This is a genomic window from Luteolibacter arcticus, from assembly GCF_025950235.1.
In the GTDB taxonomy this organism is placed as follows: domain Bacteria; phylum Verrucomicrobiota; class Verrucomicrobiia; order Verrucomicrobiales; family Akkermansiaceae; genus Haloferula; species Haloferula arctica.
On the sequence record NZ_JAPDDT010000007.1, the window covers coordinates 57,276 to 112,784 of the forward strand.

Below are 55,509 nucleotides of genomic sequence, written 5' to 3' on the forward strand. Positions count from 1 at the left end.
GCCGAGGAAACCGAGCACTTCGCCTTTCCGGACGGAAAACGAAAGGTGATCGACGGCGGTCTTTTTGCCGAACTGTTTGGACAGATTCTCGACTTCGATCATGGGAGTCAGGGTAGGGTCTCTGGTGGACGCTTCGCGGAGCGACGCAGGTCGCGACGTGCGTCTGAAAAAATGGCTGGGGCATGTCATGGCAAGGGAAAAGGAGTGTCAGCGGGGGATGAGAGCCGTTCCGGCGGACCTGCGCGCCCGAATTCCGGAGTTGCCCGGCGATTTGCCTGAAGCCTGCGCCTCTATGAACCGGAGCATTGCCCGATTGCGGGAAACGCGATAGCCTGAGGACATGATCAGCCAAGAGTCACCGTCCCTTCTAGGCCGGATCGTGATCGACCCAGAAGTCTGCCACGGCAAGCCGGTGGTGCGCGGACTGCGTTACCCGGTGGAGTCGCTGCTGGAATATCTGGCCGGCGGCGATAGCATGGAAGAGGTGCTGGATGAGTTTCCCGATCTGGAACGGGAAGACCTGCTCGCTTGCCTGCAATTCGCGACGGAATCCCTGAAATTGCGGACCCGGCACCTGGCGGTGGCATGAGGTTTTTGATCGATGCTCATTTGCCCCCGGGCCTGCGGACGGTTTTTCGCGAGGCGGGCCACGACGCGATCCTCACGCTGGACCTGCCGGAGCAGAACGCGGCGAGGGACGGGATTCTAAACCAGGTATCCGCGGAGGAGCGGCGGGTGGTAGTGTCGAAGGATACGGACTTCTTTCATTCGCATCTGCTGCACGGCCGCCCGTGGAAGCTGGTGCTGGTGCGAACGGGAAACCTCGGTGTGCGGGCGACGAAGGAAATGTTTGCGACGCACTTGCCGTCGATCGTCGCAGCGCTGGAAGAGTGCTCGCTGGTGGAGTTGGATCAGCAGCGGATTTCCATCGTGGTGTAGTCTCGTCGCGGATTTTTCACCTGACCCGGCTTGGCGGAAATGGTTATTCAGAGTTGATGAGCGCCCCGGAGTCGGAGACCAAGCTGGAGCGCAAGTCCGCGGCCCGTCGGCCCCCGCGTTTGAAGAGGATGCTGCGGGTTTCGTTGCTCGTGGCCATGATCGCGGGCATCTCCATTTTCTTCGACTTCCCGGCCATCCGCGATGCTCCGCTATATCAGGTCGATGGCATCCAGGGGGCCGAAAACGCGGATCACTACAATCGGTCCCTCGGTGGATTTTTAGACCTCGATCAAGAATTCCTCGTCAGGATGGATCTCAATGGCAGCGATCCTGCCCGGGTCGTCAGGGATCTGAGACTCCATGCGATGGAGGATATTCCGCATCAGTTCTGGAGACTCGGCCCTTGGTATTGGCCCAAGTCCCGGCAGCCCGACATGGAGGCGTACGCGTCCCAGCACTTCTCGCCCGAGAGAGGACCGGACGGCCTGAACTACTTCGCCGTCCACGACCGCAGGGCGGACCGCGTTTTCCTATGGGTTAAAGACAATTTCTAGGTTGAATGCCTCGCTGACCGGCTCCGGCACGCGGTCACTCCGGCGGCCTGCAAGTTGTCGCGGATTTTCCACCTGACCCCGGCGGATCGAGGTGGTTAGTTAGATTCAATGAGTGACCCGGAGACGGAGATCAAGCTGGAGTATGAGACCGCGGCATTCCTGAACTCGTTGTTTGCGAACGACGCCAAGGAACTGCATTACCTCGAGGAGAAGCTGGGCGTGCGGTCGGTGACGCGGGACGGCTGGATCGTTTTCACGGGGCCGGAGGAGGGGGTGAAACAGGCGGCGGCGGCGTTCTCAGACCTGGAGCAGGCGCGGCGGCATGGCTCTGAAATCGCGGGCCGAGATTTCCGGCTGGCGGTCGATTTGACGGCGCAGGGGGGGGGATCAGTGTCGGAACTTTCCGGGGTCCGTCTGCTCGGCCTGCGCGGGCGCAAGCCGGTGGTGCCGAAAACCCCGCGCCAGTTCGACTACCTGAAGGCCATCGACAAGAATGACGTGGTTTTCGGCCTCGGGCCCGCCGGCACCGGCAAGACCTACCTGGCTATGGCCATGGGGCTGTCGATGCTCAAGGCGAAGCGCGTCCAGCGGGTGGTGCTGACCCGCCCGGCGGTCGAGGCGGGGGAGGCTCTCGGGTTCCTGCCCGGTGACCTGCGCGAAAAAGTGGCCCCCTACCTGCGGCCGCTCTACGACGCGATCCACGACATGATCGGCCACGAAGAAGGCGAGCGCTATCTGGCGGACGGGACGATCGAGATCGCACCGCTGGCCTTCATGCGCGGCCGGACGCTAGCCCGCTCGTTTGTCATCCTGGACGAGGCCCAGAATACCACCCGCGAGCAGATGTTCATGGCGCTGACCCGACTCGGCGAGGAGTCGCGGATGGTGGTAACGGGGGACGGTTCGCAGGTCGACCTGAAGCCCCATGTGCCGTCCGGCCTGTTCGAGGCGGAGCGGGCGTTGGCCGGGATCGAGGGCATTGATTTCGTGCGCTTTACGGGGGCGGACGTGGTCCGACACCCGGTCGTCGGCCGGATCATCGAGGCCTACGATGCCCACCGCTCGTCGATGCCGTAAGTCATTCACATTTAAACGAAAGACCGATCGTGTCGGCGGCTTTGCGGGCGCTTGGTGCTTCTGCCCGGCCACTCCCGCCCTACGGTATTTGCGCATTGCAAAGGGGGTCCGAATCCTCTAACCGTCTGCCCCGCCCGCGGCGGTAAACCTCCGCTGGCCGCGATCCAAGCAACCCCTGTTGCCTTCACCGTGGGATTCATTGATGCTTTCAAACGCTGGCGCCTGGCGCGTCGCGGCATGTCGTCCGGTCGCAAACGCCGGATCCACGCGGAGAATTTGGTCGCGCTCACCCTGGACCGCAGTGTCTGGGTGCGGATGGCGCTGTACCTGATCTTCATCGTCGGGGTGGCGGTCACCGTGCTGCGGGCGGCCTCGGACTCGAATTTCGCCGATGACCCGCTGAGGGGTGCCCTGTTCGCCGGGGTCATCGCGCTGACCGCGGTGGTGGTGCTGCACACGAACCACGAGACGGCCTCCAGCCGCAACGGGCGGGTGATCCTCATCCTTGGCGGGCTCGCGGGCCACCTGCTGCTGGTCCGTGGCGTTTCCCTGATGGTGGATGCCAATGAGATGAGCGGGCAGATGAAATTCCTGCTCATCCCCTTCGCGCTCACGCCGATGATCCACGCGGTGCTGCTGGGCCGGGGAATCGGCACCTTTTCCACCGTCTATGCCGCCCTGCTCGGTTCGCTGGTGATGCCGAAGAATGACGTGCTGATCTACCTCGCAGTCAGCCTGGTCTGCGGGCTGGTCGCAGTGCAGGCCTCTTGTCGCGTCCGCAAGCGCGTCCAGCTCCTGCGGGCGGGCGTGTATGCCGGTGTCGCCTCGCTGCTGCTGTGCATCCTGTTCGAGCGCATCGATCTGATGCCGGGGATGAGTGACCAAATGGAAGGCCTCAAGCAAGCTGGCTGGAGTTCGCTCGCCGCGCTCGGCATGGGCATCCTGATCGCGCTGCTGGTCAGCGGCCTGCTGCCGGTGCTGGAGGGGGCCTTCCAGCTCACCACGGACATTTCCTGGCTGGAGCTGAGCGACCTGAACCACAAGCTGCTGCGCCGCCTGCAACTCGAAGCTCCGGGCACCTTCCACCACAGCCTGGTGGTCGCCTCCTTGGCCGAGGCTGCCGCCGAATCGGTGGGGGCGAATGCTGCGATGTGCCGCGTCTGCGCCTACTACCACGACATCGGGAAGCTCAGTAAACCGGAGTACTTCATCGAGAACCAGGCCGAGGGCGTGGAGAATCCCCACAATGCGCTGACGCCGACGATGAGCGCGCTGATCATTACCGCCCACGTGAAGGATGGCGTCGACCTCGCGGTGAAGCACAAGCTCAACCCGCGGGTCATCGACATCATCCAGGAGCATCACGGCGACTCGCTGGTCAGCTACTTCCACCGCCGCGCCCAAGAGCAGAAGAAGGCCGAGCTGGAGAAGGTGGAGAAGGGCCTCGAGAATCCGGAGGACCTGCCGAAGATCGACGAGAAGAACTTCCGCTACCCCGGCCCGCGGCCACGCACGCGGGAGAGCGGGATCGTTTCGCTGGCAGATATCATTGAGAGCGCGTCCCGCTCGCTGAAGAAGCCGACCCCGGCGAAGATCCGCACGATGGTCGAGGATCTCGTCAACGGCCGCGTCTGCGATGGCCAGCTCGACGAATGCGCGCTCTCCATGCGCGACCTGGCCAAGGCGAAGGACAGCTTCTGCGCGACGCTACGGAGCATGCTCCACACCCGCATCGACTACCCGAAGGACGACGAACGTAGTACTTTGGGCCGCAAGTCCGATCTCGAAAGGCGGCAGGGCAACGGGTCGAAGACCCAGCCGATCAAGCCGGTGCCTGCGCCGCCGGCCACCGACTCGCCGCAACAACGCGCCGCTTCCTGATAGCCATGTGCCCGGAACTCATTGTCGGTAACAACCAAGTGCGCACCGAGATCCCGGAGGCGTGGCTGACCGCGCTGGAAAAGGGCGGGTCGCTTGCGGCGAAGGAGATCCTGGCCAGCCATCTCGTCACCCAAAACGCGCCGCTGCCGGAGCACGAGTGCGTGGAAGTCGCGCTGGTGGACGACGAAACCAGTGCGCGGGTGCATGAGCAATTCATGGGGATCGAAGGCGAGACCGATGTGATCACCTTCCACCACGGCGAGATCGTCATCGGCGTGGAAGTTGCCTTCCGCCAAGCCGCGGAGAACGGCGAGCCACCGCTGCGCGAGCTATTCCGCTACATCGTCCACGGCCTGCTGCATCTGGCTGGTCATGAGGACGAGGAGCCCGCAGACCGTCAGCGCATGGAAGCCGCGCAAGAGCCGCTGGTGACGCGGCTGTGGCCGATGGTGGAGGGGTGACTGGGGGAAATCACCAATCATCAATCCTCCAATCACCAATCGAAGTGTCGCTTCGCGAGGTGATTTGATGGGACCGCGGAATTCATTCCGCTGCACAGGCCCGATCGTCCGACCATTCGGGCGGAATGAATTCCGCGTTCCCAGTTTGAGGATCGCGACTCGAATTCGCTCTCAAGGGTGGCTTGCCCTTATGCGCCTAGGTGGTTAGGTTGTTCGCATGACGGTCAAGGAGGCAGTGAAGGTTGCCATCGGCTACGTGTTGGAGCTTTTCGATCAGGAAAAGATCACCAATGTCGGGCTGGAGGAGGTGGACTTCGAAGAAAGCTCGGGATGCTGGCATGTCACGGTCGGGTTCTCACGGGCATGGGACTACGAGAAAAATGCTTTCGCTGCACTCGGCGGGACGACGCTCGGTGGGCCGAGACGAACCTACAAGACCGTCACAATCCAGGATCGCGATGGCTCCGTGCTTTCTGTGAAGAACCGGGACGTCGGAGTGCCGGCATGAGCAAGGTGCTGGTCGATACCAATCTTTTGGAAGCGGCCCGGACGGGCTTGCCGGTCACGAATTTCAATCACCTCCGGCAGGAGCACTTGCTGTCGTAGCGAAGTGGTGGGGCGACGGCTTCAATTTGAGGGGGGCCGCCCACAGCCAGAACGGCGCAGCCGTTCTGCTACGAAAGAACATCAGGGAGCTAACGACGAAAGAAACCGCAACGTCGTCCGTCCGGTTTTCTTCAGCGCGTCGGCATCGATGACGTCCATCGTGTCGCCCGGCTTGTGCCAGTAGGGCATGTTCATGAAGTCGCCGATGAGATGGAGGCAGGGCAGGCCGGCTTCCTGGAGCGGGATGTGGTCGTCGATGATCGCACCCTGCGAGCGGCGGAGCTTGTTCAATCCGGATTCCCGGGCGGCATTTTCCACGGCGGTCGCAAAGGACCGCGGGGTTTCGGGATTGTAGTAGAAGTCGTGGTCGTCGTCGCCGACGAGGTCGAGCACGATGCCTAGCGATGGGCGGGTCTCGCGGGTCATCAGGCCACGGGCGAAGTGCTTGCTGCCATAGAGCCCGTCGGTGGGAGTGATGCTCTCGCCGAGGGCTTCCTCGCCATCGAACAGGACGAACTCCACCTTGGCGGCGGATTCGGGATCGGTGGCCAGTACCTGCGCCAGTTCGAGGATGACACCGGTGGACGATCCGCCGTCGTTGGCACCGACGAATGAAAAGTTGGCCATCCGCTTGCTGTCGAGGTGTCCTCCGATCAGGACCGGAGTGGAACTCGCCCATGGGGTCACCGGATCGCGGAATCGAGCGAGCAAATTGGTGAAGGCGATTTCACCCGTGGGAGTGCGGGCGGTGAATTTTTGCCGGGCGGTGATCCAGCCCGCGGCCTTGAACTCCTTTTCCAAGTAAGCGAGAGCCGATTGATATCCGGCGCTCGCAGGTGGGCGGGGCCCCAGCTTGCTGAGGGCTGCAACGTGCTCGAACGCCTTGGCTCCCGTGAACCGGCCGGCGAGATCCTTGTGGATCGGCAGGAACTTGACGCGGTTCCCGACGATTTCGAATTTGGCCTGAACCGCAGGCTTGGCGGGTTCTTCGCCGGTGGTTTTCTGGGCTTTGCTCTTCAACACGATCGCCGCGGCAATCAGGAGGAGAACCAACAGGTAGATGGGCAGAATGGTGCGCCGTTTCACGAGAGGCAAAAAGCGAACTTCGAACTTCGAACGTCGAGGGCGAACGATCAGAGATCGTCGATGCCCAGCAGGTCGAGCAGGCGCTGAAGATCGTCGTCGCCGTAGTACTCGAGCTCGATCTTGCCCTTCTTCGCGCCCTGATGAATGGCCACATGGGTGGCGAAGCGGTCGCGCAACTTGTTCTGCAGCGCGCGGAAGTGGGCATCAGGCGCGGCCGGGGTGGAGGCGGCTCCCTTCGGCTTGCCTTCGTCAATGCCACCGGCGGGATCGAAGCCCTGGGCGAGCTTCTCCGCGGCGCGGACGTTGAGGCCCTTCTTGAGAATCTGGTCGGAGGCGAGGAGCTGGGCGTCCTTGTCCTTGATCGAGAGGATGGCCTTGCCATGGCCCACGCTGATGCGGCCTTGGGCGACGAGGAGCTGGACGTCCGGATGGAGGTCGAGCAGGCGCATTGCATTCGCGACGCTGGCGCGGGACTTGCCGACACGGGCGGCGATCTCGTCCTGCTTCATCGCGAATTCCTTGGCGAGGCGCACGTAGCCGGAGGCTTCTTCGATGGCGTTGAGATCCTCGCGCTGGAGGTTCTCGATGAGCGCCATTTCCAGCACGTCGCGGTCAGACGCTTCACGCTCGATGATGGGGACCGTGGCGAGGCCGAGCTTCTTCGAGGCACGCCAGCGGCGTTCACCGGCGATGAGCTCGTAGTTGCCGTTAACGAGACGAACGATGAGCGGCTGGATGATGCCGTGCTGGCGGATCGATTCGACGAGTTCGTCGAGCGGCGTCTCGATGAAAGTGGTGCGCGGCTGGAGCGGGCTCGGAACGACCTTGTCGATCGGAACTTCGCGGGCGCGGCCTTGGCCATCATTACCGGCTGATGCTTCCTGGGCAGGAGCGCCGGTTTGTTTGCGAATCAGGGCACCGAGGCCTTTTCCGAGAGCCGGTTTCGACATGGGGCGCGGAGGTTGGCAAAGGGGAGGGTCGAAGCAAAGCGGATTCCGGGATTGGGAATAAGGTTTTTAAAATTCCATGGAAAACCAATGGAGGGCGGCAATCTGGCGCACTTGACGCCGCGGGAATCGCGGGGCATCCATGCGGCGCGATGCGCGCCTTTTTCTTTTCAGCCCTGATATGCCTGTTGCCGGTGATGCGCGGCCACGCGCAGGCGGCGGCTCCCGTGGACGTGACGGACGCTGCCGTGGCGTCGGTCAAGGTGCTGGGCGAGCAAGTCGTGCTGGGCAAGCAGCAGATCGCGATCGACCGCATGTATCCCGAGTGGAAGGAACGTGCCGCGAAGGAAGCGGGCGGCATGGACAAGCTGGAAGCCCAGCTCGCCGCAGTGCCCCGGATGATGGCCCAGCAAGGCGTCCAGTTGATTTCCTTCAAGCCAAAGGGAGTGCCGTCATCCTATGAGGTGCAGATGGGCAAGGAAGTGGTCGAGGAGAACGGCAAGAAGGTCGAAAAGCTGATCCACAAGAAGTGGCTGGTGCTTATCCCGACCGTCACCGAGTTCCGCATTGCCAAGCCGGCGGAGAAGGGTGGCGTGCCGAAGTTCGTGGTGATCCAGAGCACAGGTTTCCAAGCCGCGGTCTCGGACAAGGGCAAAAACGACTGGACCTTCATCGATGGTGCCAGCCTGACCGTTGCGGACTTGCGACGGCTCTTCGGCACGCTGCCGGAGAACATGCAATTGCCACCGATCTCGAGGAAGCAAGTCGACGGGAAGTGACGACCACCAGACACATGGGCAAGAAATCGAAGAAGCTCCAGGAGGAAGCCGCATTGTACAAGAAGCTCAAAGCCCTCTGGGCGCGCGGGCTAAGCCAATCGTGCGAGGTGCGGGATTCCGCGATCCACGGTCGTGGCGTCTATGCGACCCGCGCCATACCCTCGGGTGAAAAGATCATCGAGTATGTCGGCGAGCTGATCGACAAGGATGAGAGCGAGCGCCGCGCGTGGGCTCAGCATGCCAAGGCGCAGGCCACCGGCGATGCCGCAGTGTATATCTTCACGCTGACCGATCACCTGGACATCGACGGCAACGTGCCGTGGAATACGGCGCGCCTCATCAATCACTCCTGTGAGCCGAATTGCGAGGCGTGGATCGATGGCAAGCGCATCTTCATCCACGCGCTGCGCAATGTGAAGGAAGGCGAGGAGCTGACCTTCGACTACGCCTTCGATGTTTCCTGCTACGAGGATCATCCTTGTCTCTGCGGCCGGAAAGGCTGCGTCGGCTACATCGTCAGCCGGGAGCAGTGGCCGCAGTTGAAGGAGATCCTCGCCGCGAAGAAGGGCTGATAGCTTACCAGCTTTTCAGGTCCAGGCCGACGAAGCCGTAGAGGCCGCTCTCGAGATCATCGAGCTGGTTCTGGAAGGGCTTGGAGCCTTCCATGGTGGTCACGTTGATTTCGCCGCCGAAGGTCATGCCTGCGCCGTAGCTGAGCCACAGGTCGCCGGCGATATTGTGCGAGCTGGTGAGGCCGGCGCGGTAGTTCGAGTAGTCGATGTTGGCATCACCGATGGCGGTATCGATGTTCCAGATGCCGCCGTTGGGGCGGACTTCGAAGCCCACGCGCCACTTCGGCGAGACGTCGTAGGATGCCTTGAAGTTCGGGCCGTAAAGTGCGATCAGGGTCTGGTCGTTCGGCTGCCAGGCAAAGCCGGGGCCACCGACGATGTTGATGTCGCCGGTGAGATTGAGTCCCGCGACGCCCGCGCCGAGGAGCAGGTGGTCATTGACTTGGTAGCCGACCGCGCCGGCGGCATCGACGAAGATGTCGTGTCCATTGACGCCCTGAAAGTCGGTGGCGAGCGAAGGATTGAGCCACGCGGTGTAGACCCACGGCGAGGTGTCCTTCATGCGGACGAAGTAGAACGAGAACTCGAGCTCGTGCAGGTCCTCATCGCGCAGAATCAGTGAAGGGATCGGCCCGTTCGTGCTCATCAGCATCGCCTCATAGGAGAACTGCGGGATGAACTGCCAGTCGCCGGCGAATTGGATCGGCTTGGAAAGGAAGGCCGAGGCTTGGAAGGCGTGGGTATCGAGGTTGCCGACCGAGTTGTCGAAATCCATGTCAAAGCTGCCGACGTAATTCACCTCGGCGGCATTGATGAACTTCGTGAGGTCGAAGCCGCTAGCCGACGGGGTGATGATTGCAGCAGGGGTGGCAGGATCGCCGGCGAAGGCTGCGGTAGACAGCAGGGGGAGGACGGCGAGGCGGCGACGGATGTTATTGAACATTGCCGATGTCTAGCCGCAGACAGCTTGGTTGGCTAGTGAGGAAAACGTACTTCCGGCGAGAGCTGTCTAATTGACCTGTGGCCAACTATTCGCGAAGGATGGGATCTATGGCGAAGGAGGCTTTACCGACAGGGGATTACCGGAAACCAGGGCCTCCATCGGCTGCGAAGCTTCGGACAAGTGCAGCCGCGTGGCGCGCCATGGCCACGATATGTTCGTTGATCGCGGGTGCGTCAGCAGCTTTCATTTATGTCCAGTGGCGGGAGATCAACGAATTCACGTTCATGATCACCTTCTTGCCACTCCTGACGGTAATCGCGCTCGCCCCGCTGTCTGTGGTGCTCTGGATCGTTACTTGGGTCAAATACCGGAATCTCCGGTAGACCGGGGTCAGTGGTGCCTTTACGCGACGAACAACTTCACCACCCATGCCGCGAGGGCGGCGGTGGCGGCGAGCAGCAGGAACAAGAGCAGCAGGCTGCGGCCCTGGGTGCGGCGCTCGTTGCGGATCTGGCGGCGGGAGACTGTCTCCTCGAAGACGCGCTGGCGGCGACGGTCGGCGAGATCGTCCGGCGGGGGGATGGTGGCCGCCTGCTCCTCCGCCTCGCGGAGGATCTTCTCCGGTTCGGCGCGGATGCTTTGAATCTGTGCTTCCAGGGCGCGCTGCTGGTCCTCAAGGGATTTGAGATCGGGCAGATCGGCGGGGGTCCGGGACATGGCGAGGCTCATTTCAGCAGATATACGATGAGGGCGAGGCTGCCCAGCACGATCACGGGAAGGTTGAAGGCGAGGCCGTTGCGGAATTGCCGGGCGAAGTCGCCGGAAACCACGCGACGGGCCTTGGATCCATTGAAAAGATTGCTGCTGCGCGAGCGCGAGTAGTGCTCGGCGGCCTGCGAGAATTCGTCATCGGCGTGATCGACGATGGCCATTGCACGCTCGAGGCTGGCGGCGAGGTTCTCGCGGGTCCAGCCATCGGGATTGATCTTCTCCAGCTTGGACAGATGGGCAGCGAAGCAGGCGCGGGCTTGCTCCAAGTCCGAGGTGTGGTCCTTGAGCTCGTAGAGTTCGCGCTCGATACGTTGCAGCGTGGACGAAAGGCGCTCGGTCAGTTCGGTCTGGGCCGAGATCAACTCGCGCTTGCGGGAGTTGAGCGTTTCAACTTCCTGGCGCTGTCGCTCAAGATCCTCACGTTGCTGCTGAAGCTGCTCGAGCTGCACTTGGGCGGCCCGGAGTTTTCCTTCAACATCTTCACCCTGCCGGGCTCCGGCGGGAGCGCCGGGGTTCATTTCAAGCTGGGTGCTGCGGATTTTGAGATGGTGGGTGTGCTCGGTGGCGGGTGGCATTGCCTGTGGGCGGGATGCGGGACAGCGAGGATTTTCTACTATCAGCGGATTTCGCCGGCCAGAAAAATAATCAGGAACTATTGAGTAACCGGCTCCTCCGCGGCAGCAGGCTCGCCGCGCCGGAACGGGCGCATGTACCACGATCCGAAGGCTTTCCATCTGCCCATGAGCTCCTCCATGACCAAAAAGGCGGAGGGTACCAGGAACAGCGTGATGGTGGCGGCGAAAAGCAGGCCGAAGCCGAGCGAGACGGCCATCGGCACCAGCATCTGGGACTGCTGGGAGGTATCGAAGATCAGTGGCAGCAAGCCGGCGAAGCTGGTCAGCGAGGTGAGCATGATGGCGCGGAAGCGCCGCGTGCCGGCATCGATCACGGCGTCGAACAGCTTGCCCCCTTGGGCACGACGCTGGTTGATGAAATCCACCATGACGATCGAGTCATTGATCACCACGCCGGCGAGGGCGAGCATGCCGAAGACCGAAAGGTAGGACGGCGTGATGTCGCGGATCATGTGGCCGGCCAGCGCGCCGATGACGCCGAAGGGCACCGCCAGCATCACGAGGAAGGGCTGGGTCAGCGAGCGGAATGGCACCGCGAGCAATGCGTAGATCGCGATGAACAAGCCGATGCCGACTTCCCAGAGACGTTGGTTCGTTTCCTCGTGCTCGGCGACATAGCCGTCGTAGTTCCAGGAAAGCTCGGGGTGGGGCTTGACCAGGGCATCGAGGCGTGGCGCGAGGTCGCGGGAGATCGCCACGACATCGATGGTGTCATCGACCGGCTTGGCATTGATGGAAACGACCTGCGCGCGATTGATGCGGCGGATGTCGGAGCGGGCGGGTACGAAGCGGGCATCGACCACGCTGTGGAAGGGTGCGTTGCCGCCATCCGGAGTGCGGATGCGCATCTGCTCGAGCGTGTGGAGCGATTGGCGTTGGTCGAGTGGCAGGCGCACCATCACGCGCACGTCATCGCGACCGCGTTGCACGCGCTGGGCTTGCTCGCCGTAAAAGGCGGAGCGGACCTGGCGGGCGATCTCCGCCTGGGTCAGGCCGAGCGCCATGCCTTCGGGGCGGATGGTGAGGTGGAGTTCGTTCTGGCTGCGACCTGCATCGGCCGCCGCATCCTGGATGCCGGCGTACGATTCGAGGATCCCTTCGATTTCCTCGGCGAGATTGTCTCGCAGTTCGGAAGCCGGGCCGCGCAGTTCGACTTCGAGCGATTCCAGATCGTCATCGCCGCCGCGGAAGCCGTCGCCGCGGTCGCCGGCGATCCAGATCGACTGGGCGTCGGGAATCTCGCCGACCAGCGCGGTCCAGCGCTTGGCGATCTCGCTGTTCTTCGGTCCCGGTACGCTGCGTTGGCTGGGATCGAGGATCGACAGGGTGACGAAGCCCTGGCGCGCATCGAAACCGGGCCAACCGGCCCAGCCGCCGCTGCTGGTAAGGACGTCGGTGATCAGCGATTGGCCGTTGCCGGGATCGACAAACTCCTTCTTCAACTGCTCCGCCTTCTCCGCCATGTAGTGCACGCGCTCGTCGGTGATCGCCAGCGGCGTGTCGCGCGGCATTGTGATCTGGCCGATGACGCGGTTCTTATCCAGCGCCGGCATGTTCTGGAAGCCGAGCCGTCCGCTGCGCATCACGCCGATCGAGCACAGCGCGATCGCGAGGAAGACGGCCAGCGTGGCGTGGCGGTGGCGGGTGACGAAGATCAGCGCGGGACGGAAGTAGCGCTCGATCATGTTCTCCAATCCATCCGCGATGTTCTTCTGGGCGCGGGAGAAGACGTTGAACTTGGTGCGGCCGGTCTTGATGTTCTTCAGGTGGCTCGGCAGGACGATCTTGGATTCGATCAGCGAGAACAGCAGCACTGACGCGACGATCGGCGGGATCATGCGGGAGAAGTTCCCGTAGAAGCCATCGATGAACATCAGCGGCATGAAGGCGGCGATAGTGGTCAGCGCGCCGAAGGTGACCGGCAGGGCGATCTCCTGGGTGCCGGTGACCGTGGCTTCCAGCGGATCCATGCCGGCCTTCAGCTTCGAATAGACGTTCTCCGAGGTGATGATGGCGTCATCGACATTGATGCCCATCGCGATGATGAAGCCGAAGAGCGTCATCGTGTTCAGGCTCAGGCCGAGCCACGGCATCAGGATTAGGCCACCCGCGAAGGAGATCGGGATGCCGGCCGCGACCCAGAAGGCGATCGAGGGCCGCAGGAACAGGCCGAGCACCAAGATCACCAGGAAGCCGCCTTGGACCAGATTGTTGAAGAGGTTGCCGAGGCTGCCTTCGAGTTCGACCGAGCTGTCATCCCACAGGAAGAGCTCGATGCCCTCGGGGAAGCGCTGCCGTTGGTTCGCGACGTAGTCCTTCACCTTGGCCGCGATATCGAGGGCGTTCTCCTGGTTCAGCCGCAGGGCTTCCACGAGCAGGGCAGGGTGGCCATTGAAGCGGAGGAGCTTGCGGTTCTCCTCGTAGCCGTCGCTGACCCGGGCGACGTCGCGTAGCATCACCTCGGCTCCCTGGGCATTTCGCAGGACGATGTCCTCGAACTGCTGCTTCTCATACGCCTGACCCTTCGAGCGGATGGTCAGGTTGCCTTCGTCGGTCTGGATCTGGCCGGCGGGCAGGTCCACCGAAGAACGGCGGACGGCCTCGGTGAGATCGGAAAAGCCGAGGTCGAAGTCGCGCAGTCGGCCGAGATCGGCCTCGATCGAGATTTCCGGCCGGGTTTCGCCTTGGATGGCGACTTGGGAAATGCCGGGCATTTCGATGAGGTCGTCCCGCACCCGGCGGGTCGCCCGGACCAAGTCCTCGTGATCCATCTCGCCAGTGATCGCGATCTTGATGACGTCGAACCATTTGCCGGTGTCCGGGACCTGGATCCGTGGAGGCTCGATTTCCTGCGGAAAGCTGGTGATCGCCGCGACCCGGGTCTCCACCTCGTCGCGGACCTTGTCGGGGTCGATGCCCTTTTCCAGCCGCAGGCGGACTTCGCCGCTGCCGGAGGAGGCGCGCGATTGCAGTTCCTTGATGCCTGAGAGGCCTTCCAGCGAGCTCTCGATCGGGATGATGACGCTCCTTTCCACGTCCTCCGGGCTGCCGCCGCGGTATTCCACGTTCACCCGCACCTCGTCGAAGCGCAGCGTGGGCTGGACTTCCAGCGGGACTTTTTTCAATCCGACCCACGTGCCGATCACCAGAATGGCGATCATCACCAGATTGGCGGCGAGGTCGTTGCGGGCGAACCAGCGAATCATGAAAGAGTCGATACGCGGGCGACCCGGTCCCGTCTAGCATGGCTGACGGACAAGTCGCCGCAATCCAGCGTGGAGCTTGCTTTACACCGGCGGGCCGGTGTGTAGCCTCGCGCCGTTCACCCCTCTCTCCCCCCCACCACCCGAAGATGCCGGATGACTCCCTCCAGCCGGATCCGGACGAAGATCTCGTGGCGCGCGCCCGCAATGGCGACACGCGCGCGTTCGACGCCCTGATCCTAAAGTATGGCGAAAAGCTGTACGGGCTAGTTTATAACATGACCTCCCACAAGGAGGACACCCACGACCTGTTGCAGGATATCTTCGCGAAGGCCTATCACTCGCTGCCGCGCTTCCGTGGCCAATCCAGCTTTTACACCTGGATCTATCAGATCTCGGTGAACATGACGCTGAACTTCCTGAAGAAGCGCAAACGTCGTGGTGGCATGAGCCTGAATGACCTGGATGCGTCCTTCCAGGACGATCCCGCGCTGGTCGATTCCAGCCACCTCGCGAACCCCGAGAAGCAGAGCAAGCTCCACGAGCTCCAGAAAAGATTGAACGAAGCGATGCTGAGCCTGTCAGAAGCGCATAGAACAGTGGTCACCATGTTCGACATCCAGGGCATCCCGCATGCCGAGATCGCACGCATCCTGAAGGTTTCCGAAGGAACGGTGCGATCCCGTCTGCATTATGCCCATCTTCACTTGCAGTCGAAGCTGCAAGATTACTGGGAGTGAGGAATTTGAAAATTTTCCTTGCGGGCGAGCTAGAAATTTTAGATTCATTAACCATTAAACGCCGTGAAGCCTTCTATTGAAGAAATCGGAACCCTGCTTGCCCTCAAGCGCCATGAGCGCCCTGAGGAAGGGTATTTCGATGGTTTCCTGCGTGAGTTCCACCAGCGCCGGAGGGCGGAAGAAGCCCAACAGCGCGGGTTGGCGGGTTGGTGGCGCAAGGCGTCCGCATGGTTTTCCGATCTCGGGGCATCCAAGTGGGCCTATGCCGGCGGCTTGGGGTATGCGACCATCGTCGCTGTGGCGATGACGGTTCCGCGGGGCCAGGACACGGCTCCGGCAGCAACCACACCGGTCAGTCACGAGGTCAAATCCATCGAGCCGACCGCTGCGGTCGAGCAGCTGGACGCCTTGGACCTGCGTCCTTCGACGCAAGGCAGCACTGGTGAGCAAGAGTTCTGACGGAATTTTCCTTCCGGATGCCTCCCTTACCCTTGCGGTGCCTTCCGGCACTCGGAGTTGCATGGTTTTTCTGCGTGGTGCAGATCCGCGCCGAGGTAGCATGGTCGGCGGTTTTTCCGGCAGGCGAGGGTGAAGTGCCATCCACGGCCCTGGTGGTGGGAGATGGCCGGCATGTGATCGCGGTGGCGCTTTCGGGAGCGAAGGCGGAGGGGGGGCGTTTGTTCTCCGACGAGCGCTTGTTGCCCGCCGAAGTGATTTTGGATCCGGTTTCGCGGTTGGTGGTGTTCCGTCTCAGCGGACCCCCGGGACGGGCGTTGCCGTTGATGGCGGATGCGACCTTGTCAGCCGGTGCCGTCGTCAAGACGGCCGGTGGGATCCAAGGGAAATCCGCTGGCTGGGTGAAGCACATCGAAGGCAAGATTCTGCCGCTAGCCCTTTTGAAGATCGAATATTCGGGCAAGGTGCCCCGGCCCGGCACGCCCTTGATGGATCTCTCCGGCAACGTGGTCGCGGTCGCTCACCAGCCGACCGGCCCCCAGAGCGGCTACGCGATTCCCGCGGAAGTGGTGAAACGCGTCTTGGACGATGTGCAGCGGGGGGGGCATGTCAGTCGTGGCTGGATCGGGCTCTATCTGCGTCCGGATGCCAAGGTGCCTCAGGTCACCCGGGTGCAGGCGGGCTCACCTTCGGCCTTGGCGGGGGTGAAAACGGGCGATGTCTTGCTTCAGGTCGGCTCGAGGCCGCTCGTCGAGTATGCCGATGCGGTGAATGCCTTCTTTTTCCTCCGGCCCGGGGTGGCGACGCCTGTGAAGCTGAAGCGCGGAGACCAGGAACTGCTGCTGTCGCTCACGCCGGTCGAACGCCGGTCCGATTGACGCTTGGCCGACGGGCCGGCTTTTGCCAAATCCGCTCCATGGAATTCGTGGTCCGACGTCTCACCGGCGAGCACGTGCTGCCCTATCTGCCGGATGCCGCAAGGCTGCGAATCTCCGTCTTCCGGGAGTTTCCCTATCTCTACGAGGGCGATGAGGAAAGCGAGCGGGGCTATCTCCAGAGCTATGCGGCTTGTCCGCGCAGTGTCTTCGTGCTGGCGGAGGCGGGCGGGCGGATTGTCGGCGTTTCCACCGGATTGCCGCTGGACGATGCGGATGCGTCGTTCCGCGAGCCCTTTGAAAAGGCGGGCATCGATCCCGCCGGGTGGTTTTATTTTGGCGAGTCGGTTTTGGATCGTGCGTGGCGGGGGAAGGGGATCGGGCACGCGTTCTTTGATCACCGCGAGCAGCACGCGATGGAGCTGGGCTTTTCTAAGTTCTGCTTTTGCGCCGTCGTCCGCCCGGAGGATCACCCGCTGAAACCGGCGGACTACCGGTCGAACGACGCATTCTGGGCCAAGCGCGGCTACAGCCTACGGCCAGAGCTAAGCTGCCATTTCGCGTGGCATCAGGTCGATTCGGCGGGGCAGGATGTCGAAAACCAACTGATTTTCCGGACCCGCGAGCTGGCGCCGCCTCAGATGTAGAACATCGGCGCTTCGGAGCGCTCGGCGAGCTGGACGAGGGTGATCCGCTCAAGGTGACTTTTCAGCTCCCGGGCGACGTGATCCCACGCATTCCGCACCGCAATGCCGCTCTCGCCCTCGGTGTGAGTCGAGAAAGACAACAGCGAAGGCTCCACTGCTTCGACGATTTCGCGGAGCAGGATGGAGTCGGGTTTGCGGGCGAGCAGGTAACCGCCGCTCTTCCCACGGCGGCTTTCTACCAGTCCTGCGCGACGCAAGTCGTTGAGGATCTGAACAAGGAAGTTGGCGGACACGGCTTCGCGTTGCGCCAGCTCGTCGAGCCGTGTAATCGTTCGTCCGTCGTGACGCTTGGCCAGTTGGGCCATCGCGCGGCACGCATAGTCGAGCTTTTGGGAAATGCGCATGGAGGCAAAGCAGCATAGGCAGGATGGTGGCGGAAGCGCGAAGGCTGTTCGACTCTGTCAGTCGGGGAACGCGGACGCCTCCGGAGTGTGGAGTTGGATCCGCGAGGAAGCCGAGCGGGTGGCCGTGGCAGAGCCGCATCTGCGGCCCTTGCTGCAGGATGTGGTGCTTGCCCAGCCGTGCCTCGGCGCGTCGCTGGGCGTGCGTCTGGCGCGCAAGCTGGCCCGTGAGGACATGACCCGCGAGGAGCTGGCACCCTTGCTCGCCGGCATCTTGCGCGGCGAGGATGACCTGGTGGACAGCGCGGCGCGCGACCTGCGGGCGATCGTGGAGCGTGACCCCGCGTGCCGTTCGCCGCTGGAGCCCTTGCTGTTCTTCAAGGGCTTCATGGCGATTTCGACCTACCGGGTTTCCCATCACCTGTGGACCCACGGGCGGCGGGAGCTGGCCCTGTATTTCCAAAGCCTCGCGAGTGAAGTCTTCGCCGTGGATATCCATCCCGCGGCCCGGATCGGCTGCGGCATCCTGCTGGATCACGCCACCAGCTTCGTGGTCGGTGAAACCGCGATCATCGAGGACAACGTCTCGATCCTCCACGAGGTCACCCTGGGTGGCACGGGGAAGGAATCCGGCGATCGTCACCCGGTCGTGCGCTCCGGGGTCTTGCTCGGCGCGGGAGCGAAGATCCTCGGGCGCGTGGAGATCGGCGAAGGAGCGAAGGTCGGGGCGGGCAGCGTGGTTCTCAATGACGTCTCGCCGCATACCACCGTCGCCGGCGTGCCCGCGGTGGTGGTGGGAGTCAGCAGGGAGGATGCCCCCGCCCTAGAAATGGATCAGCGCCTGGAGTGCAGAGGTCGATAGCTTTTTGTGCGTCGCAAGGTAAGGGTAGTCATGTGTCATGATCCGTGATACCTGACATTCATGAATTGTTTAGTGTTCGCCTTGCCGCTTCTCGCGATGGGGTTGGTGTCGTGTGACAAGGCCAAGAAAGTGGTCGATGCCGCACGGGACAAAATCGAGGGAGTGAAAGACCCGGGGCTTCCCAAGCCGCCGGGCGGAGAGGTGTCGTCCGGTCTCGTCGCCCAAGTGGACACCGCGGCCGAAGGCGTACGCTTCCGCCGTGACCTTCCGTTTCCCACGGACATCGAGGCCCGGGTGACGCAACGGGTTACTTTTCACAAGATCCGCCGGATCGCCACCTCTGCGCTTGGCACGGAGAACATGACCTTGGACGGGCCATTCGAGATCGTCTCCCGCTTCCAGCGCAGTGGTTCACAGCTCGGGATGACGATCGAAAGGGAAGGCAGGGTGGTCGATCCCAAGGAAGCGGTTGAAAAGGCGAAGGGAAAGGCCACGGCCGAAAGCAATGCCCCTGAATCGCCGCCGTTGGCGGGTGCCCGGGTGGAGTTCCAACTGGGCCCCAATGGCTGGCAATTGCCGGCTCGCAAGGGACCGGCGGACTTCAATCTGAAGGTGCTGGAGCAAAACCTGTTGCCCAAGCTGCCCGGCCTTTTGGTGGAACACGGATTGGCTCCACGAAAGCAGTGGTTCTCTTCATCGCGCCGTTGGATCGAGGGCGACAAGCTTGTGCTGGAAGGGGATTCGCTGGCCCTGCTTTTTGACGACGCGGGCAGCGGCAAGCTGACCTTGACCTACGAGGTTTCCGAGGCGCTCGAAGGGCATCCCTGCGGCCGCTTCGCCGTGCAAGGGGACGTCACGCTGGACGGGAGCGCCGATCTCGATGGCAGCATCACCAGCGGCGAATTGACGATCCAATCGGGCAAAATCTGGTGCTCGCTCCTTCACCCATTGGTGCTGCGGGAGGAATACCAAACCGTCAGCACCCTTACCACCGGCCAAGGCAACGGGCCGAAGCGAAAGCTCCAGGGCGCGATCGACAATCTGTGCGCCCGCCAGTGGACGGCCAAGGGAAGCTGATTCGGCAGAGACGGAAAATTTCTCGAAAAAAGACGAAACAAAAATCCCGCTGGCGACGTTTATGTTCATGTGAGGCGACTGCGAAAGCATGACTCCTCCAAAACAAAAGGTCTTGTCAGGGAGGTGACTCCCGGCAGGTGGTCCGACCGCTTGAGCTTTAGGTTTTTGGGTTTTTCCTGAGGCACAGCGGTCGGGCTTCTTTTTGTACGCCAGAGCACTTTTTGTTGAGCTTTTGCTGATCTCCCTCCGCCGTCCGGAGATGTGTTTCAAAGGGCGGCTCATCTGCTGGAATCTTTGATTTCCAACGGCTCGTTCGCTGCGGCGTGAGAGATTCCCGGCGAAAGCCGCGTTTTTGCCATAATCCGGGACCGCGTCCTCGCTTTCCGGCAGAATCCTCGCTTTCATCCGTCCCTTCATGAACCGGTCCAATCCTTTCAAACGCCTCTTTTTCTGGCTGTCTGGCGCCGGCACCGAGACCTTGGAGCAGTGCCCGAACTGGGAGCAGCGGAAATACGTCGCCTTTGGCGCGACCGTGCTGGTGCCCTGCGCCTTCGCCTTCATCGCCTGCGCCTACGCGCTCTCGACCCTCACCGACAACCCGCGGGTGATCTACGGGGTGGCCACGGTGTGGGCCTTCATCATCCTGACCATCGACCGCGCCCTGCTCGCCGGCTACCGGCCGTTTCTTTCCTGGTGGCGGAAGCTGTCGCAATTCTCGCTGCGTCTGGTGGTGGCCATCCTGATGGGTCTGACGATCGCCCACCCACTGGTGCTGCTGCTGTTCCGCGACACGATCCAGACGGTGGTGGAGGAAGAGCGCTCGGTGGAAGTCAGCCAGGAGCGCTCCAAGTTCACGGTCGCCAAGGACAAGATCCGGGAGACGATCAATGGCATCGAGCAGAAGATGGCCGCCCTTCAGCAGGAGCGAAAGGAAAGCTACAACGCGAAGTTCATCATCCAGGACCGCGAGGACGCCAGCTCGGCGATCCCCGGCCTGACCGCCGAGCAGCAGACCGAGCTGAAAGCCGCTACGGATGAAGCGACCAAGCCATTCCGTGACCGGCTGGACGTGGTTAACCAGCAGTCGGACGAACTTTCCCCGCAGTACGCCAAGCTCCAGACCGAACTCGGCTTCTGGCAGGCGGAATTCGAGCGCGAACTGAACGGCCAGCGCTCCGGCATGCGCGGCGAAGGCCCGCGCGCCCGTTCGATCCGTGCCGACCAGCTTGAGCCGCGCCGCACCGAGGCGCAGCGGATCGGAGCCCTGTTAGAACACCTCTCCACCGAGAAGGCAACCTTGCAGACCCAGGCGCGGGAAGCCGAGAAGGGTGCCATCGCCACCTTTGAAACCCGCCTTGCCGAGATCGCCGCCACGAACAAGGCGGAGGAGACGCGGGTCGCCGCGCTCAAGCAGCGAGTGGAAGAGGATCAGGCGTCCGCCTTCACCGAGCAGCAGAATGCGGTACGCTCGGCCATCGACCAACAGATCGAGACCCGCAATCTGGAGCAGAAGGCCGCTCAGTCCGAGCTCGCCGCGATTTCCACCGAGGAGCAGAACCGGATCGGCCAGATGCTCGCCGAGCCGCGGAAGGACATCCTGACCCAGACCTTGGCCCTGCATGGCCTCTTCAAGGAGGGCAGCGAGGGTGGGCAGTTCGCGCTCGCCACCTACATCGTGCTCACCCTGCTGTTCATGCTGGTGGACACGATCCCGCTGATCGTGAAGTTCTTCACCAAGCCGGGTCCTTACGACACGTTGCTCGATCGCGACGAGATCGCTTATGACTCCGAGCACCGCGCCTTCCGTGAAAGCCACCACCGCTACATGGAAAAGCTCGCTGCCGGCAACCTGATCGCGGTCACCCGCAACAAGCGGCTGGAGAACGCACTCATCGATGGCGTGGAACACAGTCGCGCCGCGCGCGAGTTCCTCGACTCATTGATCGAGATGGAGAAATCCTTCGCCGCGAAGATCCGGATGGAGCAGGACGAGGCCTTCCATGCCGGGCCCGAGAAAATTGCCGCGCTGGAAGCGATCAAGAAGCGCTTCTACGAAGACATGCAGCACCGCATGGAAGTCTTCTTCACCGGCCAGCACGCTTGAGACGGATCACTCCAGCGGCGGAAGGACTCCGAGTCCGCCGCTGCCATCGTCGAAGGGCGTTGCTTCTTCCTCCACCTTGAGGGGGCGGAATTCACCGTCGTACATGTCCACGCGGAACTGAAGCTCCATCAGGTCGCGGTTGGTCTCCGCCTGGCTATCGCGGAGCCGGCGGTTCTCCTCCACGGTGCCTTCCAGAAGCTGGAGCAGCTTCTCGATGCGCACGTCGGTATTGGCAAAGGAAGCGACCGGGGAAGAGTTGCTGGAAGCGGAACGAGGACGTTCGCTGGGGCTGGCTTGGGGGGCACTCCTCCCTGCACCGTCGCGCGCGCGGGCCAGGAACTCCTTGGCTTCGCGGGAGGGACCCTCATCCGGCAAGCGGGAGGGAGAGGGAAGTTGCGGCCTGGAGGAAGCTGGCGGGTGAGGCGGCATCACGCCTGCCAGCTTCACCATGTCGCGGACGGAGCACCAATGGGCGGCGGAAGCGCCAGCCATCAAGGCGAGCACGGTGCCACAGGCGATCGGGACGAGGCTTGGTTTCATCGCGCTTTCTTCTTTTCGGTTGAAATGACTTCCTTCGCGGCTGGCGGGGGAGGCTCAGGCGTGGGCAGCGAGCTCAGGAGCTGGCCGAGGCGGTCGAGGGCGTCGCCCACCTTGCGGGAGTCTTCTTCCATGCGCTCCACGGAGGTCGCAAGTACGGCACTCATCGTACCTGCTTGCGCGTAGCCGAGCGCCGGGTCGTAGCCGGGCTCCTGGACGCCGATCACGTTTTCGCCATCGGCGTCCGGCACAAGCAGGTGCGGGCGGATGGAAAGGGGAATGCGGGTGCCGTTGTCGAGCGTCACCTCCTGGGTGATGGCGGGGACATCTTCGGGATGCTCCAGCCGCCAACCGGCCGGCGGTTGGGAAAGCGGTTTGGCGGGGAAGGGGGCGAGCAGCTTGACGGCGGCGGCGTCCACCTTTCCAAGGCCGCCCTTGCCGGGCTCGACCCGCACGGTCACGCCTTGCGGCTCGGGGATTGTGGGTTCGGCCTCCTCGATCTCGGCTCCTTCCGGCGGGGTGCCGGTGACCAGCACGGGTGCGCCGTCGTCTTCCGGCACCAATGAGAAAGGAGTGGCGGTGATTCCATTGGTGGCCGGGTCTTCACCGAAGCCATCCGTGAGTGCGGAAATAACCGGATCGCGTTCCGAGTCTTTCGGAGCGATGTCCTGGGCCAATGTCACCGGCATGGCGACGGCGGCGAGAAGAAGGAGAGAGCGGGTCATCGGTTTTTGATTTCGATGGCTTGAGTGCTGTCGAGTTGTTCGCCGGTGGGCGGCTGCAGCGCGCCCGAGAGCGACGGGCTGTCGGCCCGAAGGACCGGAGTGGGGATGGACTCGCCGACCAGGGCATTCCATTCGCCGAGGAGCTTCTGGCCTTCGTTGCGGACGATTTGGGCCGCCTCCTGATAGTGGCCGATGCGGGTCATCAGGGTGCGGGCGCGGGCGACCTCATCCGGCGTCCAGCGCAGGGCACGGCTGCGGTAGAGGACCGGGACGTCGAGCATGATCTTGCCGAGGTCCTCGCCGGCGGGGCCTTGGGCCTTGAGGGCATGCTGGATCCGCAGGTTAGTCTCTTCGAAGGCATTCTCCGGGCCGCTTCCGGACGACACGAGGCGCCGTGGATCGGCGGCCTGTGGCTTGACGGTATCGCCGGGAAGATGGCCGCCGCGAGGCATCAGCGAGTCAGCGGGCTTCGGTGCGGCCGCGATCAGGGCGGGCACCGGTGGGACGGGCGCAGTTGCCGTGACACCCGGACCCGGGCCGGGGCTGGCCACGATCACCGGCTTGTTGAGATAAAGTCCGCAGAAGACTGCGGCAAGGGCCGTGCTCGCAATCAGCAGCCACGGATAGGCGCGCTGGATCGGGCAGTTGGCAGCCCGGCGGTTCTGGCCCGGGACTGTGGCATGATGGAGCGGTCCCAGTTCCAAGGTCTGGGAGACGGCGGTGGAAACCGCGGGTTTGGTGGCGAGGGGGGCGGCCTGAGTGGTGGTGGGCAGCGGACGCATGAGATCAAGGTGCGGGCGATCCTTTCCGGGGATCGGCGGCAGGCTCATCAGCGGGGGGAGGGGCGAGGACGGCATGGGTGACGACAGTCTGGTCGGAGACGCCAGGGAAAACAGTTAGAACGAGGGTATCGCGGGTCAGCCGAAGGTGCTTGTGAACGCCACGATGGTCGCTGGTGGCTTGCACGCCGGGCACCACTTCCAACGGGCCGCCGGGAGTATTCTGGCGACCAATGCCGTCCGACCGGTAAATCGTGAACGTGGACCAGGCATCGGACTTCCCGGCGGATGAGACGCGGATGCTCACGCCATCCGAGAAGACCGCGAGCTTGAGCGGCTTGATCGGCACCTGGACCACCTTGCCGCTGCCGGTGATTTTCATCTGGCTGCGAATCTCGTACTCGCCAAACGACTCGAAGCCATCGGTGTCCGCAGCAGCGAGCGGAAGGACCGTGGCAATGAGGGCGGCGACCAGCGATAATTTCATTCGCCTACATCCCAGAGGGAGTCAGTGGTGGAGCCGGAGGGGTCGTAGCGGGCCGGCGGGACGGCGCCGGAAGTGGTGGCGGTGGCCGTGAGGAACGGCGGGGACACTCCCACGAAGACATTGAGATTTGTATTCGTGAGCGACTTGGCCGTCGGGAAAACGGCTGGGCCGTTTTGGATGTAAGGCAGCAACAACGCGTGGGTCAGCGAGGTGACCGGCGTGGTGGGATTGTCGGCGAGATAGGTGCGCTGCGCGACATAGACGTTGCGCAAGGTATCGCCAGCCTCGCGGGCGAGTCGCCAGGTCTTGAAGGCGCTGGTTGACTTCAGGCCGACGGTGATCAGCAGCAGGAGGACCGAAATGACCAACGTCATTTCCAGCAGCGTGAAGCCGCGGCGTGACAACTGGACATGGACACGGGATTTCATGGGACGAGTGGGAGACTAGGTTGCTTAAGGGGGCTTGAAAAGCCGGAAATATTAACGATTTGGTCCGTCCGGTCCCGTTCGGATAGACCCCGGTGAGGCGTCAGTTTTTGAGGATCTCGAGTGATTCCGTGACGTTCTTGCGCAGCTCGGGATTGGCCCATGCCAATTGGCCGAGATGAACGACGCCGAAGACCACGCCCGCCGTCACGCCGACCCAGACGAACCACCAGATGACCGATTTCCCCTGGGGTGCGATCAGCGGGACATACCATGCCTCGCGATCCACCACGCGGGTGGTGAACATCTGGTTGCCTTCGCGCAGTTGCTCGATGAGAGCCTGCACCGCGGCATCGCTGCGCAGGATGAAGCGGTGCTTGAAGCGCCGGCCTGGTGATTCGGGAAGCTCTTCCGCGATCACACCCGGCGGCACCGCTGCGGGTAGCCGCAGCGTGTAGACGTGCGTCTCATAGACGAATCGCTCCCTCAGCCAGCGGTCGAGTCGGGTTAGTTGCATGCGGACGGGCGGTTGGAGTTACATCTTGCTGTTCATCATCTTCGGACCCATCAGGAAGATCGGCAGGAAGGTTCCGATGAAGACCGCGGCGATCAGGGCCACCGCGATGATCAGCACCAGGAAATTCACGGCGGCAGTGAAGCTCGCCATGTAGTTTTCGGCATCCTCCTCATACATGGTCGAGAGCATGTCGAGCTGGGCATCCAGCGAGGCGGACTTCTCACCGATCGACATCATGTGGACCACCTGGGAGTCGACGGAGGTGTACTTGGAGAAGGCGGTGGAGAGCGGCACGCCGGAGTTCTCGTACTTGTCGGCCGCGTCGCGGAGCTCCTGATAGAACGGTGTGCCCTTCACGCTGTTGGCGGAAACCCGGATCGATTTCGCGAGGTTGATGCCGTTGGCGTGGAGCATCTTCATCGTGGAGAGGAAGGTCATCTGGCGCAGGCTCATGATCATGAGCCGGAGCAACCGCCATTTCGACATCGCGATGCCGAGGATCATGTTCCGGACCTTGTCCGAGCGCCAGATGGTGATGGCGCTCCCGACCACCGTGGCGATGACAAAGGGATAGACCGCCTTGGTGATGGCACTGACCTTGAAGGCGATCGCGGTCATGCCGTCGGGCTTCTGGGCGACCGATTTGAGCATGTCCTGGACCTGCGGGACGATGCTGACCTGCGAGAAGATGAACGCACAGGCCAAGACCGAGATCACGATGCAGGGCATCACCGTGGCCTTGCGCAGGGCCTTGGTGAAGCGCATCTCGCTGGTGAAGCGGGCGGCCAGCGAGCCGAAGGCCTGGTGGAGCTGGCCGGCATCGCTACCGGCTTGGATCAGGCCGATGACCATGTCCGAAAAGCGTCCGGTGCGGCGGAATGCCTCGTGCACGTTGACGCCGGAGTTGATCTCATCGCGGATCTTCAGGAGGGCGTCGGCCATCGCCTTGTCCTGGAGTCCCTGGCCGTAATACTTCAGCGCGTCCGCGGTATTGATCTGGGCGCGCAGCATCGAGGCCAGGCCACGGAACATCGTGACCAACTGCTTCTTGGTGAAGGGCGTGACCTTCGTCTGCTTGAGGAAGCTGAAGGAGCCCTGGGCAGCCGGCTTGGCGGCTGTTGCGGGACTGCCCGGCTTGGCGGAGGCGGAGGCGCTACTCATCGGTGTAAGTCATGTCGATGACCTTCGCCACGGCTTCGATGTCGGTTTTGCCTTCGCGCAGCAGGCGTAGGCCGCTGCGACGCAGGTTGGGGAGTTTCCCTTCTTCCTGGATTTTGACTTCCAGTTCGTAAGGGGAGATCTCGCCCTTCGACAGCATGTCGGAGGTCTTCGGGGTGATGGGAATGATTTCGAGAATGGCAGTACGGCCGCTGTAGCCGGAGTTCCGGCACTCGGCACAGCCACCGGACTTGGCGGCAAAAACGGGTATGGTGGACCAGGACTCGTCGAGGTTGAAGGTTCTCCGATCGAGGTCCGAGATACCCTCCTTCGGCTCCTTGCAATAGGGGCAGAGCAGCTTCACGAGGCGCTGGGCGCACGCGGCTTTCAGGGTCTGGGCGATTTTCCAGCGCTCGATGCCGAGCTGCTCGAAACGCTCGATGATCTGAGAGGCGCGCGGCGTGTGAATCGTCGTCAGGACCTTGTGTCCCGTCACCGCGGCTTCGATCGCCAGTTCCGCGGATTCGATGTCGCGAACCTCACCCATGAGGATGATGTCCGGGTCGGATCGCATGAAGGACGCGATCATCGGCTTGAATTCCTTCGGACTCTTCAAGTCGCAGTGGGTGATGCCGGGAACCTCGTCTTCCACCGGATTCTCCAGCGTCAGGATGTTCACATCGGGCCGGTTCAGCTCGCGGAGGATCGCGTTCAGCGTGGTCGATTTGCCGGAACCCGTGGGGCCGGACATGACGATGATGCCGGCGGGCACGCGCATCACCTTGGCGAGTTCGAAGAGTGTCTCCTCGTCGAAGGCCAGGGTGCCCTTGCCGAGGGTCACGTTGATGTGGCTCTTGTCGAGCAAGCGCATCGTGACGTGATAACCGCGGTAAGTACGGTGTCTCTCGTAGCGGACGTCGATGGGGCGGTGGAAATACGAGATGGTGAAGCGGCCCGAGATGCCCGGCGCGGTGGCGCGGATTTCGGTGGGAAGCTTCATCAGGTTGAGCAGGAAGGCATCGAGACGATCCTTCAGCTTCATCGGGATCTCGACCTTGGTGCCGATGTCACCGTCCACGCGGTAGGCGTAGTAGAAGGACTCCTTTTCGACCTTGAAGTGGATGTCGGAGGCGCGGGTCTTGACCGCGTCCGCCATCACCGTGGCCACGAGCTGGGCCATCGGCTCGGTATAGTCGGTGGTGACGTCGAAGTCGCGGATGGCCTCGTCGTTGTCCTCCACGTCGATCGCCTCGAGTTCGGAGCGACTGGGCCCTGAATTGGTGGCGACGGATTCGATCGCGCGGGAGATTTCGGAAGCGAGCGTGACGACCTTGACGATCTCCAGATCCGGGAAACGCGGGGCGAGGTATTCGTCCGGGAGCGGGCTCCAGGGATTCGCGACCGCTACGATGAGCTTGTCCCCGGTCACGCACAGCGGGCTGAAGAGGCCGCGGGTGAGCACCGTGGGATCACAGTAGGTGTGCAGCGAGCCATCACAGAATTCCGCGACCTTCGGGAAGAAGGGCAGGCCGTTGATCTTGGCGAGCGCGCCCATGAAGCAGTAGCGCGTCACGCGGTTGGCGACCTGGTCGTGCTCGAGTTCCGCGTACTGGGGATCGTGGTTGGCCAGCGCGCGCATGATTTGCCCGCTGATCAACTCGTTGAATGACATGCTGTCGTAGTCGATCACAATCCGAAGTGTTTGCGGGTAAGGAAAGACCAGCTCTCGTAGTCCATGCGGACCGCGGTGACGAAGGGCTTGATGCCGAAGCGGCGGTTCACCCCGGCCAGGATCTCATCGGCCATGATACGTGCGGCGATCGGATTCAGCGCACCGGTGCCGACCGCGTCCGTATCCTCGGCGTAGAGGATGGGGGACAGCAGGGCGCGGGCGGTGTGATGAAGCTGGTCGAAGGATTCGTAGAAAGCGGAGGGCGCGATCAGTTTGCCGGCAAAGGGGACGAGCGGCGGCGAAGGATGAAGGACCATCGACACCGCATGGGTGATGCGCGCGACCTCAATGCCCACGTGTTCCTCTTCCGCTCCCTGCACCCGTGCGAGGATCTCGAGGAGATCGAGTGGCTCCCCCTGATTCACCGAGCGCTCGAAGTGGGCTTGCATGCGGGCAAGCTCCGTCTCGGTGGCGATGCCGGTGGCCTGGAGCGCCTGCACGGTCTGTTCCAGGCAGGTGTGGAGCAGTTGCAAGGAGTCACCGGGTTTCCGCGCGGCGGAAGTGGCGGGAGTGAAGGGGGATGACATGGGTATGGGTCGGTTCGGTGAAAACGGGACGGCGGGGTGGGGGCCCCGCCTGCCGAATCACTTCCTCGCGTTGCTGAAGCGCGAGCGGCGAGGTGCGGCTACCGGGGCGGGGGCAGGAGCTGCCTTGCCACGGTTCAATTCCTCTTCGGTCGGATAGTAGGGCGCTTCCTGGGGACGCAATGCCCGGACACCCCGCTGCAGATTCGGCTCGTGAGCCGGGCCGGGATTGCACTCTGGATCGACCCAGTCGTGGTCTTGCTGCAGCATCGTGTTGCGATGGATGCGGCTCGATTGGGCCGAGGTCGCGGAGCGGCTCGCCGGATCGTAGGAGGTGGGCGTCACGATGAAGACCAGGCTGGCGTTCTCTTTGACGGTGTCCTTGCTCTTGAAGAAGAAGTTCAAGACCGGCAGGTCGCCGAGGAACGGGATCTTGGTGCGGTCCTTGTTCGACACCTCACCGTAGAATCCGCCGACCACCAGCGAGTGGCCGTCGGGAACGCGGGAGAGCGATTCGATCATGGACTCGGTGACGCGTGGATAAACGTTGCCGGTCTGGCCAACGACTTGCTGCACGATTTGAGCGGAGCGCGGGCGAAGTTTCATGCGCACGGTGCCGTCCGGAAGCAGTGTCGGCGTGACCGACAGCGAGATACCGATTTCGCGGTGCTTCTCGGGCGCGTCAGTGATGGCTTGGTCGCTGGCGTCGATCTTGTAGCGAACTTCCTCGGTGACGATCGCGGTGTTGCCGGTGCCGCTCTGGGTCTGGGTGATGATGGGAATACGATCGATGATCGAGATGGATCCTTGTTCGTTGTCCTCGGTGATCAACGTGGGATTGGACACCTGGGTGGCGAAGTTTCCTTCCGCCAAGGCGCGCAACACGCCGTTGAGCTGGAGCGGCGACAAGACCAGGTCCGAAGTGCTGCCGGCCACCGCGGAGGTTGCCTCCGTCGAACTGAGCGAGGAACCGGCCGTACCTCCCTTGGTGATGAAACCGGTGGTGTTGATGCCGAACAGCGAGTTGAGGCTGCCTGCGACTTCCAGCGCGGTGCCACCTTCGCCGAGAGAGGTGGACCAGTTCACGCCGGTGCGCTCGGCTGCGGTGCTGTTGACCCGGAGGATCTTCGTTTCGACGACGATCTGGCCCTTGGCGCGGTCGATGTCGTGCAGGAACTTGCGGGCCTGCTCGATGCGGTGGGCAGTGTCGATGATGACGACCGTGCCGGTCTTCGGCTCGAAGTTCACGATGCCGGTGCCCGGAGTGAGCATCGGGGTGAGCAACGCCTTGATCTGCTCGATATCGGTCGGGCGGAGATAGCGGAGCTGGTAGTTGAACTCGGCGCTCGGCAACTGCCCGAGCTGGGCCTGGCTCAGCGCATAGATGGTGTTGCCCTTGGTGTAGAGCGTGAGGCCATACATGAAGGCCAGCTCTTCCATCTGATTGAGCGGGTTGCCGTCATTGAGGTGACCCGTCACCCGGTAGTCGGGAGTGGCGATCTTCGCGTTGTGGAAGTACTGTCGGCCGGCCTGCTTGGCGAGGAACTGGAAGATGTCGTTGAGCGGCGCGTCCTTGATGAGGTAGCCCTCCTCGGACTCCTGGATCTCCTGATTGACCGGTGCTGCATTGGGATCCGTGACGGGCTTGCCGTTTGGATTCAGATCGGTCGGTGGCGTCACTGGTTCCACCGGCGGTGCGGCGGGCAGATCCGGAGCACCCGGGGCAGCGGGTACGACTGGCGGCGCGGGCAGGTCTCCCGGAGCAGGCGGCGGCTCGGGGGCCGGCGCGGGAGGGGGCAGATCCGGCACCGCGGGTTCGACCGCGGCGGCAGGAGAATCAACGATGGGGCCCTCATCCTGAGCGATCAGATAGGGCGTGGGTAGGGCCAGCAACGTGGCGACGGCGATGGCAGGCTTCATGGTGTGCGGGTGTTGTGGGACAGCAGGGGGAAGAGAGAATGGATCAGGGATTGGTGGACAGCGGGACGGTCGGCTGGATGTCGACCGGCGCCTGTGAGTCATCAGACTCGACGCCCGGCGCGGTGATCTGGCCGATGCCCTTCTTCACGCCTTCCGGGAGCATGTTGAGGATATGATCCGCGGTCTCATTGGTAGAGACGTTGAGAAAGCGGATGCGCGCGGAGTTCACGGCCAGCACTTTGACGCCGATCTGCTTGCCATTCGGCAGGCGGAGGCTGAACACGTCACTGACGCGGAACATCCGGTTGCCGATGAGGAACTGCTGCTTGCCGGGCATCACGCCGTTGACGGAAATGCCCGCCACGACTTCGGAGAACGGCATCGGCGGCTCCGGCTTGAACCGCTGAGTCGGAGACTTCGAGGTGATCTTGGGCTCGGGAGCCACGTGATTCGGATCCTGGAAGCGGCCGAAGGGGTCGGTCTGGCGCTTGCGGATGGAAAAGCGGGCCGAAAGCTGCCGGACATATGCGGGAAGCTCATCGCCGGCGTAGCGGGAGGCCTCGATTTCCTTGGCCTCGGTGGCGGGCGCTGCGGCCGGCTTCGCTGGAGCGGCAGGGGCCGCCGCTGCCGGAGCGGATGGAGTCAGGTCGGCGCTGTCGAGCCCTTCCGCCATCTGTGCGAATACCGGCCCTGCGGCGAGCAGAAGGCCGGTGATGACGGTAAGTCTAGGAAGCAAGGGGGTCGGTTTCATTTTTCCCACGCGGTGTAAGTGACCTGAAAATTCAGGGAAGATGAGGAGGCTCCACTAGGGTCGATCCTGAGTTCCTGGAGCTGGAGTTGGGGCATCCGGGATTCCAGTTCGGCGAGCGCTTGTTGCACCGAGCGGAAGGTTCCGCGGAAGGCGAGTCGCACCTGGGTGGAATCCTGGGCCGACACCGAGGCAAAGCCGACCCGGCCGGCGGGATACTCGACCGCCGTCTGCTGGAATTCCTTCGCGGGCAGGGCATCACCGATCTGCTTGAGATGGGAGGTGATCGAGTTCGCGGTCTCTTTCTCCACTTGGGAAAGCCAGCGTTCCATGTGCGGGCGCTTCTTGCTGATCTGTGCCTCGACTCCCAAGGCTCCGATCCGATCGTTCTCGGCGCTCTTGTAGAGCCCCTGCTTTTCCAGGAAGGAAGCGGAGGCCTTCGACTTGAGGAACATCCCTCCGCCGACGATCGCCGCGCAGACCGCAAGCGGCACTACGAAACCGAACAGGATGATGGATTGGCGGTAAAACATGGGGAGTGAAAGAGAGGTCAGGGGGCTTTGGCGAGGGTCACGGCCAGTTGATCCGACGACTCGAAGCGCTGGGTGACCGTCAGATCGAAGGAGAAAGGATAGGTGGTATCATCGAGAGCCGAGGCCTCCTCGGATGGGCTCGGCCGGTAGCTGCCGTTTTCCAGCGTGCGGACGTTGACCACCACGCTGCGACTTGGCAGGTCGGTGCGGAACGAAGCGCTGCCGGTCTCATCCGCGACTTGCTTGAAGACTGCCGAAATGCCGTCGCGGGTATTCAACAGGGCGAGCTGCTCGAGCGCTTCCTCACGGGCCAGGCCGCTCATCTTCCACTCGCGGATGAAGCCGGCTTTGGCCTGGCCGGGAGTGGATTCCGGACGGACGTAGTGAGTGAAGGCTTTCACCATGAAGCCGCTCTTTTCCGGGAACATGGTGCTCAGCAATTCCATGGTGGCCCATGCCTTGGAGCGATCTTCCAACAGATTGTCCCAGTGATCGACACGACCGCGCTCGGAAGAGAGGAAGGTGAGGCGTTGCTTCTGGGCGTTGGCTCCGTCGGAGTTGAAACCCCACTCTGGCTTGCGGACCAGATCCACCATCTGCAAGCCGGAGAAGACCAAAGCCAGCACGGCGAGCGCTGCAAATCCCAGACGCGCGTAGCGCCCGGCGCGGAGCAGCTTCATCTCGCTGCGGGTTGGATAAATTTCCGCCACCTCCCGGCTCACTGGCAGGAAGTCCTGTACGGCCCATCCGTCACTCCGGAGCACGCCGAAGGTGTGGGAGGATGCCAACGGGGTTTCCGGAGCGGTCGCGAGGCCGATGGAAATCTGAGGCTCCGGCCCGATGCCGGCGGACGCCGTCACATAGGGCGTGTTCGTCCAGTCGATTTCGCGAATGGAAGCAGCCGGGAAGACCAGTTGCAGGTCCGCGACCATCTGAGGGTCGGTGATCTCACCGGTGGAAATAAGGAAAACCTCTGGATCCGCGAGTTCCAGTGCGGCAGCCGTGGTGGAAGCCGCATGACGGAGATTCGTGGGGCGACGCTGCCCGCGGTGCTGAAGGGTGCGGAGGAGGCGCAGGTCGCCGTGCTCGTTGAAAAAGGCCAGCAGCGTGAAGCGCGAGTAGGGCAGTACCGCGATCAATGGCCGGGTGACCTCGTCGCGCTTCAATTCGGGCAGCGCGAGCAGGCACACGAGCGGGGCACTGACCGCACGGGTGATGACCGGGAAATTCTTTTCTTCTCCAGCCTTGCGCAGTTCTTCCAGGAACGCGCCCCAGCTTCGCGACAAGCACACGGTGGTGGCGATCGCTTCGCTGCCGGCGGCAGGGTAAGGAATGAGCCGCCAGCTCGACTCGGTGGCGGACACCGAGGAGTCGTCGAGGATGCTCTTGGGATCGGACTCGATGCCTATCCGCAATTCGGCCAAGGCACCGGGATTGTCGAGTTCCGGCTTGAGCTCGGACGTTGCGAACTCGTCAGCCAAGTGAAGGATGACACCGATCGAGTCCGCTTTGGCATTTTGCGCGACCCGGATGATCTCAGCCGCGAAGGCGGGAATCAGTGTGAGGTCGGTGGCGTGAGCCTCGGAAAGCTGGGGACCGGGAGTCCATTGGCCGGACCGGCGGTCAAAGAGACGGGAATCGACGCGATTGCCGTCCGCGCGAAGATGGAGCTGGAAATCCAGCTCGAGCGCGTTGCGATACCAGGCGGCGTTATCCGCGCGGCTGGTGCCGCGGAGAACCGAGCCAGCCTGACGGAAGCGTTGGAGCGGATTGAGCCCCGCGGGATGTTGGTAGGCGACCAAGGGACGAAGGGTGGGTGGGTGCTTTCATCAACGGGGGGAAAAATTGGGGGGAAAAGGGAGGTCTCCCGCCCGCCATGCAGGCGGGAGACCAGAGGTTGTCTGCGGGGAAACTGCTAGGCAGTAGTCACCCGCATGCGACCGGTGGATTACCAGTCTTGGTAGTCCTTCGGGGAGTACTCAGCAGCAGTACCACCGTTGGTCGGGGTGCCGGTGCTGGTGGCAACCAGCGTGCCGATGCCCGGGATGGTGGTGGCGTACGAGTAGGACAGGCCGCCGACCGGGTGGGTCGGTGGGACTTCGATGAAGTCACCCGTACCGAAGATCGGGCCGGCGACGGAGGTGTCGAGGGCGGTGGCTTCGGTGACGTTGTTCATGTTCTGATACGAGCGAACGGCCTGCTGGACGTTGCGAACGATCATCACGTTGGCGGCACGGTCGGAACCCTTCTTCCAAGCGCGGGCGCCCACGAAGAGGATCGAGATGAGCGAAAGGAGAACGAGGATGACGACCGTCAGTTCGAGGAGCGTCATACCTTTCGCGCGCTTGGTGATACGAGTCAGTTTCATGTTTGGTGTGTTGTCTTTTGGGTGTGTCTAGTTTCTTGTCGGAGGGAGAACCAGCGAAGGGCCCGGGAGGATCAGGTGATCAGGGTCATTCGCGAATTCTCAAAGTGTTCAGAGGATCTCGGATTCGTCGCGGTTCATGCGGGCGTTCTCGAAGGTCTGCTCGGTGATCAGGCCCTGGCGCATCAGGCGGCGAAGGTTGGCGTCCCACTCGATGTTGCCGGCGCGGCGGATCACGTCTTCCAGGGAACGGGCGCCACCATCGTAGTTGGCGATCGCCGAGGAGACCGAGTCGTCGTTGTTCTGCAGGAACTCGTAGGTGAGTACCCGGCGCTGGACGCCGTTGAGGAGGCCCTGCGAGTGGATGAAAATGAGGATTTCCGCGAGGCGGGAAAGGACGGACGTGTGGCTTTCCTTGGGATAGAGCTCGAGGATACGGCCGATCGTCTTGACCGCGCCGGTGGTGTGGAGCGTGGAGAGTACCAAGTGACCGGTCTGCGCGGCTTCCATGCAGGTTTCCATCGCTTCCCGATCCCGGATTTCCCCGAGCAGGATGACGTGTGGCGCCTTACGAAGGACATCCTTCAGGCCCTGGCGGTAGGAGTGGACGTCGCGACCGACTTCCTGCTGCGTCACGACGCTGGGGCAGGGGATACGGCGGCCGGGGTATTCCGGATCGTCCATGTCATCCGGGTACTGATACTCGATCGGGTCTTCGACCGTGACGATGTGCTTGCCGTGGTTGCGGCGCAGCCAGTCGATCAGAGCCGCGAGGCTGGTTGATTTACCCGAGCCGGTGGGACCGGTGACGAGGCACAGGCCGGCGCGCTTCTGCACGGCCATGCGAAGGATGGTCGTCGTATCAGGATCGATGCCGAGGCTTTCCAGCTCCGGAATGAAATCGTTGAGGATACGGCAGGTCACGCCGAGGCCCGAAGAACTCAAGTGAGCCTGGATACGCAGGCGGCCGGAGCGCTCGCCGTTGTTGCCCATCAGGATGCCGTTACAAGAGAAGTCCGCCACCTTGCGTTCGGCGAAGTCCCGGATCGCGTTGGCGATCTTTTCCTCCACCCGTTGGCCGAGGTTGCCTTCCTCCCCGAAGCCGTGGCTGGCGCTTTCGCGGTTGGTGATGAGCTCCTTGAGGATCTCATCCATTTGCTGGGCGTTCAGGACGCCAAGGAAGTCGAGCTTCTCGACGCCCTTGTTAGTGTGGATGTAGACCGGGCGGTCCGACCGCATCTGTATGTCCGAAACGCGGACTTCCTTGCAGACCCGGAAGATGATTCCCAGCAGCGTCGCGCCATCCATGCCCGGTGCAAAGCGCGGGGCGGCGACCGGTCCATTGTGGACTGGCAGCGGTGGTGGTTCATGAACAGCAGTGAACATGGGGAGGTGGAGAGGGCGGGAAAATCAGTGGGAAGTGGAAGCCTGGTCCGGAGTCGGAGATGACAGCCGGTCAATGGTCTTGACGGCGGCGTCCCGCACTTTGACGACAAACTTCAAGCGATCGAGGATCTCCATCTGACGGGCAGGGGAGAGGCGCTCGAATTCGCCGGAGGAAAGCCACGCTTCCGTGAGCGAGTGATGCTTGGCCAAGGCCTGGTCCATGATGAGGAGTTGTTCCTTCATCTGCTCCAGCGAGTAACTCTCACGATGCAGGAACATCAGTTCCAGGATGTTGCCGGCAGCAGAGGCGGCAGTCAGGGCTGGGCGCGGGTCGGACGTCTCCTTGAGGCAGTAGGCGATGGTGTCCTTCGAAAGGTCGATCACCTTGTCGGTCAGGAGGCGGCGGGTGCCGACGGACGGTTCGGTGAGGAACAAGTGATACGAGTTGTAATTCGCGTAGTTCGACGGATCGAGTTCGTAGGCGAGGCGGAGCCGGTCTTCGGTCTGGCGGCGGAGATAGAGCTTGTGCCCCTGGGTGACCGGACTCGGATTGGTGCGTTCGGTTGCCGCCAATTCGATGCGTCCGATCAAGCTGGTTGGTTGCTTGGCCTGGCGATCGTCATGGCAGGCGTCGCCTTCCGGGCCATGATTGTGTCCACAAGCACTGCAGGCGGAGGACCGCTCGGCACCCGCGTCCATGGTTCCGTGCCAGTCGGACTCGATTCCTCCTTGCAGGGCCAAGGCGATCACCTGGCCGTAGGGGCTGGTCTTGAGTCCGAGCGGATTCGGGCGGAAGTCGAGGTCCCCCCCCGCCGAGAGGCGGTTGGCTCCGTACGACCACAGCGCCACGCCGGAAACGGCAAGGACAGAGGTGATCGCGATGTCGCGGAGATTCATGGAGAGGGAGGGTGAAGCAATAGGAGAGATCTCAGGCCGTGGCGCGCACCCGGAAGACCAGGCGGGAGATCGCGGCATGAACGAGCAAGATACCGCCGAAGTAAGCTAACAGCAGCGGGAACTTGTCCCAGTCGATCGCTCCCAGCTTGTAGCGGAGACGCTCGGTGGGGTCGGCGAAATGATAGTGGGGAGATCCGGCCCAGACCCACTTGAGGAGGGCATTGCTTTCCAAGTTGGCGAGCAGTTTCAGATAACCCACGCCGTAGAGGCCATAGACGGCCACGGCTGCGGAAGTGATGAAGCCGGTGATGCTGCCGAAGCGCGAGGCGACCGACATCGCGAGCGCTGAAAGAGGCGCCATGGCGAGGAGGAACAGCAGGCCGTATTGAAGATTCGTGGTGACCCACATGCTCTTCTCGGCGGGCAGCGCCGGGCTGGCGGCCAGGATGCACACGGCGGTGGCGAGCAGCGGAAGCGGAGCGAGGAAGGTGAGCAGCGAGAGCCACATTTCCATCAGTTGCCGGGTGGCGGAGACGCCGGTGGTCAGGAAGTATTCGCCGACGCCCGAGCGTGCGTTGTTCTCCCCGAGCTTGGCGGCAGTGAAGAAGCCCCAGAAGATGGCGGAGAGAAGCGCCATGGCCCAGGTGGTCTGGGCGATCGCTGGCTTGAGCAGCGTGGCGTTTTCCGTCGCGCTCGAAATCTGCGGCAGCAGGAAGGGGAGGACGCCAACCGCAAACAGGGAAATCACCCAGGATTTCCATTGGAAGAGCGTCGCAGTGGTGAGCCGGTAGAGTCGCATGACGATTCAGTTCAGCTGGCTCTTGAGTTCAGTCCACGTCTGGCCGTTGCCGACCGTATGGCGGATCTCCTCCCCTTGGATCACGACCGCACTGGGCATCCCCATCGAATCGTAGTCCGGATGGCAGCTCACCAAGCGCAGCACCGTGCCGGCACTGGCGCGCCACATGTCCTCGAAAATTTCCCGGGCATATGCGTCGAGGCCGCTAAACGGCTCGTCGAGCAGGAGGATGTTGCCGCGGGTGGTGTCCACCGACAGCTCGGCCATGATGAGGTGGGCCTTGCGTCGGTTGCCGGTAGAAAGTTTACCGTAGGGCTTGCGAGAATCCAGCTCCAGTGACTCGGCCAGCTTCAGGGCTTCGCCGAGACGGGCGGAGGGGATCATCGCGCGGAAGATCGCCGAGACCGTGGTGATGGGGTCGAAGCGGAGATCTTCGGGAAGGTATTGCACCCGGCCATTGGCCTCAAAGGTGCCCTGCATCTGGCGGAGGGTCTTGGCCAGGGTCCGCAGCAGGGTCGTTTTGCCACGACCGTTGCGGGCGATCAGGAAATGCGTGCCCTGATCCAAAAGAATCGCCTCACGAACCGTCGCAAGCGGCTGGCGGTAGCCAATCGCAAGGCCGGTATGGAGGTTCAACTGTGGGGACGGCAGATTCATTCTCTTTACGGCTAGGATGCTGTCGGTTGTAGGGCTAGGGGCCAAATATTCAAGCTTTATTAAATATCGGGCCGCCCGTTGCTTCCTTGGCTTTAGTGGTTTTTTTGAAAATTGACAATAAATTTTTGAACGTTTTTAAAACATGTTGGTCCTCAAGCTTTGGCGGCACTCTGGAAAACTTGAAAATCGGCTCTGCAACTTTTCTTTGGACGGGAGGAAAAGCCGGTTGAAGAGAGTTCGGTTTTGCATTCGGGGCGGAGGAAGGGGTGTCGAAGAAGGGCGTCGGGCGAATTGCCCGGTTCTCACGGGGCAGGGACTTCCTTCAGCACCATGAAATCCTCGTGGCTGAACGCGGGCTTGTAGCGCCGTTCGATGAGTTCGCGGAGTTCGGGGAAGTCTTTGATCGCCCCGGAGGAGTCGACGTAGTTGCCGGTGACGCTGGGCAGGGCGTCGCGCCGTTCGATGACGATGAATTCGGGGGGATTGGCAGTGAGGTCGGCCATCAGGCGTTCCCGCATGGTTTGCTGGAGCCAGGCCGCGCGTTGCGGGACATTGTAAATGTAGCGGGTCGAGGCCGGGCGATTTGCCCATTCGTAGATCACCGGTTCGAAGCCCCAGATGAAGACGGGCCGCGTGCCGCCGGCGTCCCGGAGGAACTGCGCGACTTGGCGGTTGGCACTGGCGTTCACGTCATCCACCGTGGCCAGGACGTCGCGGACCTCCGTGGGCAGGCCGCCGGACAGCAGCGCCTGGGTGCGGAACATGGTTCGCTGGTAAAAGGAAAGCGGGACTCCCCGGATGGCTGAGCGCGCGCAGCAGATCAAAGGGATACCCACCACGAAGGCGGCGATCCACAAGCGGGAGGCCTTGACCGCCTGGTCCCAGAGCAAGGCGAACCCGAGCCCGACCAGCAGGCCGGTCAGAGGCCAGGTGGCGCCATAGTGGTAGGAGAAGAATTTCGCCTGGGCCACCACGCCGGCCAGGTGCAGCGAGATCAGCAGCGAGATAGCCAGCGCCGCGCCACGCTCCCGTGAGGAGAGACGGTGGGCGAACAGGAGTAGCAGCGAGACGCCGAGGGGAACCAAGGCGGAGTAGCCGGTAAACCAGTCCACCACCCCGTGGTAAGCCAAGACCAGCGGGTTCTGGCCTTCCCAGCTCAGCTTGGTGTAGTGGGGCGTGAAGACGAAAAGGACCTCGTAGGCATCCTTCAGGGCGCCCTTTGCGGCAAACCAAAGAACGCAGAGGGCGACCGGTGCCACGGTCCCAAGGCACGCGGCGAAGAGAGCGCGCCATTCGCCGGGACCGTCCTTGGGCATCGCGAACGCTTGGAGGAAAGGCACGTTGCGGAGCAAGCGGGCGGCGCAAGGGAGGAGGACCAGCAAGCCTCCGCCGAAGGCAAGCTGCGGCTTGAGGAGTCCTGCCATCCCGAAGAAGACACCGGCGAGAAACCACCGCAGCAGGGGGCGGGTGGGGGAGCGCCCGTCGGCCGTGGGGAAAAGGGGAGCTGTGCAGAGACCGAAGATGGTCAGGGCTCCGCCGAAGGATTCCGGCTGGGCGGTGTGCCAGAAGTCGAGTTGGGCGTGAATCAGGACCGCCAGCGCGATGGCGAAGTAGCCGCTGAGCTTGGGGGCGAAGACCGCCCGTGCCCAGCGGACGAGGCAGATGCCCATCGCGGCGATGAAGATGCACTCAAGCAGCCGGATTCCCCATTCGTTCGCCCCGAAGAGGACCCGTGCGATCGCATAGAGGACGAAAATTCCCGGCGGCTTGAAATCCCAGGCATCCCGGTACGGCATCCCGCCATCGACGATCGAGCGGGCGACGACGGCATAAATTCCCTGATCCCGTCCATAGTCGAAGGTCAGGATCTGGACCAAGAAGAAGGCGACGAAGGTGCTGCATAGCACCGCTGGGATAAGATCAACGGGCCGTGCCCGGAGGTGAGGTGAAGTCATCGTGGGAGAGGTGCTTCCAAGTCTCGGCTTCAGCTAGGGAATCAATGAAAGATGTTCAAGTTTTATTAAATATTAAGTGTTAGAGGGGTTCTCGTAGGTTTTGGCTTCGCGGAGTATCAAGTTGGCGCGAGAGTGTTCCAGTCGATGGACCAACTGCTCGTTTGGAAGGACCGCTTGCTTGAGGTGTTGAACACCGCCCCTCCGGCGCTGTTCCTCGCCGGGATGGTGCTCCTGCCGCTCGGGCCTTTTCCGGTGAGCGTGCTGTTTGTCCTCGCGGGGGCGAGGTTCGGGGCGGTGGCGGGCTTCGGCCTGGGGATGCTCGCGCTGGCGGTAAACATGACGCTCGGCTATTGGCTGGCGCGTCGCGTGGTGCGCACTCCGTTGGAGCGATGGCTTACGGGACGCGGGATTGCGGTTCCGCGCTTGGGATCGGAGGACGAACTGAGGTTCCTGCTGCTTTTCCGGATTGCGCCCGGGATGCCCCTGTTCCTGCAGAACTACATTCTCGGCCTCGCGGAGGTCGGGTTCGGCCGCTACCTCGCCGTGTCGCTGCTGGCGCAGTTGCCGTATGCGGTCGGCTTTGTGTGGATCGGCCAGGCACTCACCGAAAGCTCGGCGTGGAAGGTGGTCCTGACGGTGGCCGGGGTGGTGGCGCTCGCGCTGCTGGTGAGCTTGCTGCGGAGCTGGCTCAGCCGGCGGCAGCCGGTTCGCGAGGAGTGACCGGGAAGGCGATCGATCACTGCACGGGAGGCGCGCCGCCCTGGCTGCGGGCCGCAAGGGCTTCGGCACGGGTGACGAGTTGGGCTCCCGGCGGCAGGGTTTTGCGGAAATCCAGCAACTGTGCCTCGATCTCCGGAATCAATTCCCGTGAGGTGGCGAAGAAGCCGACCAGCGGGGACGCGGTGGAAACCGCCTCCCCGGTGAGCTGGAGTTCACCCACCTTGAACCATCCTGCGGTCTTCGCCGGTACCCAGCTCTCGAAGACCATCACGAGCCCCACGTTCTGCTCCTGCGCCATGGTTCTCGCCCAGGACCAGGAAGGATCCTTGCCGCCCAAACGGGCCTCGAGCGCGGCCTTCGAGCCCAAGCCCCATAGGTCGAGTACGTGCTGGTCATTCCGGTAGCTTACCCAGCCGAGGTCATTGACGGCCACGGGGCGCTTCCACCAGTCGGTGGCGAAGCGGTGCATCTGGAATTGCTGCGCATAGATGTTGTTGGCAGCCATCGGCATTTGCGGGAGTGCCCTCAAATACGGGTAAGAGATCACCAGCGCGAACAAGGCGACCGCGAAGCTGTGGACCGGGCGCCACCGGCTCACCAGCGACTCGGGAAGGGGGGCCAGGGCGAATAGCGCAAACAGCGTCGATCCGTAAATGTAGGACTCGTAGCGATTGAACCATCCGTAGGTGCCGAAGATCGCATGCAACAAGCCCGCCCCTGCGAGTAGCAAGGCGGCTTTGCCCCGCGCGGTTTTCGGGCCGGCGGCGAGGCCAATGACGGCGAGGGCCGAGGTGAACAGAAGCAGCAAGACGCCGCGATTCCCCATCAAGCTATTCTCCAAGGTGAGCTGGATCGCGCGGACGAGGCCGCTTTTCGCGAACTGGGATTTCGCGCTGATGGAGCTGGGGATCGCTGGCAATCCCAGCCCGTGAAGAAACAGCGAGAACGCGGCCAAGCCCGCAAGGGCGGCAGCACCGGCGATCACTGCCGCCTTGGGACGTCCGGTGAAAAGCAACAGGCCGCAGGCCGCCGCGGAGAGGGCGAGATTTTCATAGCGGACCAAGGGACCGGCGATCACCGCGATCCAGAACCACTTGCCGGGTGCGGTGCCTTCGGTGATGCGCACCATGCCCTCGACCAGGATGATCGCGGCGAGCAGTTGGAGATTGTGCTCCATGCCGTTGAATACGATGCCAAGGGCGTTGCACCCGGCGAGGATGGCCCAACAGACCACCACGCGTCCGGTCATGCTTTCCGGCAGGACGATCCGCGCGCGCTTCAAGAGGATCCCGGCGGTAAGGCCGCCGAACACGATGTTCAGGACGAGCGGGAAGTATTCACCGATCGACAGGCGCGCGAGCGGAGCGAGCAGGAAGGGCCAGATGGGACTCGAGCATGGGGCGGAGAACTCCGTCGAATTGATGCCGTAGTGCCCCGCCGCGATTTGCTCGGCCACTGCGAGGTGAATGTAGGGGTCGTCGAGGGTGTAGGTGAACTTACCTTCGTTCAGGACGAGGATCGCGAGCAGCCCGATGAGGCACAGCAGGTACCACAGGCCGGTCACGAGCAAGGTATCGAGAGGGATCTGCTTCTTTGTCTGGGGAGCTGTCATGAGCCGGGAAGTTTGCGGGCGGATGAGAAGGGGAAATGAGAAGGGTTCAATTGCCGGTGGGCACGGACGTTTGGGAGGCAAGCTGAAGCATCAGTTGCTCGATTTCGCCTCGCTTCTGGGGGTGGAAGGTGGCGGATTTTTCCAAGGTCTTGCGGGCTTTTTCCCGATCGCCCTGACGGAAGTATATGTCCGCCAGCATCACCGTGGCGGGATAATGTTCCTCACCCCCGGTTCGCCGGAGTAGTGGCAGCAGCAAGTCCCTGGCCTCGACGAGATTTCCCGAAGCAACGTGGATTTCAGCGCGCCGGAGATGAATGAATTCCCTGAAGCGGGGACTGGTGTCTGCCATCGATTGGGAACGGTCAAAATAGTCGGCGGCGGCCTTGTAGTCGCCCGCACGGATGGCGATCTCTCCTAACAGAAGGTAGTTGATGGTGTACCAAGGGCCGTCGGCGAGGGATTCATCAACGAGCTGCTTGGCCGTGACGTAGTCGCCGCGGTAGATGAGTTCGCGGGCAGCGAGGTTCTTCTGTTGGAACTGCGCCGGCCGGTCGTAGGCGGCGGCAAGGTAGAGCCGGAGGGGGTCGTTCCAGAGGGTCGCCTGGTGCCAGAAGAGCGGGATGCCAGCGAGCTTCAGCACGAGGATGGAACCGACGAGGCAGGTCGCTGTTAGCTTCTTGTATCCGAGCGACGATCCTTGCGGGGTGGCGATCCATCCGCGGGCCGCGCGCAGGAGTGCGACCACCGCAATGGCAAGGCCGACGCCCGGGACCACGACGTAGTAGTCCTCGATCGGGCCGGATCGCAAGGGGATGAAGTTCGAGGACGGAAAGCTAGCGAGGAAGTACCATGCGATGCCAAACGCGAAGAGCGGAAGACGCCGCAGGGTGAACCCCCACGCGGCGACGAGCATCAGGAAGAATCCCCAGGCACCCGCGAGATCGAGCATCGAAGCGGACTTGCCCCAGATGTAGGTGCTCATGAACTCGACGCGTCCGAACGGGAAGAACCACATCGAGAAGTGCCGCCACATCAGCCACGGGGCGGAGACGCTGAGCTTCCACAGCGGCATCTCAGGGTCGAAGCTGAAGTTGTTGTAGTTCGCCTTGGAGACGCCGCCGAGCTGGTGCCGGAGGACGAGGAAGCCGAGGGTCACTGCGGCGAGCGCGGCATACCGGAGCAGTGCCGGCTTCGAGAAGAGGCGGCGTTTCCGCAAGACATCGGTAGCGACGCAGACGGGTGCGATGCAGAGAGCGGTTTCGTAGGAAACCAACGCGAGAAAGGTAAGCACCAGACAGGCGGGGAGACGGCCGGCCCACGGGCGCGCGGAATCCCAGGAGCGGTCGTATTGGAGAACGGCGAGGCAGATCAGTATGACCGAGAGGCTGATATTGAAGCAGGCCATCCAGATGACGGTGGTGGTCTGGGTGGCGCTGAGTGCCCACAAGGCTGCGGCGGCCAGGCCGGCAAGGGATGAGGAGGTGAGCCGGCGCGAGAGCGCGAACACGGCTGCAACGGCACCGAGATAAAGACCGAGCGGGATGCTGTGCCAGAGCAGGGGCGGCGGGGTCCCGAAGCGATGGAATGAGTAATAGACGATATTCTTGAAGGGGCGGAACAGGCCGAAGCAATCGGTGCCCAGCGTATCCTTCCAGCCACTGAAGTGGGTGACGTGGGCCGCGTGATCCAGGTCATCGAGGAAAGACGGTGACCTGAGACCCGGCCAGGCAAGCGCCACCACGGCGCACATCACGGCGAAGAGGGCGATGTAGATGAAACGGTCCGGGATGCGCTGCGCTGGCAGCGAATCGGTGGTGGGAGGGTTGGTCATGGATCGCTCTGTTAGAGTTTGGTCTTGAGGAAGACCGGGGAAGGTACGCTGCAGATGATGAGCATCACCCAGCGCCACCAGCCGGGCAGGTAGGCGACCGGCTTGCCCTTGCGGATGGCTTGCCAGCCGAGGGCTCCCACCTTGTGCGAGGAGGTGAAGAGCGGCCCCTTCTTCACGCCGGCGGTCATCGGCGTGTCGGTCATGCCGGGCTTGAGCAGCACGATGCGGATGTCCTGCTGTGCGGCATGCCGGTGACGCATGCCGGCCATGAAGGTGTCGATGCCGGCCTTGGCGGAACCGTAGAGGAAATTCGACTGGCGCCCGCGGTCGCCTGCGACCGAGCCGATGACGGCCAGAGTTCCCCGCCCCTGGCGGGTCAGGATCTCCGAGCAGGCGGCGGCGATCACCGCCTGGCTGGTGAAATTGACCGCGATCTCGCGAGCGACGGCGCTGCCATCGGCCAGCGTTTGCTCCTGATCGGGCAGCGAGCCATGGGCGAGCAGGAAGAGATCCCACGGCGCGGCGGAATCTAACAGCTTCTTCCAGTCCACCGAGGGATCGGTCAGGTCGATGGGGATGGTGCGGCATTCAGCACCGCGGGTGCGCAGGTCGGCAGCCACGGCTTCCAGCTTGGCGGCATCGCGGCCGATCAGCAGGAGGTCGGCTTGCTTTTGCTCCGCCACGAGAGTGCGGAGCAGGTCCTGGGCGATGGCCGAAGTGGCTCCGAAGATGGCGGCGCGGTAAGAACTCATGGGGTGGCAAAGGTGAAGCGGCGGTCGAGCTGGTATTTCCAGACGTAGCCGATCGCGAGACCGATCGCGCCGCCGACGTACTTGGCAGCCGGCCATGACGGGAAGCCATGGTGGAAGCCGAGTTCCAGGCCCCAGAAGATGCCGGTCGTCAGCAAGCCGGTGAGGGCGTAGCGGAAGAAGCTCTTGCCGATGTCCGTGGCACTGGTGAGGTGGTGGGCTTGGAAGATGTAGTGCTTGTCGAGCAGGTACTTCACCACGAGTCCCGCGCCGGTGCCGGCCACCAGCGCACTCCAGAACTTGAACTGCGTGGGATCCAACGCGGTGACCACGAGCTGCACGAGCAGGTTCGCAGCCGTCGCGATGATCGCGAATAAGATGTATTGGAGCGCGAGCTTCATGCTGCGGTGCAGGTCATCCGTTTCCAAAAGTCCGAGGTGAACGCCGGATCAAGGTGCTGCATGAATTCGGGCAGCCGCGGGTAGGCACGATGAAAGTCGTCCGCTGCCATGCGGGCGTCCTTCGCCGGATAGAGCCGGCCGCCGCAGTCGCGCACGATGTGATCGAGGGCTTCGAACAACTGCAGGGTGCTTGCCCCGCGATTCGGGAAATCGAGCGCCAGCGTGATGCCGGGCGAGGGGAACGACAGCATGCCCGGGGAGGCGATTTCCCCGAAGGTCTTGAGCACCGCGAGGAAGGATCCCTGGCCCGTGGAAGCGATGGTCTTGAGGATCTCTTCCATCGGCGCGCTGCCAGCCTCGAAGGGCGTGACGCACTGGTACTGGAAGAGGCCGCGCTTGCCGTAGATGCGGTTCCAATCGTGCACGGAATCCAGCGGATGGAAGAACGGCGAGTAATGCTGCTGATAGCGCTTCGTCTTGCCCAGGAAGCGGCGGTAGTAGAGCGTGTTGAAAGCGCGGATCGACAGCGGGTTCAGCGCGATCTCCGGGAAGTCGATGGGAACGCCGGCGCCTCCGGATTGATGTGGCTCAAGGCCTCCATCGTTCGCCCAATTGCCGCGGATGAAAATGCCACGTGTCGCGGCGACGCCGGGGCTGAGGCAGTCAATCCATGCCACCGTGTGTTCCCATGCTTGCGAGGAGTCGCTGGAGATCGCGAGGAACTCCTCCATCCCGCGGAAGCGGATCAGTTCCACGTCCAGCATCGACGAACGAATCGGAACGAGCTTCAACTCGACCCAGGTGATGATGCCGGTGAGGCCGAGCCCGCCGATGGTGGCGGCATGCAGCGGCTCGCCTTCCCGGCAGGTGAGGTGCGAGCCGTCGGAGCGGAGCAAGCCGAAGCGCGGGACGTGATTGCCGAAGCAGCCGATGCGATGGTGATTCTTGCCATGCACGTCATTGGCGATCGCGCCACCGAGCGTGACCTGCCGGGTGCCCGGCGTGGTCGGCAGGAACCAGCCGCGCGGGACGGCGAAGGTTAGGATGGCATCGAGGGTGACGCCTGCTTCGGCCTTGAGGATGCCGGTTTGCGGATCGAAGTCGATCAGCCGGTCGAGAAACCGCATGTCGACCATGGTGCCGCCATCTAACAAGCACGAGTCGCCATACGAGCGGCCGAGCCCGTAGGCGAGGAGCGGACCGCTTGTCGCGGAAAGCTGGTCGGGCCACGCGGGAGAGATCACCTCGGCCATGGCGGGACGAAGCCGTCCCCAGGATTGGACCGGCCGGCGCATCATGAAGCGGGGAGCGGGGCTGCGAGGAGGACGCAGGCGATGCCGATCAAGCCGAGTACCCAGGTGCCGGGATCCTTGAGGGCGAAGACCACCGGGTCATCATGCATTTCCCCGCGATGGGTGATGAACCAGATGCGGGTGATCCAGTAGAAGGCGACCACGCAGATGCCCCAGAACCATTCGGGACGCTGATAGAGGGAGGTGACCTGTTCGCTGTTCGAGTAGAGCCCGAGAACGATACACGACGCCACGCCGGAGGCGACACCGAGCTGGGAGACCACCGAGAGATCGTCGGCGCGATAGCCGCGGCCTTGGATCGATCCGGCACCGGCATCGGTCACGGTTTTCAGCTCCACGAAGCGTTTCGCCGCGGCCAGCGAGACGAACAGCAGGAAGGTGAAATTGAACAGCCAGAACGACACCACTGCTTCGGAGATCAGGATGCCACCGATCACGCGGGACAGGTAGAGCATCGCGAGCAGGAAGATATCGGCGATGGCGACCTTCTTGAAATGCAGCGAGTAGGAAAGCGTGGCGACGATGTAGCCCATCAGCAGCAGGCCGAACGCCGGCGAGAGCATGAAGCCGGTACCAAGACCCGCCGCCACCATGGCGACCGAGGCGATCACGACTCGCGGGATGCTGGTTTTGCCCGAGGCGGCGAGGCGGTTCCGCTTGCGCGGATGGGCGCGGTCGTATTCGAGATCGAGCAAGTCATTCCACAGGTAAGTGCCCGAGGCGCACAGGCTCATCGAGAGGAACGCGGTCAAGAGGCCCGCGATCTGCCATCCGGCATGGTAGTGGTGACCGACCAGAAAGGGGACGGCGATGAGGAGATTCTTCGCCCACTGATGGACGCGCAGGGCCTTCACCCAATCCCGCCATGTGGTGCCCACCGGTTGGAATGAGCGATCGACCTCGAAGGTCTCTTCCAACTGCCGGATGCGCCGCGCCGAGCGATGCACGACGATCGCCTTGCGCGCGCGCCGCCACACCGCTTCATCGGCCCGCGAGTCGCCGGCGTAGTCGAATCCCTTTTCGCCGAAGCGCTCGACCAGCAGGTTGGCCTTGTTCTCACCCTTCAGGTTCAGCGTGTCGGTCGAGGCGATGACCTCGTCGAAAGGAAACACCCCGGAGACTTGCTCGACCGCGGCCTGGTGAGAGGCGGTGACCAGATAGACGGCGCGACCACTGTCCTGCTCGGACTTGAGGAAGTCCATCAAGTCCTCGCGTTGCGGGGGAGGGGTGGCGGCTTCCGGCAGCACCGCGGCGAGCCTCGACTTCAGCCGCGTCTTGCCGCCGGCCATCCACAGGGGTAGGCGCAGGGCCATCCATGGCCGGTGCCGCAGCAGCCGCAGCAGCGACTCGTGGAGGAGGTCGGACTTGATCAGTGTGCCATCGAGATCGACGCACAAGGGGATGTCGGTGGCGGCGCGGCTCATGAGGATTGTTCGGCGGCCCGGCTACGGGCGTTCTCCAGTTCTGAGAGGATCTCGGCGTTGGCCGGGTGATAGAGATGGCCCTTCTCCAGGGTTCTCAGCTCTTCATCCCGCTTGCCCGCGCCGCGCATCAGCTTGGCGGCGAGGAGCACACACTGGGGGTGGTCCCGGCGGCCGCGGTGCTGGAGCAGCACCAGCAGATGCGGGAATGCCCGGTCAAATTGGGAGGGATCGTCGCTCAGGGTGAGGACCAGTTGCTTGCGGGACCACAGCAAGGTGTCCGTGGAAGGATGGCGCGCGCCGATCGACTTCTCGAAGAGCGCCGCCGCGAGATTCCGGTCACCTCGCCGCCGGGCCACTTCGCCCAGTGCGGACTGGGCAAGTCCGAGATCGGGCATGTCCTTCTCCGCCGCGAGGGCGCTCGATTCGATGGTCTGGAGGATTTGCTCGTCCTTGGCTCCTTCGTCGTAGGCCAGGTAGTAGGCGGTCGCGGCGTGGGCGTAGAACTGGTGCGGGCGGGCGGCAGCCGTGAGAGCCATCACCTGGGCCGGGTTCTGCCAAGCGGTCAGCCAACCAGTTAGAACCGGGATCTGGGCCAGTCGCCAACCGCAGATGCATACCATGGTGGCCATGGCCGCGAGGGTTGCCGAGCGGTGTTCCGCCAACGCCGTGCCGCGGAGTCGGGTGGCGGCCATTTGGAGGATCGCTGCCAAGGAGAGGCTGAGGCCGATCGCGGGGATGGGCACGTAGTAGTCGGCAGCCGGGGTATTCCCCAAGGGCAGGAAATTCCCCGAGGGTGCCGCCGCGGTGACGAACCACGCGAGGCCGAAAAAGAACAGCGGAGCTCGCTTCCAATGGCGGATACCAAGGTAAACCAGGCCAAGGAACAAGACCCACAGGAAGGGCAGCATCGCGGCGGGAATCGAGCGGTCCCACAGATAGCTACCGAGCATCTCAAGCCGGCCGGAGGGAAGGGCCCACATCTTGATATGGGTCCACAGGAAGTAAGGGGCCGAGGCTGTCAATTGCCAGGCCGGCATCGCCGGATCGAGGCTGGGATTGGTCTGCTGGACGCCGGCAGCTCCCACCCAATGGCGGCACGCCAGCCATGCCACGATGGCGAGTGCCATCGATGCGTAGCGGATGAGCGACGGCTTGCTCCAGAGCTTTCGTCCCCGATAGACATCGACCAGCACGAGCAGGGCAGGTGTGGCGACCGCGGTCTCGTAGGAAAGCAAGCCGAAGACAAAGAACGCCGCTGCGGCCGCACCCCAGATCCGGCTGTGGCGCGATTCGTCGCGGGCGATGTCGTAGCAGGCGACGCAAAATGCCATCGAGGCGGCCGCGACATTGATGTTGAAGCAGGTGGCCCAAACGGCATTGGTCCCGCCGGTGGGCGACAGCAGCCAGATCGCGGCGGCGGCGAAAGCCGTGGCAAGGCGGCCCGATAGCCGCAAGCCCAGGGTGAAGGCTGCGCAAGCGGCGACGAAATAGGCACCCAGATTGATCCAGTGATAGCGGGTCGCTCCGCCGCCCGACTGCTCGACCAGATAGAAGAAGAGGTTCTTCACCGGCCGGAAGAAGTGGAATGCGTCGGCCTTCCAAACCTGGTGCCAGCTTTCGAACTGGCGGATGTGAGTCAGCGTGATCTGGTCGTCGAGAGCCAGCGGTGCCTTGAATACCGGCTGGAAGACGACCACGGTCACGATCCCGAGGAGCAAAAGCAGCAAGCCCACGCCCGGCGCAATTCGCCTGGAAAAAGCTGGGGCTGGGGATGGGGTGGCCATTGCTTTTGTGCCCGGGTTAAATACACATCCTTGATTTCAAGGAAATCTAAAATATCAGGCGGTCCTGCCTTGTTGAGTGGCCATAGTCCCAAAATTCTTCGATGTGACCGTTCCGGGAGAAGGGCGGGAGGTCGCTAGGATGGTTTGGTCGCCCGGGCGCGGGCTCGCTCCAGTGCGGCGAGGATCTCCGGGTTGCCCGGGTGATAGTGGAGGCCCTTTTCCAGTGCTTTGAGTTCCTCGGCGGGCTTTCCGGTCTGGCGCATCAGTTGGGCGGCGAGCAGTATGTACTGCGGGTGGTCCTTGGAGTCCCGCTGGCGGAGCAGCACCAGCAGGTTGGCGTAGGCGCGGTCGAGCTGGGTGGTGTCATCCAGCAGGGTGACGACCAGGTGGTGGCGCGACTTCAGGTGGGTATCGATGCCGCTGTGTCGTGAAACCAGGGCCCTTTCGAAGCGGTCGATGGCTTGCTGGCGTTCGCCCCGGCACCGGGCCGCCTCGCCCAAGGCGGCATGGATGATGCCTAGGTCGGGCATGTCTTTCTCCGCCTGGCCGGCGCTGGACTCGATGACGTTGAGGATCTCCTCGCTCTTCTCATTGTCACTGAAGGCGATGTCGTAGGCCATCACCGCTTGGGCGAGGTATTGATGCGGGCGCGCGGTGGCGGTGCGGGCCATGACCCGTGGCGGTATCTCCCATGCCACCAGCCAATCGGTGAGGACCGGGAGTTGGGCGAGCCGCCAACCAGCGATGCCCAGGAAGGTGGCGACCGCGGCTGCCATGGCGGGCCGGCTGAGGCCGGGCTCCCGCAGGCGCTGGAAAGCGGCCCGCAGGATGGCCGCCACCATGATGCAGAGGCCGATCGATGGGATCGGCACATAGTAATCGGCGTAGGGGGTGTTCTTGAGCGGCACGAAATTCCCCGACGGCATGGCCGCGATGAGGAACCATGCGGCACCGAAAACCAAAAGCGGCGCCCGTTTCCACAGGCGCACGCCGAGAAAGATCGCGGCGAGCAGGAGGATCCAACAGAACGGCAGGATCGCTGCAGGAACGGAGCGGTCCCACAAGTAGCTGCCGAAGGTCTCCAGCCGGTTGGCGGGGGCAGCCCACATCAGGAAATGGGTCCAGAGAAAGTAGGGGGCCGAGGCGGTCGCTTGCCAATAAGGCATGTCCGGCGCGAAGCTCGGATTCTGGGCACGCACGCCGGGAACCCCGCTCAGTTGCCGGCACACCAGCCATGCCAGGACGATTCCCGCGATGCCCGCATAGATCCGCAACGACTGCTTGCTGAGGACCTTGCGGCCTCGAAAGGCATCCACCAGCACCAGCAGCGGGGCAGTGGCGATCGCGGTTTCGTACGAAAGGAGCCCGAGCAGCAGGAAAAAGGCGGCGGCCCCACCCGGCAGCGCCGGATGGCGGCTGGAGCCGCTGCGCATGATGTCGTAGGCGATCGCGCAGAAGGCCATCGAGGCGGCCGCCATGTTGATGTTGAAGCAGCTCGCCCAGACGGCGACGGTGCCGCCGGTCGGCGAGAGCGCCCAGATCGCGCCCGCGGCAAACGAAGCGAGGGCATTTCCCGAAAGCCGCAAGGTCAGGCCGAAGACCCCGCAGGCCGCCAGGTAGTAAGCGGCCAGGTTCACCCAGTGGTAGCGCGTTGCCCCACCTCCCGCTTGCTCGACGAGGTAGAAGAAGAGGTTCTTCACCGGGCGGAAGAAAAGGAAGGCATCCGGACCCCAGACCTGCTGCCAGCCGGTGAACGCGCGGACCTGCGAGATCGAGGTGCTGTCGTCGTACGCCAGCGGCGATTTGAAGACCTGCTGGAAGGCCACCAAGATCACGGCCGCGAGCAATACCACAGGCAGGCCCACGCGCAGCGTCGGCCGGTCAAACGCGGGTCGAGGAGGGTGAACCATCGCTGAGTGCCTGCTTAAATACACGTCCTTGATTTCAAGGAAATCCTAAATATCCCCGGTTAGGTGGACCTCCCGACCCCCCCTCCAACATTTACCCGGTTTTTCCGCGTGACCGCCGGGGGGGGCGCTGTCACAACCCCCGCACTGAGCGCATGGGAGCAACAAAGCTGACCTACCAGCAGGCCGGGGTGGACACGCGACGAGCGGCCGCCCTGGTGGGTGACATCAAAAGCCACGTGGCCCGCACGCAGCAGAACCGTAAGCTTCTCGGAGCATTCGGTCTCTTCGCTGCCTGTTACGATCTCAGCTCTTATAAAGAGCCAGTGATTGTGACCGGTTGCGATGGTGTGGGCACCAAACTGGAGCTCCTGCTGGAGCACGATCTCCTGGAGATCGCCGGCAAGGACCTGGTGGCGATGAGTGTGAACGACATCCTCACCACCGGTGGCGATCCGTTGCTGTTCCTCGACTACATCGGCATCGCCGCGCTCGATGAAGACAAGATCACCCGCCTGATCTCCGGGATGTGCGACTACCTCGCCTCCTGCGATTGCATCCTCGCGGGCGGCGAGACGGCCGAAATGCCGGGCATCGTCCCCGTGGACGTGATCGAGCTCTCCGGCTTCTGCATCGGCTGCGCGGAGAAGCCCGAGCTGATCGATCCCTCTACTCTTAAAGTCGGTGACGTTCTCGTCGGCTACGCGTCCGACAGCATCCACGCCAATGGCTGGAGCCTTGTCCGCCGCGTGCTGAAGGAGCATCCCGGCTGCGTGAGCGAAGAGGAACTCATTGGTTTCCTCGAGCCGACCCGACTTTACCACGACGTCGTCCGCGGCATCCGCGAGGCGGGCGTGAAGCCCAAAGCCTACGCCCACATCACCGGTGGCGGCCTGCCGGAGAACCTGGAACGCCTGTTCCGTGGCTTCGGCGCCGACTTGGAGATTCCGAAGTGGGAGCTGGCAGGCATCGACAAGCTGCTGGCCCACGTCGATTCCGAGGACCGCTTCCACACCTTCAACATGGGTATCGGCTGGGTGGCCATCGTTTCACCCGACGAAGCCGAAAAGATTCTTTCTGCCGGCCCGGGAGGAACAATCCTCGGTACCCTAGTTGACACCGAGGGTGTTCGGGTGAAAGTCCGCGGCGAGTGAGCACCGAAGCGATTCACAACCGCGAATGACGCCAATGGACGCCAATGGACGCGAATTGATTCTAAAGGATATCCCGAGGCTGCCGATTGGCCTCATCATCGATTTCAAGCATCGGATATTCGGGTGAGACCCAGTCATTCTCACCCGTTGATCGAGTTCATTTCCCTGGCGTCCAGTGGCGTCCGTTCACGGTTTTCTTCCCCGGTCTCCGGTTTTCTTCTCCAGTCTCCATGAGCGACTCCCTGAAGCACGAATGCGGAATCGCCGCCGTCCGGCTCCGCAAACCGCTGGCCTATTATTACGACCGCTATGGAACCACCCTTTGGGGGTTCCAGAAGCTTTTCCTGCTGATGGAGAAGCAGCACAACCGCGGCCAGGACGGGGTCGGCATTGGTTGCGCGAAGCTGGATATGCCACTGGGGCAGCCGTATATTTTCCGCCGCCGCGACAGCGAGCGTGATGGATTGTCGAACATCTTCCGCAAGGAGATGAAGACCTTCAATAAGATGGTCCGCAAGGGACTCATCGATCCGAAGCGTCCCGACACGATCAAGACGAACTACGATTTCAGCGGCGAGGTTCTCATCGGGCACCTCCGTTATGGCACCTCCGGCGAGTTCGACGAAGGGTCCTGCCATCCTTACCTGCGCCGGAGCAACTGGCCGACGCGCACGCTCATGGTCATGGGCAATTTCAACATGACCAATGCGGCGGCGCTGAACCAGGTGCTTGTCGATCGCGGCCAGCATCCGGTCTTCGGCACCGACACGCAGACGGTGCTCGAGGAGATCGGCTTCCATCTCGATGAAGCGCACACCGACCTCTACCGCAAGCTGCGCGACGAAGGTGTGGATGGCCGCGAGATGCCGGAGAGGATTTCTTCCGATCTCGATCTCGCGCGCATCGTCGGTGAATCCGCGCAGTCATGGGACGGCGGCTATTCGATCTGCGGTGTGGTCGGCAATGGCGACATGTTCGTGATGCGCGATCCGCGCGGCATCCGGCCCTGCCACATGCTGGTCACCGAGGATGTCATCGCCTTCGCTTCCGAGCGGGTGCCGCTGATGACGGTTTTCGAAGCGGATGCCTCGCAGGTGAAGGCGGTCGATCCGGGTTGCGTGGTCACGATCAAGGCGGACGGCTCTTTCACCGACACGCCGTTTTCCCCGCCGCAGCGTTTCTCACCTTGCTCGTTTGAGAAGATCTACTTCTCGCGCGGCAATGACCCGCAGATCTACCGCGAGCGCAAGGCGATGGGTGCCGCGCTGGTCTCGCAGGTGGTGAAGGCGATCGACAGCACCTTCGACAAGGCGGTCTTTTCCTTCATCCCGAACACCGCGGAGACCGCCTACTACGGCCTGATGGATGGCCTTCGTCTGTATCGCCGCCAGGAAGTCCGTTCCTCCATCCTCGAGGCTCAGGCGAATGGCGAGCTGACTCCGGAGCTGTTGGACGATCTCATTCTCCGCAATTGGCCGCGTGGCGAGAAGATCGCCCACAAGGACATCAAGATGCGGACCTTCATCGCGCAGGAGAAGGGTCGCGATCAATTGGTGTCCCACGTTTACGACATCACCTATGGGGTGGTGCGTTCCGACGATGCGCTGGTGGCGCTGGATGACTCGATCGTTCGCGGCACCACGCTGAAGAAGTCGATTCTCAAGATTCTGGCGCGGACCAAGCCGCGGAAGATCGTGGTGTGCTCGACCGCACCGCAGATCCGCTACCCCGATTGCTACGGGATCGACATGTCGGAACTCGGCAAGTTCATCGCCTTCCAGGCTACGATCGCGCTTCACCGGCGCGCGGGCCGCCAGTCGTTGCTCGACCGCATCTACGAGGAATGCCGTAGCGAGCTGCAGAAGCCGGTGGGTGAAATGGTCAACCGCGTGAAGGGCGTCTATGAGGCCTTCACCGACGACGAGGTCTCGGCGGAAATCAGCCGCATGGTCTCGCCGGAGGATATCGACTGCGACGTGCAGGTGATCTTCCAGACGATCGAAAACCTCCGCGCTTCCGTGAAGGGTCCGTGCGGTGATTGGTACTTCACCGGCGACTATCCGACGGCCGGTGGATACGCGATGGTCAACTCGGCGTATGTGAATTGGTACGATGGGGTGGGTGGGCGCAGCTACGGTTTGCCGTTCTGAGGTGTCCTTCGAACTGTAGGCGTGCTGGTGACAGCGCGGAATGGGATGAGCGTGCCTGCATTCACCAGAGTGTTGGAGCACCTCGGGTCGCGGCTTTGGCGATCCCGGAGGGATCCCAGCGAGTAGCCGGTGGTCGCAGCCGCGTAGCGGCGAAGACCACCGGACCCAAAGGAATGCGAAAGGAATCCCGGAGGGGATTCCAGCCGGGCCGGAAGCACCCCGCGGTTTCTAACAATTCCACCCGGTCGGAACGAGAGCCGGGATAGCAGCCGTCTCCGTTATTCATGCCCGGCTTGAACCCCATCCGGGGTTCCTGTCATGTCGCCTTCTAACCGGGGGTGTCGCTCGTGCCTCGCTCGACCCCCGGCTACTCGCTTCTTCCCCTCCGGGGAAGAAGGCCGCCGGATTTGTTGTGGTCGGGTTTTGAGGCAGGCCGGTGACACCAAGGAATGGTCCCTCACGGCGCGCATTCCCATGAATGCGTCTCCGGGAACCGGCTCCAAGGTGGATTTCGGGCTGCCGCCTTAGATTCACGGATTTCCGTAAAGCCTTGATTCTCCGAGCATCGCCTTACCCGGATCACCTATTTTTAAAAGATTTCCACCTTTTTTGGAAATCAGGGTCCCAGAGTGCGATTGGGATAGTATGACGAGCTTCTTCCACCTCCAAACCTCCTCGACCGGATCGCAAGTTCCGGGGGGTGC

At 62.9% G+C, this 55,509-nt stretch carries 54 protein-coding genes and 1 pseudogene (1 of these 55 cut by a window edge); 20 read left to right on the forward strand and 35 right to left on the reverse strand.

Going from position 1 to position 55,509, the window contains the following annotated elements:
* Positions 1–102, reverse strand: a pseudogene (locus OKA05_RS16200) (ABC transporter ATP-binding protein); its annotated part reaches 567 nt to the left of the window's first position; the annotation flags it as partial.
* A 238-nt stretch (positions 103–340) separates the two neighbouring features.
* Between OKA05_RS16200 and OKA05_RS16205 the strand changes: the two are divergent.
* The 7 genes from OKA05_RS16205 to OKA05_RS16235 all read left to right on the forward strand — a co-directional run bounded on the left by OKA05_RS16205 (position 341) and on the right by OKA05_RS16235 (position 5,420).
* Positions 341–589: a DUF433 domain-containing protein gene (locus OKA05_RS16205; protein ID WP_264488218.1), complete on the forward strand. Its 249-nt coding sequence runs from the start codon at positions 341–343 to the stop codon at positions 587–589.
* Positions 586–939, forward strand: a complete 354-nt coding sequence (locus OKA05_RS16210; RefSeq protein ID WP_264488219.1) for a DUF5615 family PIN-like protein — start codon at positions 586–588, stop codon at positions 937–939. Before OKA05_RS16205 ends, OKA05_RS16210 begins: the two co-directional genes overlap by 4 nt.
* A 155-nt stretch (positions 940–1,094) precedes the next feature.
* Positions 1,095–1,493, forward strand: a complete 399-nt coding sequence (locus tag OKA05_RS16215) for a hypothetical protein (RefSeq protein WP_264488220.1) — start codon at positions 1,095–1,097, stop codon at positions 1,491–1,493.
* A 108-nt stretch (positions 1,494–1,601) separates the two neighbouring features.
* Positions 1,602–2,570: a PhoH family protein gene (locus tag OKA05_RS16220; RefSeq protein WP_264488221.1), complete on the forward strand. Its 969-nt coding sequence runs from the start codon at positions 1,602–1,604 to the stop codon at positions 2,568–2,570.
* Between the two features lie 237 nt (positions 2,571–2,807).
* Positions 2,808–4,451 (forward strand): HD family phosphohydrolase, encoded by a 1,644-nt coding sequence (locus OKA05_RS16225; RefSeq protein WP_264488222.1) that lies wholly within the window; start codon positions 2,808–2,810, stop codon positions 4,449–4,451.
* A 5-nt stretch (positions 4,452–4,456) separates the two neighbouring features.
* Complete coding sequence (ybeY, locus tag OKA05_RS16230) at positions 4,457–4,912, forward strand: rRNA maturation RNase YbeY (RefSeq protein WP_264488223.1); 456 nt, start codon at positions 4,457–4,459, stop codon at positions 4,910–4,912.
* 217 nt (positions 4,913–5,129) lie between these two features.
* The gene (locus tag OKA05_RS16235) at positions 5,130–5,420 is read left to right on the forward strand and encodes a hypothetical protein (RefSeq protein WP_264488224.1); all 291 of its coding nucleotides are present in this window, start codon (positions 5,130–5,132) and stop codon (positions 5,418–5,420) included.
* Positions 5,421–5,599: 179 nt separating this feature from the next.
* On the opposite strand, the gene OKA05_RS16240 is transcribed toward OKA05_RS16235, so the two are convergent.
* Positions 5,600–6,604 (reverse strand): M28 family peptidase, encoded by a 1,005-nt coding sequence (locus OKA05_RS16240; RefSeq protein ID WP_264488225.1) that lies wholly within the window; start codon positions 6,602–6,604, stop codon positions 5,600–5,602.
* A gap of 47 nt (positions 6,605–6,651) precedes the next feature.
* Complete coding sequence (locus OKA05_RS16245) at positions 6,652–7,554, reverse strand: ParB/RepB/Spo0J family partition protein (protein WP_264488226.1); 903 nt, start codon at positions 7,552–7,554, stop codon at positions 6,652–6,654.
* Positions 7,555–7,703: 149 nt separating this feature from the next.
* Here OKA05_RS16245 and OKA05_RS16250 point away from each other — a divergent pair, with 149 nt between their 5' ends.
* Positions 7,704–8,330, forward strand: a complete 627-nt coding sequence (locus OKA05_RS16250) for a hypothetical protein (RefSeq protein ID WP_264488227.1) — start codon at positions 7,704–7,706, stop codon at positions 8,328–8,330.
* A complete protein-coding gene (locus OKA05_RS16255; protein ID WP_264488228.1) occupies positions 8,327–8,902 on the forward strand; it encodes an SET domain-containing protein in 576 nt (191 codons plus the stop codon). Before OKA05_RS16250 ends, OKA05_RS16255 begins: the two co-directional genes overlap by 4 nt.
* A 4-nt stretch (positions 8,903–8,906) precedes the next feature.
* On the opposite strand, the gene OKA05_RS16260 is transcribed toward OKA05_RS16255, so the two are convergent.
* Positions 8,907–9,845, reverse strand: coding sequence for a DUF6268 family outer membrane beta-barrel protein (locus OKA05_RS16260; RefSeq protein ID WP_264488229.1), 939 nt, complete (start codon positions 9,843–9,845; stop codon positions 8,907–8,909).
* A 200-nt stretch (positions 9,846–10,045) separates the two neighbouring features.
* Between OKA05_RS16260 and OKA05_RS16265 the strand changes: the two genes are divergently transcribed.
* Positions 10,046–10,228, forward strand: a complete 183-nt coding sequence (locus OKA05_RS16265) for a hypothetical protein (protein WP_264488230.1) — start codon at positions 10,046–10,048, stop codon at positions 10,226–10,228.
* A gap of 19 nt (positions 10,229–10,247) precedes the next feature.
* Here the strand turns inward: OKA05_RS16265 and OKA05_RS16270 are convergent, their stop codons facing one another.
* From OKA05_RS16270 to OKA05_RS16280, 3 genes are all read right to left on the reverse strand, one after another.
* Entirely contained in the window at positions 10,248–10,562 is a 315-nt protein-coding gene (locus tag OKA05_RS16270) for a DUF3379 domain-containing protein (RefSeq protein ID WP_264488231.1), read from the reverse strand.
* A gap of 8 nt (positions 10,563–10,570) precedes the next feature.
* Positions 10,571–11,191: a hypothetical protein gene (locus tag OKA05_RS16275; protein ID WP_264488232.1), complete on the reverse strand. Its 621-nt coding sequence runs from the start codon at positions 11,189–11,191 to the stop codon at positions 10,571–10,573.
* A 77-nt stretch (positions 11,192–11,268) separates the two neighbouring features.
* Positions 11,269–14,457, reverse strand: a complete 3,189-nt coding sequence (locus OKA05_RS16280) for an efflux RND transporter permease subunit (protein ID WP_264488233.1) — start codon at positions 14,455–14,457, stop codon at positions 11,269–11,271.
* A gap of 146 nt (positions 14,458–14,603) precedes the next feature.
* Here OKA05_RS16280 and OKA05_RS16285 point away from each other — a divergent pair, with 146 nt between their 5' ends.
* From OKA05_RS16285 to OKA05_RS16300, 4 genes are all read left to right on the forward strand, one after another.
* The gene (locus tag OKA05_RS16285; protein ID WP_264488234.1) at positions 14,604–15,194 is read left to right on the forward strand and encodes a sigma-70 family RNA polymerase sigma factor; all 591 of its coding nucleotides are present in this window, start codon (positions 14,604–14,606) and stop codon (positions 15,192–15,194) included.
* 63 nt (positions 15,195–15,257) lie between these two features.
* A complete protein-coding gene (locus OKA05_RS16290) occupies positions 15,258–15,653 on the forward strand; it encodes a hypothetical protein (RefSeq protein ID WP_264488235.1) in 396 nt (131 codons plus the stop codon).
* A 17-nt stretch (positions 15,654–15,670) separates the two neighbouring features.
* Positions 15,671–16,528, forward strand: coding sequence for a S1C family serine protease (locus OKA05_RS16295; RefSeq protein ID WP_264488236.1), 858 nt, complete (start codon positions 15,671–15,673; stop codon positions 16,526–16,528).
* Positions 16,529–16,566: 38 nt separating this feature from the next.
* The gene (locus tag OKA05_RS16300) at positions 16,567–17,172 is read left to right on the forward strand and encodes a GNAT family N-acetyltransferase (RefSeq protein ID WP_264488237.1); all 606 of its coding nucleotides are present in this window, start codon (positions 16,567–16,569) and stop codon (positions 17,170–17,172) included.
* On the opposite strand, the gene OKA05_RS16305 is transcribed toward OKA05_RS16300, so the two are convergent.
* Entirely contained in the window at positions 17,163–17,576 is a 414-nt protein-coding gene (locus tag OKA05_RS16305; protein WP_264488238.1) for an RrF2 family transcriptional regulator, read from the reverse strand. The genes OKA05_RS16300 and OKA05_RS16305 overlap by 10 nt on opposite strands.
* Positions 17,577–17,661: 85 nt before the next feature.
* Here OKA05_RS16305 and cysE point away from each other — a divergent pair, with 85 nt between their 5' ends.
* The 3 genes from cysE to OKA05_RS16320 all read left to right on the forward strand — a co-directional run bounded on the left by cysE (position 17,662) and on the right by OKA05_RS16320 (position 21,616).
* Positions 17,662–18,435 carry a serine O-acetyltransferase gene (gene cysE, locus OKA05_RS16310; protein WP_264488239.1) on the forward strand — a complete coding sequence of 258 codons (774 nt, stop codon included), beginning with the start codon at positions 17,662–17,664 and terminating at the stop codon, positions 18,433–18,435.
* Positions 18,436–18,495: 60 nt separating this feature from the next.
* Positions 18,496–19,512, forward strand: coding sequence for a hypothetical protein (locus OKA05_RS16315; RefSeq protein WP_264488240.1), 1,017 nt, complete (start codon positions 18,496–18,498; stop codon positions 19,510–19,512).
* Between the two features lie 415 nt (positions 19,513–19,927).
* Positions 19,928–21,616 (forward strand): DUF4407 domain-containing protein, encoded by a 1,689-nt coding sequence (locus tag OKA05_RS16320; protein WP_264488241.1) that lies wholly within the window; start codon positions 19,928–19,930, stop codon positions 21,614–21,616.
* A 6-nt stretch (positions 21,617–21,622) separates the two neighbouring features.
* Here the strand turns inward: OKA05_RS16320 and OKA05_RS16325 are convergent, their stop codons facing one another.
* The 19 genes from OKA05_RS16325 to OKA05_RS16415 all read right to left on the reverse strand — a co-directional run bounded on the left by OKA05_RS16325 (position 21,623) and on the right by OKA05_RS16415 (position 39,712).
* Positions 21,623–22,156, reverse strand: coding sequence for a hypothetical protein (locus OKA05_RS16325; RefSeq protein ID WP_264488242.1), 534 nt, complete (start codon positions 22,154–22,156; stop codon positions 21,623–21,625).
* The gene (locus OKA05_RS16330) at positions 22,153–22,878 is read right to left on the reverse strand and encodes a hypothetical protein (RefSeq protein WP_264488243.1); all 726 of its coding nucleotides are present in this window, start codon (positions 22,876–22,878) and stop codon (positions 22,153–22,155) included. The genes OKA05_RS16325 and OKA05_RS16330 overlap by 4 nt, the downstream gene beginning before the upstream one ends.
* The gene (locus tag OKA05_RS16335) at positions 22,875–23,660 is read right to left on the reverse strand and encodes a hypothetical protein (protein WP_264488244.1); all 786 of its coding nucleotides are present in this window, start codon (positions 23,658–23,660) and stop codon (positions 22,875–22,877) included. Before OKA05_RS16335 ends, OKA05_RS16330 begins: the two co-directional genes overlap by 4 nt.
* Before the next feature lie 4 nt (positions 23,661–23,664).
* Entirely contained in the window at positions 23,665–24,144 is a 480-nt protein-coding gene (locus OKA05_RS16340; RefSeq protein WP_264488245.1) for a hypothetical protein, read from the reverse strand.
* Complete coding sequence (locus tag OKA05_RS16345; protein WP_264488246.1) at positions 24,141–24,572, reverse strand: prepilin-type N-terminal cleavage/methylation domain-containing protein; 432 nt, start codon at positions 24,570–24,572, stop codon at positions 24,141–24,143. Before OKA05_RS16345 ends, OKA05_RS16340 begins: the two co-directional genes overlap by 4 nt.
* A 100-nt stretch (positions 24,573–24,672) precedes the next feature.
* Positions 24,673–25,086: a hypothetical protein gene (locus tag OKA05_RS16350; RefSeq protein WP_264488247.1), complete on the reverse strand. Its 414-nt coding sequence runs from the start codon at positions 25,084–25,086 to the stop codon at positions 24,673–24,675.
* A gap of 18 nt (positions 25,087–25,104) precedes the next feature.
* Positions 25,105–26,247 carry a type II secretion system F family protein gene (locus OKA05_RS16355; RefSeq protein WP_264488248.1) on the reverse strand — a complete coding sequence of 381 codons (1,143 nt, stop codon included), beginning with the start codon at positions 26,245–26,247 and terminating at the stop codon, positions 25,105–25,107.
* A complete protein-coding gene (locus OKA05_RS16360) occupies positions 26,240–27,934 on the reverse strand; it encodes a GspE/PulE family protein (RefSeq protein ID WP_264488249.1) in 1,695 nt (564 codons plus the stop codon). The genes OKA05_RS16355 and OKA05_RS16360 overlap by 8 nt, the downstream gene beginning before the upstream one ends.
* On the reverse strand, positions 27,931–28,503 hold the full coding sequence (locus OKA05_RS16365; protein WP_264488250.1) for a hypothetical protein: 573 nt from the start codon (positions 28,501–28,503) through the stop codon (positions 27,931–27,933). The genes OKA05_RS16360 and OKA05_RS16365 overlap by 4 nt, the downstream gene beginning before the upstream one ends.
* A gap of 57 nt (positions 28,504–28,560) precedes the next feature.
* Positions 28,561–30,420 carry a type II secretion system protein GspD gene (locus tag OKA05_RS16370; protein ID WP_264488251.1) on the reverse strand — a complete coding sequence of 620 codons (1,860 nt, stop codon included), beginning with the start codon at positions 30,418–30,420 and terminating at the stop codon, positions 28,561–28,563.
* Positions 30,421–30,463: 43 nt separating this feature from the next.
* Positions 30,464–31,156: a hypothetical protein gene (locus tag OKA05_RS16375; protein WP_264488252.1), complete on the reverse strand. Its 693-nt coding sequence runs from the start codon at positions 31,154–31,156 to the stop codon at positions 30,464–30,466.
* 11 nt (positions 31,157–31,167) lie between these two features.
* Positions 31,168–31,701, reverse strand: a complete 534-nt coding sequence (locus tag OKA05_RS16380) for a hypothetical protein (RefSeq protein WP_264488253.1) — start codon at positions 31,699–31,701, stop codon at positions 31,168–31,170.
* A gap of 17 nt (positions 31,702–31,718) precedes the next feature.
* Positions 31,719–33,503 carry a hypothetical protein gene (locus OKA05_RS16385; protein ID WP_264488254.1) on the reverse strand — a complete coding sequence of 595 codons (1,785 nt, stop codon included), beginning with the start codon at positions 33,501–33,503 and terminating at the stop codon, positions 31,719–31,721.
* A gap of 146 nt (positions 33,504–33,649) precedes the next feature.
* On the reverse strand, positions 33,650–34,069 hold the full coding sequence (locus OKA05_RS16390; RefSeq protein ID WP_264488255.1) for a hypothetical protein: 420 nt from the start codon (positions 34,067–34,069) through the stop codon (positions 33,650–33,652).
* A 108-nt stretch (positions 34,070–34,177) separates the two neighbouring features.
* Complete coding sequence (locus OKA05_RS16395; protein ID WP_264488256.1) at positions 34,178–35,452, reverse strand: type IV pilus twitching motility protein PilT; 1,275 nt, start codon at positions 35,450–35,452, stop codon at positions 34,178–34,180.
* 24 nt (positions 35,453–35,476) lie between these two features.
* Positions 35,477–36,349, reverse strand: a complete 873-nt coding sequence (locus OKA05_RS16400) for a hypothetical protein (RefSeq protein ID WP_264488257.1) — start codon at positions 36,347–36,349, stop codon at positions 35,477–35,479.
* Positions 36,350–36,380: 31 nt separating this feature from the next.
* Positions 36,381–37,148: a hypothetical protein gene (locus OKA05_RS16405; protein WP_264488258.1), complete on the reverse strand. Its 768-nt coding sequence runs from the start codon at positions 37,146–37,148 to the stop codon at positions 36,381–36,383.
* Between the two features lie 6 nt (positions 37,149–37,154).
* Entirely contained in the window at positions 37,155–37,805 is a 651-nt protein-coding gene (locus OKA05_RS16410; protein WP_319800658.1) for an ATP-binding cassette domain-containing protein, read from the reverse strand.
* Between the two features lie 302 nt (positions 37,806–38,107).
* Positions 38,108–39,712, reverse strand: coding sequence for an ArnT family glycosyltransferase (locus OKA05_RS16415; protein WP_264488259.1), 1,605 nt, complete (start codon positions 39,710–39,712; stop codon positions 38,108–38,110).
* A 192-nt stretch (positions 39,713–39,904) separates the two neighbouring features.
* On the opposite strand from OKA05_RS16415, the gene OKA05_RS16420 reads away from it, so the two are divergent.
* Positions 39,905–40,480, forward strand: a complete 576-nt coding sequence (locus OKA05_RS16420) for a TVP38/TMEM64 family protein (protein WP_264488260.1) — start codon at positions 39,905–39,907, stop codon at positions 40,478–40,480.
* Between the two features lie 16 nt (positions 40,481–40,496).
* Here the strand turns inward: OKA05_RS16420 and OKA05_RS16425 are convergent, their stop codons facing one another.
* From OKA05_RS16425 to OKA05_RS16460, 8 genes are all read right to left on the reverse strand, one after another.
* Positions 40,497–42,092 carry a DUF8728 domain-containing protein gene (locus tag OKA05_RS16425; RefSeq protein ID WP_264488261.1) on the reverse strand — a complete coding sequence of 532 codons (1,596 nt, stop codon included), beginning with the start codon at positions 42,090–42,092 and terminating at the stop codon, positions 40,497–40,499.
* A gap of 46 nt (positions 42,093–42,138) precedes the next feature.
* On the reverse strand, positions 42,139–43,923 hold the full coding sequence (locus tag OKA05_RS16430) for a tetratricopeptide repeat protein (RefSeq protein WP_264488262.1): 1,785 nt from the start codon (positions 43,921–43,923) through the stop codon (positions 42,139–42,141).
* Positions 43,924–43,934: 11 nt separating this feature from the next.
* The gene (locus OKA05_RS16435) at positions 43,935–44,675 is read right to left on the reverse strand and encodes an SDR family NAD(P)-dependent oxidoreductase (protein WP_264488263.1); all 741 of its coding nucleotides are present in this window, start codon (positions 44,673–44,675) and stop codon (positions 43,935–43,937) included.
* Positions 44,672–45,073 carry a GtrA family protein gene (locus OKA05_RS16440; RefSeq protein WP_264488264.1) on the reverse strand — a complete coding sequence of 134 codons (402 nt, stop codon included), beginning with the start codon at positions 45,071–45,073 and terminating at the stop codon, positions 44,672–44,674. Before OKA05_RS16440 ends, OKA05_RS16435 begins: the two co-directional genes overlap by 4 nt.
* The gene (locus OKA05_RS16445; protein ID WP_264488265.1) at positions 45,070–46,326 is read right to left on the reverse strand and encodes an FAD-binding oxidoreductase; all 1,257 of its coding nucleotides are present in this window, start codon (positions 46,324–46,326) and stop codon (positions 45,070–45,072) included. The genes OKA05_RS16440 and OKA05_RS16445 overlap by 4 nt, the downstream gene beginning before the upstream one ends.
* 41 nt (positions 46,327–46,367) lie before the next feature.
* Positions 46,368–47,810 (reverse strand): UbiA family prenyltransferase, encoded by a 1,443-nt coding sequence (locus OKA05_RS16450; RefSeq protein WP_264488266.1) that lies wholly within the window; start codon positions 47,808–47,810, stop codon positions 46,368–46,370.
* The gene (locus OKA05_RS16455; RefSeq protein ID WP_264488267.1) at positions 47,807–49,543 is read right to left on the reverse strand and encodes a hypothetical protein; all 1,737 of its coding nucleotides are present in this window, start codon (positions 49,541–49,543) and stop codon (positions 47,807–47,809) included. Before OKA05_RS16455 ends, OKA05_RS16450 begins: the two co-directional genes overlap by 4 nt.
* Before the next feature lie 185 nt (positions 49,544–49,728).
* Positions 49,729–51,504 (reverse strand): tetratricopeptide repeat protein, encoded by a 1,776-nt coding sequence (locus tag OKA05_RS16460; protein WP_264488268.1) that lies wholly within the window; start codon positions 51,502–51,504, stop codon positions 49,729–49,731.
* Between the two features lie 152 nt (positions 51,505–51,656).
* Between OKA05_RS16460 and purM the strand changes: the two genes are divergently transcribed.
* Together purM and OKA05_RS16470 are read left to right on the forward strand one after the other, a co-directional pair.
* Positions 51,657–52,655, forward strand: a complete 999-nt coding sequence (gene purM / locus OKA05_RS16465; protein ID WP_264488269.1) for a phosphoribosylformylglycinamidine cyclo-ligase — start codon at positions 51,657–51,659, stop codon at positions 52,653–52,655.
* Positions 52,656–52,885: 230 nt separating this feature from the next.
* On the forward strand, positions 52,886–54,805 hold the full coding sequence (locus OKA05_RS16470) for an amidophosphoribosyltransferase (protein ID WP_264488270.1): 1,920 nt from the start codon (positions 52,886–52,888) through the stop codon (positions 54,803–54,805).
* Positions 54,806–55,509 lie beyond the last annotated feature (704 nt).

Excerpts from the sequence above, each read along its gene's own strand:
- OKA05_RS16395 (WP_264488256.1), bottom strand. The coding sequence starts at position 35,452 with ATGTTCACTGCTGTTCATGAACCACCACCGCTGCCAGTCCACAATGGA.
- purM (WP_264488269.1), top strand. The coding sequence starts at position 51,657 with ATGGGAGCAACAAAGCTGACCTACCAGCAGGCCGGGGTGGACACGCGA.
- OKA05_RS16325 (WP_264488242.1), bottom strand. The coding sequence starts at position 22,156 with ATGAAACCAAGCCTCGTCCCGATCGCCTGTGGCACCGTGCTCGCCTTG.
- OKA05_RS16440 (WP_264488264.1), bottom strand. The coding sequence starts at position 45,073 with ATGAAGCTCGCGCTCCAATACATCTTATTCGCGATCATCGCGACGGCT.
- OKA05_RS16300 (WP_264488237.1), top strand. The coding sequence starts at position 16,567 with ATGGAATTCGTGGTCCGACGTCTCACCGGCGAGCACGTGCTGCCCTAT.
- OKA05_RS16215 (WP_264488220.1), top strand. The coding sequence starts at position 1,095 with ATGATCGCGGGCATCTCCATTTTCTTCGACTTCCCGGCCATCCGCGAT.
- OKA05_RS16470 (WP_264488270.1), top strand. The coding sequence starts at position 52,886 with ATGAGCGACTCCCTGAAGCACGAATGCGGAATCGCCGCCGTCCGGCTC.
- OKA05_RS16370 (WP_264488251.1), bottom strand. The coding sequence starts at position 30,420 with ATGAAGCCTGCCATCGCCGTCGCCACGTTGCTGGCCCTACCCACGCCC.
- OKA05_RS16275 (WP_264488232.1), bottom strand. The coding sequence starts at position 11,191 with ATGCCACCCGCCACCGAGCACACCCACCATCTCAAAATCCGCAGCACC.
- OKA05_RS16220 (WP_264488221.1), top strand. The coding sequence starts at position 1,602 with ATGAGTGACCCGGAGACGGAGATCAAGCTGGAGTATGAGACCGCGGCA.
- OKA05_RS16430 (WP_264488262.1), bottom strand. The coding sequence starts at position 43,923 with ATGACCAACCCTCCCACCACCGATTCGCTGCCAGCGCAGCGCATCCCG.
- OKA05_RS16365 (WP_264488250.1), bottom strand. The coding sequence starts at position 28,503 with ATGTCATCCCCCTTCACTCCCGCCACTTCCGCCGCGCGGAAACCCGGT.
- OKA05_RS16260 (WP_264488229.1), bottom strand. The coding sequence starts at position 9,845 with ATGTTCAATAACATCCGTCGCCGCCTCGCCGTCCTCCCCCTGCTGTCT.
- OKA05_RS16460 (WP_264488268.1), bottom strand. The coding sequence starts at position 51,504 with ATGGTTCACCCTCCTCGACCCGCGTTTGACCGGCCGACGCTGCGCGTG.
- OKA05_RS16410 (WP_319800658.1), bottom strand. The coding sequence starts at position 37,805 with ATGAATCTGCCGTCCCCACAGTTGAACCTCCATACCGGCCTTGCGATT.
- OKA05_RS16280 (WP_264488233.1), bottom strand. The coding sequence starts at position 14,457 with ATGATTCGCTGGTTCGCCCGCAACGACCTCGCCGCCAATCTGGTGATG.
- OKA05_RS16205 (WP_264488218.1), top strand. The coding sequence starts at position 341 with ATGATCAGCCAAGAGTCACCGTCCCTTCTAGGCCGGATCGTGATCGAC.
- OKA05_RS16305 (WP_264488238.1), bottom strand. The coding sequence starts at position 17,576 with ATGCGCATTTCCCAAAAGCTCGACTATGCGTGCCGCGCGATGGCCCAA.
- OKA05_RS16335 (WP_264488244.1), bottom strand. The coding sequence starts at position 23,660 with ATGCGTCCGCTGCCCACCACCACTCAGGCCGCCCCCCTCGCCACCAAA.
- OKA05_RS16420 (WP_264488260.1), top strand. The coding sequence starts at position 39,905 with ATGGACCAACTGCTCGTTTGGAAGGACCGCTTGCTTGAGGTGTTGAAC.
- OKA05_RS16350 (WP_264488247.1), bottom strand. The coding sequence starts at position 25,086 with ATGCAACTAACCCGACTCGACCGCTGGCTGAGGGAGCGATTCGTCTAT.
- OKA05_RS16210 (WP_264488219.1), top strand. The coding sequence starts at position 586 with ATGAGGTTTTTGATCGATGCTCATTTGCCCCCGGGCCTGCGGACGGTT.
- OKA05_RS16265 (WP_264488230.1), top strand. The coding sequence starts at position 10,046 with ATGGCCACGATATGTTCGTTGATCGCGGGTGCGTCAGCAGCTTTCATT.
- OKA05_RS16400 (WP_264488257.1), bottom strand. The coding sequence starts at position 36,349 with ATGAATCTCCGCGACATCGCGATCACCTCTGTCCTTGCCGTTTCCGGC.
- OKA05_RS16425 (WP_264488261.1), bottom strand. The coding sequence starts at position 42,092 with ATGACAGCTCCCCAGACAAAGAAGCAGATCCCTCTCGATACCTTGCTC.
- OKA05_RS16235 (WP_264488224.1), top strand. The coding sequence starts at position 5,130 with ATGACGGTCAAGGAGGCAGTGAAGGTTGCCATCGGCTACGTGTTGGAG.
- OKA05_RS16380 (WP_264488253.1), bottom strand. The coding sequence starts at position 31,701 with ATGTTTTACCGCCAATCCATCATCCTGTTCGGTTTCGTAGTGCCGCTT.
- OKA05_RS16315 (WP_264488240.1), top strand. The coding sequence starts at position 18,496 with ATGAATTGTTTAGTGTTCGCCTTGCCGCTTCTCGCGATGGGGTTGGTG.
- OKA05_RS16285 (WP_264488234.1), top strand. The coding sequence starts at position 14,604 with ATGCCGGATGACTCCCTCCAGCCGGATCCGGACGAAGATCTCGTGGCG.
- OKA05_RS16405 (WP_264488258.1), bottom strand. The coding sequence starts at position 37,148 with ATGCGACTCTACCGGCTCACCACTGCGACGCTCTTCCAATGGAAATCC.
- OKA05_RS16390 (WP_264488255.1), bottom strand. The coding sequence starts at position 34,069 with ATGAAACTGACTCGTATCACCAAGCGCGCGAAAGGTATGACGCTCCTC.
- OKA05_RS16435 (WP_264488263.1), bottom strand. The coding sequence starts at position 44,675 with ATGAGTTCTTACCGCGCCGCCATCTTCGGAGCCACTTCGGCCATCGCC.
- OKA05_RS16225 (WP_264488222.1), top strand. The coding sequence starts at position 2,808 with ATGTCGTCCGGTCGCAAACGCCGGATCCACGCGGAGAATTTGGTCGCG.
- OKA05_RS16320 (WP_264488241.1), top strand. The coding sequence starts at position 19,928 with ATGAACCGGTCCAATCCTTTCAAACGCCTCTTTTTCTGGCTGTCTGGC.
- OKA05_RS16250 (WP_264488227.1), top strand. The coding sequence starts at position 7,704 with ATGCGCGCCTTTTTCTTTTCAGCCCTGATATGCCTGTTGCCGGTGATG.
- OKA05_RS16345 (WP_264488246.1), bottom strand. The coding sequence starts at position 24,572 with ATGAAATCCCGTGTCCATGTCCAGTTGTCACGCCGCGGCTTCACGCTG.
- OKA05_RS16450 (WP_264488266.1), bottom strand. The coding sequence starts at position 47,810 with ATGAGCCGCGCCGCCACCGACATCCCCTTGTGCGTCGATCTCGATGGC.
- OKA05_RS16340 (WP_264488245.1), bottom strand. The coding sequence starts at position 24,144 with ATGAAATTATCGCTGGTCGCCGCCCTCATTGCCACGGTCCTTCCGCTC.
- OKA05_RS16330 (WP_264488243.1), bottom strand. The coding sequence starts at position 22,878 with ATGACCCGCTCTCTCCTTCTTCTCGCCGCCGTCGCCATGCCGGTGACA.
- OKA05_RS16270 (WP_264488231.1), bottom strand. The coding sequence starts at position 10,562 with ATGTCCCGGACCCCCGCCGATCTGCCCGATCTCAAATCCCTTGAGGAC.
- ybeY (WP_264488223.1), top strand. The coding sequence starts at position 4,457 with ATGTGCCCGGAACTCATTGTCGGTAACAACCAAGTGCGCACCGAGATC.
- OKA05_RS16445 (WP_264488265.1), bottom strand. The coding sequence starts at position 46,326 with ATGGCCGAGGTGATCTCTCCCGCGTGGCCCGACCAGCTTTCCGCGACA.
- OKA05_RS16295 (WP_264488236.1), top strand. The coding sequence starts at position 15,671 with ATGCCTCCCTTACCCTTGCGGTGCCTTCCGGCACTCGGAGTTGCATGG.
- OKA05_RS16355 (WP_264488248.1), bottom strand. The coding sequence starts at position 26,247 with ATGAGTAGCGCCTCCGCCTCCGCCAAGCCGGGCAGTCCCGCAACAGCC.
- OKA05_RS16245 (WP_264488226.1), bottom strand. The coding sequence starts at position 7,554 with ATGTCGAAACCGGCTCTCGGAAAAGGCCTCGGTGCCCTGATTCGCAAA.